Source organism: Virgibacillus sp. W0181, from assembly GCF_051846915.1.
Classification (GTDB): domain Bacteria; phylum Bacillota; class Bacilli; order Bacillales; family Amphibacillaceae; genus JBPYCR01.
Map to the genome: position 1 here is coordinate 57,672 of NZ_JBPYCR010000004.1, position 57,671 is coordinate 115,342.

The 57,671-nt window shown below is 37.8% G+C and carries 56 protein-coding genes (2 of these 56 cut by a window edge); 37 read left to right on the plus strand and 19 right to left on the minus strand.

Going from position 1 to position 57,671, the window contains the following annotated elements; all coding sequences use genetic code 11:
• The 3 genes in view from ACLIBG_RS03330 to ACLIBG_RS03340 are tightly spaced (at most 31 nt apart) and all read left to right on the plus strand, a layout consistent with a single transcriptional unit that may run on beyond the window.
• A protein-coding gene (locus ACLIBG_RS03330; protein WP_439311295.1) for a TRAP transporter small permease crosses the window boundary here: on the plus strand, positions 1–442 show its 3' portion. Its footprint begins 53 nt before the window's first position; 442 of the gene's 495 nt are visible here — the last part of the coding sequence; its start codon lies off the left edge, out of view; the stop codon is at positions 440–442.
• A gap of 29 nt (positions 443–471) precedes the next feature.
• Positions 472–1,764 carry a TRAP transporter large permease gene (locus ACLIBG_RS03335; RefSeq protein WP_439311296.1) on the plus strand — a complete coding sequence of 431 codons (1,293 nt, stop codon included), beginning with the start codon at positions 472–474 and terminating at the stop codon, positions 1,762–1,764.
• 31 nt (positions 1,765–1,795) lie between these two features.
• The gene (locus tag ACLIBG_RS03340) at positions 1,796–3,094 is read left to right on the plus strand and encodes an aspartate aminotransferase family protein (RefSeq protein WP_439311297.1); all 1,299 of its coding nucleotides are present in this window, start codon (positions 1,796–1,798) and stop codon (positions 3,092–3,094) included.
• 396 nt (positions 3,095–3,490) lie between these two features.
• Here ACLIBG_RS03340 and ACLIBG_RS03345 read toward each other — a convergent pair whose 3' ends face one another.
• The 8 genes from ACLIBG_RS03345 to ACLIBG_RS03380 all read right to left on the minus strand — a co-directional run bounded on the left by ACLIBG_RS03345 (position 3,491) and on the right by ACLIBG_RS03380 (position 9,433).
• Entirely contained in the window at positions 3,491–3,691 is a 201-nt protein-coding gene (locus tag ACLIBG_RS03345) for a hypothetical protein (protein WP_439311298.1), read from the minus strand.
• Positions 3,688–4,443 carry an IS21-like element helper ATPase IstB gene (gene istB, locus ACLIBG_RS03350; RefSeq protein WP_439311299.1) on the minus strand — a complete coding sequence of 252 codons (756 nt, stop codon included), beginning with the start codon at positions 4,441–4,443 and terminating at the stop codon, positions 3,688–3,690. Before istB ends, ACLIBG_RS03345 begins: the two co-directional genes overlap by 4 nt.
• Positions 4,440–5,414: a Mu transposase domain-containing protein gene (locus tag ACLIBG_RS03355; RefSeq protein WP_439311300.1), complete on the minus strand. Its 975-nt coding sequence runs from the start codon at positions 5,412–5,414 to the stop codon at positions 4,440–4,442. The genes istB and ACLIBG_RS03355 overlap by 4 nt, the downstream gene beginning before the upstream one ends.
• A 33-nt stretch (positions 5,415–5,447) precedes the next feature.
• Positions 5,448–5,999, minus strand: coding sequence for a tyrosine-type recombinase/integrase (locus tag ACLIBG_RS03360; RefSeq protein WP_439311356.1), 552 nt, complete (start codon positions 5,997–5,999; stop codon positions 5,448–5,450).
• Positions 5,954–6,451 carry a tyrosine-type recombinase/integrase gene (locus ACLIBG_RS03365; protein WP_439311301.1) on the minus strand — a complete coding sequence of 166 codons (498 nt, stop codon included), beginning with the start codon at positions 6,449–6,451 and terminating at the stop codon, positions 5,954–5,956. The genes ACLIBG_RS03360 and ACLIBG_RS03365 overlap by 46 nt, the downstream gene beginning before the upstream one ends.
• Positions 6,441–7,430: a tyrosine-type recombinase/integrase gene (locus tag ACLIBG_RS03370; protein ID WP_439311302.1), complete on the minus strand. Its 990-nt coding sequence runs from the start codon at positions 7,428–7,430 to the stop codon at positions 6,441–6,443. Before ACLIBG_RS03370 ends, ACLIBG_RS03365 begins: the two co-directional genes overlap by 11 nt.
• Complete coding sequence (locus ACLIBG_RS03375; protein ID WP_439311303.1) at positions 7,420–8,652, minus strand: tyrosine-type recombinase/integrase; 1,233 nt, start codon at positions 8,650–8,652, stop codon at positions 7,420–7,422. Before ACLIBG_RS03375 ends, ACLIBG_RS03370 begins: the two co-directional genes overlap by 11 nt.
• A 151-nt stretch (positions 8,653–8,803) precedes the next feature.
• Entirely contained in the window at positions 8,804–9,433 is a 630-nt protein-coding gene (locus ACLIBG_RS03380) for a hypothetical protein (protein ID WP_439311304.1), read from the minus strand.
• A 771-nt stretch (positions 9,434–10,204) separates the two neighbouring features.
• Between ACLIBG_RS03380 and ilvD the strand changes: the two genes are divergently transcribed.
• Positions 10,205–11,908, plus strand: a complete 1,704-nt coding sequence (gene ilvD, locus ACLIBG_RS03385) for a dihydroxy-acid dehydratase (RefSeq protein ID WP_439311305.1) — start codon at positions 10,205–10,207, stop codon at positions 11,906–11,908.
• A gap of 134 nt (positions 11,909–12,042) precedes the next feature.
• On the opposite strand, the gene ACLIBG_RS03390 is transcribed toward ilvD, so the two are convergent.
• Positions 12,043–12,927, minus strand: coding sequence for a cation diffusion facilitator family transporter (locus ACLIBG_RS03390; RefSeq protein WP_439311306.1), 885 nt, complete (start codon positions 12,925–12,927; stop codon positions 12,043–12,045).
• A gap of 322 nt (positions 12,928–13,249) precedes the next feature.
• On the opposite strand from ACLIBG_RS03390, the gene ACLIBG_RS03395 reads away from it, so the two are divergent.
• The 20 genes from ACLIBG_RS03395 to ACLIBG_RS03490 all read left to right on the plus strand — a co-directional run bounded on the left by ACLIBG_RS03395 (position 13,250) and on the right by ACLIBG_RS03490 (position 35,844).
• Positions 13,250–14,149 (plus strand): fumarylacetoacetate hydrolase family protein, encoded by a 900-nt coding sequence (locus ACLIBG_RS03395; RefSeq protein ID WP_439311307.1) that lies wholly within the window; start codon positions 13,250–13,252, stop codon positions 14,147–14,149.
• A gap of 95 nt (positions 14,150–14,244) precedes the next feature.
• Positions 14,245–14,475, plus strand: a complete 231-nt coding sequence (locus ACLIBG_RS03400) for a DUF2164 domain-containing protein (protein WP_439311308.1) — start codon at positions 14,245–14,247, stop codon at positions 14,473–14,475.
• Between the two features lie 39 nt (positions 14,476–14,514).
• Positions 14,515–14,712 carry a YwbE family protein gene (locus ACLIBG_RS03405; protein ID WP_439311309.1) on the plus strand — a complete coding sequence of 66 codons (198 nt, stop codon included), beginning with the start codon at positions 14,515–14,517 and terminating at the stop codon, positions 14,710–14,712.
• Between the two features lie 177 nt (positions 14,713–14,889).
• Complete coding sequence (locus tag ACLIBG_RS03410; protein ID WP_439311310.1) at positions 14,890–16,200, plus strand: transposase family protein; 1,311 nt, start codon at positions 14,890–14,892, stop codon at positions 16,198–16,200.
• 287 nt (positions 16,201–16,487) lie between these two features.
• Positions 16,488–16,778 carry a hypothetical protein gene (locus tag ACLIBG_RS03415; RefSeq protein ID WP_439311311.1) on the plus strand — a complete coding sequence of 97 codons (291 nt, stop codon included), beginning with the start codon at positions 16,488–16,490 and terminating at the stop codon, positions 16,776–16,778.
• 378 nt (positions 16,779–17,156) lie between these two features.
• Positions 17,157–19,067 (plus strand): sigma 54-interacting transcriptional regulator, encoded by a 1,911-nt coding sequence (locus ACLIBG_RS03420; protein WP_439311312.1) that lies wholly within the window; start codon positions 17,157–17,159, stop codon positions 19,065–19,067.
• 187 nt (positions 19,068–19,254) lie between these two features.
• Positions 19,255–20,229: a hydroxyacid dehydrogenase gene (locus tag ACLIBG_RS03425; protein ID WP_439311313.1), complete on the plus strand. Its 975-nt coding sequence runs from the start codon at positions 19,255–19,257 to the stop codon at positions 20,227–20,229.
• Positions 20,230–21,456 (plus strand): Zn-dependent hydrolase, encoded by a 1,227-nt coding sequence (locus tag ACLIBG_RS03430; RefSeq protein ID WP_439311314.1) that lies wholly within the window; start codon positions 20,230–20,232, stop codon positions 21,454–21,456. It abuts the gene before it with no gap.
• A 19-nt stretch (positions 21,457–21,475) separates the two neighbouring features.
• On the plus strand, positions 21,476–22,900 hold the full coding sequence (locus ACLIBG_RS03435) for an NAD-dependent succinate-semialdehyde dehydrogenase (protein WP_439311315.1): 1,425 nt from the start codon (positions 21,476–21,478) through the stop codon (positions 22,898–22,900).
• A gap of 105 nt (positions 22,901–23,005) precedes the next feature.
• The gene (locus ACLIBG_RS03440; protein ID WP_439311316.1) at positions 23,006–23,950 is read left to right on the plus strand and encodes an NAD(P)-dependent oxidoreductase; all 945 of its coding nucleotides are present in this window, start codon (positions 23,006–23,008) and stop codon (positions 23,948–23,950) included.
• Positions 23,951–23,992: 42 nt separating this feature from the next.
• Positions 23,993–25,582 carry an amidohydrolase gene (locus ACLIBG_RS03445; RefSeq protein ID WP_439311357.1) on the plus strand — a complete coding sequence of 530 codons (1,590 nt, stop codon included), beginning with the start codon at positions 23,993–23,995 and terminating at the stop codon, positions 25,580–25,582.
• 171 nt (positions 25,583–25,753) lie between these two features.
• A complete protein-coding gene (locus ACLIBG_RS03450) occupies positions 25,754–27,073 on the plus strand; it encodes an aminotransferase family protein (protein ID WP_439311317.1) in 1,320 nt (439 codons plus the stop codon).
• Positions 27,074–27,145: 72 nt separating this feature from the next.
• Positions 27,146–28,786: a thiamine pyrophosphate-dependent enzyme gene (locus tag ACLIBG_RS03455; RefSeq protein ID WP_439311318.1), complete on the plus strand. Its 1,641-nt coding sequence runs from the start codon at positions 27,146–27,148 to the stop codon at positions 28,784–28,786.
• 60 nt (positions 28,787–28,846) lie between these two features.
• Complete coding sequence (locus ACLIBG_RS03460) at positions 28,847–30,025, plus strand: aminotransferase A (protein WP_439311319.1); 1,179 nt, start codon at positions 28,847–28,849, stop codon at positions 30,023–30,025.
• Positions 30,026–30,178: 153 nt separating this feature from the next.
• The gene (locus ACLIBG_RS03465) at positions 30,179–31,069 is read left to right on the plus strand and encodes a transporter substrate-binding domain-containing protein (protein ID WP_439311320.1); all 891 of its coding nucleotides are present in this window, start codon (positions 30,179–30,181) and stop codon (positions 31,067–31,069) included.
• A 73-nt stretch (positions 31,070–31,142) separates the two neighbouring features.
• Complete coding sequence (locus ACLIBG_RS03470; RefSeq protein ID WP_439311321.1) at positions 31,143–31,796, plus strand: amino acid ABC transporter permease; 654 nt, start codon at positions 31,143–31,145, stop codon at positions 31,794–31,796.
• Positions 31,796–32,536, plus strand: a complete 741-nt coding sequence (locus ACLIBG_RS03475; protein WP_439311322.1) for an amino acid ABC transporter ATP-binding protein — start codon at positions 31,796–31,798, stop codon at positions 32,534–32,536. The genes ACLIBG_RS03470 and ACLIBG_RS03475 overlap by 1 nt, the downstream gene beginning before the upstream one ends.
• A 673-nt stretch (positions 32,537–33,209) precedes the next feature.
• Entirely contained in the window at positions 33,210–33,953 is a 744-nt protein-coding gene (locus ACLIBG_RS03480; RefSeq protein ID WP_439311323.1) for a metal ABC transporter ATP-binding protein, read from the plus strand.
• The gene (locus ACLIBG_RS03485; RefSeq protein ID WP_439311324.1) at positions 33,953–34,813 is read left to right on the plus strand and encodes a metal ABC transporter permease; all 861 of its coding nucleotides are present in this window, start codon (positions 33,953–33,955) and stop codon (positions 34,811–34,813) included. The genes ACLIBG_RS03480 and ACLIBG_RS03485 overlap by 1 nt, the downstream gene beginning before the upstream one ends.
• A gap of 62 nt (positions 34,814–34,875) precedes the next feature.
• Positions 34,876–35,844 carry a metal ABC transporter solute-binding protein, Zn/Mn family gene (locus ACLIBG_RS03490; RefSeq protein WP_439311325.1) on the plus strand — a complete coding sequence of 323 codons (969 nt, stop codon included), beginning with the start codon at positions 34,876–34,878 and terminating at the stop codon, positions 35,842–35,844.
• A 53-nt stretch (positions 35,845–35,897) separates the two neighbouring features.
• On the opposite strand, the gene ACLIBG_RS03495 is transcribed toward ACLIBG_RS03490, so the two are convergent.
• The 6 genes from ACLIBG_RS03495 to ACLIBG_RS03520 all read right to left on the minus strand — a co-directional run bounded on the left by ACLIBG_RS03495 (position 35,898) and on the right by ACLIBG_RS03520 (position 41,098).
• Positions 35,898–36,761 carry a CvfB family protein gene (locus ACLIBG_RS03495; protein ID WP_439311326.1) on the minus strand — a complete coding sequence of 288 codons (864 nt, stop codon included), beginning with the start codon at positions 36,759–36,761 and terminating at the stop codon, positions 35,898–35,900.
• Positions 36,762–37,560: 799 nt separating this feature from the next.
• Positions 37,561–38,445, minus strand: a complete 885-nt coding sequence (locus ACLIBG_RS03500) for a CPBP family intramembrane glutamic endopeptidase (protein WP_439311327.1) — start codon at positions 38,443–38,445, stop codon at positions 37,561–37,563.
• A 51-nt stretch (positions 38,446–38,496) separates the two neighbouring features.
• Complete coding sequence (locus tag ACLIBG_RS03505) at positions 38,497–39,156, minus strand: ABC-2 transporter permease (RefSeq protein ID WP_439311328.1); 660 nt, start codon at positions 39,154–39,156, stop codon at positions 38,497–38,499.
• Positions 39,157–39,214: 58 nt separating this feature from the next.
• Positions 39,215–39,853: an ABC-2 transporter permease gene (locus ACLIBG_RS03510; protein ID WP_439311329.1), complete on the minus strand. Its 639-nt coding sequence runs from the start codon at positions 39,851–39,853 to the stop codon at positions 39,215–39,217.
• A 3-nt stretch (positions 39,854–39,856) separates the two neighbouring features.
• Entirely contained in the window at positions 39,857–40,717 is an 861-nt protein-coding gene (locus tag ACLIBG_RS03515) for an ATP-binding cassette domain-containing protein (protein WP_439311330.1), read from the minus strand.
• A complete protein-coding gene (locus tag ACLIBG_RS03520; protein ID WP_439311331.1) occupies positions 40,718–41,098 on the minus strand; it encodes a GntR family transcriptional regulator in 381 nt (126 codons plus the stop codon).
• A 203-nt stretch (positions 41,099–41,301) separates the two neighbouring features.
• On the opposite strand from ACLIBG_RS03520, the gene ACLIBG_RS03525 reads away from it, so the two are divergent.
• Positions 41,302–42,093, plus strand: coding sequence for an SDR family oxidoreductase (locus tag ACLIBG_RS03525; RefSeq protein ID WP_439311332.1), 792 nt, complete (start codon positions 41,302–41,304; stop codon positions 42,091–42,093).
• A 90-nt stretch (positions 42,094–42,183) separates the two neighbouring features.
• On the opposite strand, the gene ytaF is transcribed toward ACLIBG_RS03525, so the two are convergent.
• On the minus strand, positions 42,184–42,804 hold the full coding sequence (gene ytaF / locus ACLIBG_RS03530) for a sporulation membrane protein YtaF (RefSeq protein WP_439311333.1): 621 nt from the start codon (positions 42,802–42,804) through the stop codon (positions 42,184–42,186).
• 401 nt (positions 42,805–43,205) lie between these two features.
• Here ytaF and ACLIBG_RS03535 point away from each other — a divergent pair, with 401 nt between their 5' ends.
• From ACLIBG_RS03535 to splB, 3 genes are read left to right on the plus strand one after another with little or no spacing between them, the layout of a single operon-like run.
• A complete protein-coding gene (locus ACLIBG_RS03535; RefSeq protein ID WP_439311334.1) occupies positions 43,206–44,150 on the plus strand; it encodes an AEC family transporter in 945 nt (314 codons plus the stop codon).
• A gap of 54 nt (positions 44,151–44,204) precedes the next feature.
• Complete coding sequence (locus ACLIBG_RS03540) at positions 44,205–44,453, plus strand: transcriptional regulator SplA domain-containing protein (RefSeq protein ID WP_439311335.1); 249 nt, start codon at positions 44,205–44,207, stop codon at positions 44,451–44,453.
• Positions 44,446–45,474, plus strand: a complete 1,029-nt coding sequence (gene splB, locus ACLIBG_RS03545; protein ID WP_439311336.1) for a spore photoproduct lyase — start codon at positions 44,446–44,448, stop codon at positions 45,472–45,474. Before ACLIBG_RS03540 ends, splB begins: the two co-directional genes overlap by 8 nt.
• A 499-nt stretch (positions 45,475–45,973) precedes the next feature.
• On the opposite strand, the gene ACLIBG_RS03550 is transcribed toward splB, so the two are convergent.
• On the minus strand, positions 45,974–46,912 hold the full coding sequence (locus ACLIBG_RS03550; protein ID WP_439311337.1) for a nuclease-related domain-containing protein: 939 nt from the start codon (positions 46,910–46,912) through the stop codon (positions 45,974–45,976).
• Between the two features lie 264 nt (positions 46,913–47,176).
• Between ACLIBG_RS03550 and ACLIBG_RS03555 the strand changes: the two genes are divergently transcribed.
• Positions 47,177–49,351: a DNA topoisomerase III gene (locus ACLIBG_RS03555; protein ID WP_439311338.1), complete on the plus strand. Its 2,175-nt coding sequence runs from the start codon at positions 47,177–47,179 to the stop codon at positions 49,349–49,351.
• Between the two features lie 175 nt (positions 49,352–49,526).
• Complete coding sequence (locus tag ACLIBG_RS03560; RefSeq protein WP_439311339.1) at positions 49,527–49,766, plus strand: indolepyruvate ferredoxin oxidoreductase subunit alpha; 240 nt, start codon at positions 49,527–49,529, stop codon at positions 49,764–49,766.
• A 314-nt stretch (positions 49,767–50,080) separates the two neighbouring features.
• Here ACLIBG_RS03560 and ACLIBG_RS03565 read toward each other — a convergent pair whose 3' ends face one another.
• Entirely contained in the window at positions 50,081–50,230 is a 150-nt protein-coding gene (locus tag ACLIBG_RS03565) for a hypothetical protein (RefSeq protein WP_439311340.1), read from the minus strand.
• Positions 50,231–50,420: 190 nt separating this feature from the next.
• Between ACLIBG_RS03565 and ACLIBG_RS03570 the strand changes: the two genes are divergently transcribed.
• Both ACLIBG_RS03570 and ACLIBG_RS03575 read left to right on the plus strand, forming a co-directional pair.
• Entirely contained in the window at positions 50,421–51,203 is a 783-nt protein-coding gene (locus ACLIBG_RS03570; RefSeq protein WP_439311341.1) for an ABC transporter ATP-binding protein, read from the plus strand.
• 235 nt (positions 51,204–51,438) lie between these two features.
• The gene (locus ACLIBG_RS03575) at positions 51,439–51,912 is read left to right on the plus strand and encodes a flavodoxin (protein ID WP_439311342.1); all 474 of its coding nucleotides are present in this window, start codon (positions 51,439–51,441) and stop codon (positions 51,910–51,912) included.
• A 141-nt stretch (positions 51,913–52,053) separates the two neighbouring features.
• On the opposite strand, the gene ACLIBG_RS03580 is transcribed toward ACLIBG_RS03575, so the two are convergent.
• Positions 52,054–53,109, minus strand: coding sequence for a type II secretion system protein (locus ACLIBG_RS03580; protein ID WP_439311343.1), 1,056 nt, complete (start codon positions 53,107–53,109; stop codon positions 52,054–52,056).
• A 68-nt stretch (positions 53,110–53,177) separates the two neighbouring features.
• Between ACLIBG_RS03580 and ACLIBG_RS03585 the strand changes: the two genes are divergently transcribed.
• The 5 genes in view from ACLIBG_RS03585 to ACLIBG_RS03605 are tightly spaced (at most 59 nt apart) and all read left to right on the plus strand, a layout consistent with a single transcriptional unit that may run on beyond the window.
• Positions 53,178–53,630, plus strand: a complete 453-nt coding sequence (locus tag ACLIBG_RS03585) for a type II secretion system protein (RefSeq protein ID WP_439311344.1) — start codon at positions 53,178–53,180, stop codon at positions 53,628–53,630.
• Positions 53,623–54,075: a hypothetical protein gene (locus ACLIBG_RS03590; RefSeq protein WP_439311345.1), complete on the plus strand. Its 453-nt coding sequence runs from the start codon at positions 53,623–53,625 to the stop codon at positions 54,073–54,075. The genes ACLIBG_RS03585 and ACLIBG_RS03590 overlap by 8 nt, the downstream gene beginning before the upstream one ends.
• A 21-nt stretch (positions 54,076–54,096) precedes the next feature.
• On the plus strand, positions 54,097–55,710 hold the full coding sequence (locus ACLIBG_RS03595; RefSeq protein ID WP_439311346.1) for a GspE/PulE family protein: 1,614 nt from the start codon (positions 54,097–54,099) through the stop codon (positions 55,708–55,710).
• A 12-nt stretch (positions 55,711–55,722) separates the two neighbouring features.
• Positions 55,723–56,757: a type IV pilus twitching motility protein PilT gene (locus ACLIBG_RS03600; RefSeq protein WP_439311347.1), complete on the plus strand. Its 1,035-nt coding sequence runs from the start codon at positions 55,723–55,725 to the stop codon at positions 56,755–56,757.
• A gap of 59 nt (positions 56,758–56,816) precedes the next feature.
• Positions 56,817–57,671: the 5' portion of a type II secretion system F family protein gene (locus ACLIBG_RS03605; protein ID WP_439311348.1), read on the plus strand. Its footprint extends 345 nt past the window's final position; 855 of the gene's 1,200 nt are visible here — the first part of the coding sequence; the start codon lies at positions 56,817–56,819; its stop codon lies beyond the right edge, outside the window.

Below are 57,671 nucleotides of genomic sequence, written 5' to 3' on the forward strand. Positions count from 1 at the left end.
TTTAATCACCTCTAGTATATTTATTGTCGCTGGGTTAGGAGCAACGATAGTATTACGTTATTTCCTAGGTATAAATTTGTTTGGTTTAATGGAAATCATAGGTGTTATTTCTCCGTGGCTATATTTTATAGGTGCTTCTTACGCAGCTAATACAAAAACACATGTTAAAACTGATATTATAGGAATATATGTGAAGAACAAAAAAATTCAAGCATGGATACAATCAATCATAATTCTTATTACTATTGTTTTGAGTGCTATTATGACCTTTTGGGGGATGCAATTAGTAATATGGAGTTATACATCTAATGTTTTTACATCTGTTTGGCATATTTCCAAATCTATACCGTATGGTGCAATGGCTATTGGTTTTTTATTAATGACTATATATTATTTTAGAGACTTCCTTGCGCATATTGCGCATATGAAAAAGTCTTTATAATTACTTTAGAAAGTAGTGATTCCAAACTTATGATAATATCAATAGCAATTTTAATCTTGTTACTGATTTTCGGTGCTCCAGTACCTTTTGCTTTTTTTGGTGCTTCTATATATATGGTATTCACTTTAGGTTATGATCCAAGTTTTCTTATGCCATATGGATTTGGAAACATGAATACAACAGTTTTATTAGCAATACCTTTATTTATTATTGCAGGAGGAATGATTGATACTGGTGGTATGGGGGATCGTATAACCAATTTAGCAAATGCTCTCGTTGGCAAAATAAAAGGAGGTCTTAGCTTAGTTACAATTGTGTCCTGTGCTTTATTTGGTGCTATCTCAGGTAGCGGAGCTGCAACAATGACTACTATAGGTACAATTATGCTCCCTAGGATGGAAAAAGCAGGTTATCCCAAAGGTTTTTCAGCATCTTTATTAGCGAGTTCTTCTGTATTGGGTATGTTAATACCGCCAAGTGGCCTAATGATTATATTTGCATGGATTAGTAATCAATCTGTTTTGGCCGCTTTCCTCTCAACTATTATTCCTGGGCTTATTTTAATTATACTTTTAAGTATTACTAGCCTTTTTTACTTAAGAAAAGAAGATGATATAAAAGTTAACAAGGCCATAAGTTTAAAAGAACAAACTAAAAAGGTAAATAAAAGTTTTATCCGAGCGTTACCAGGGGTTATTTTAGGGGTTATTATTTTAGGTGGCATTTATGGTGGTATTATAACCGTAACAGAAGCTGCTGCGGCTTCTGTTATTTATTCACTTTTTATAGGATTATGGGTATATAAGGGATTGAATAAAAGGAATATTTTGAACGTTTTTATTAAAGCTGCTAATATGACTGGTGTGATTATGTTAATGCTTTTTGGATCCTCAATATTAACACGTATGTTTATTGAAGAAAAGCTACCTGATAAATTAATTAATCTTTTATTTATAATATCAGAAGAAAAAATAATTGTATTATTAATGATTAATTTAATCTTAATAATTGTAGGCATGTTAATGGATGACTCTAGCGGTGTTCTCTTATCTACTCCTATATTATTACCTGTAGCTATAAGTATAGGGGTAGACCCAATTCATTTTGCTGCAATTCTAGCAGTTAATTTAGGTCTAGGGGTAGTTACTCCCCCAGCAGCACCACTTTTATATCTAGCTGGTCAAATTGGAAACGCTAGATTCGACACAATGGTAACACCAACTCTAGTGATGATATTATTTGCTTGGTTACCAACATTATTGATTGTAACATATTTACCAGAACTGTCACTATTTTTACCAAGATTGATTTTAGGATACTAAAGTATAAATAATTGAAAGGAGAAAGATAATAATGAAATACTCTAATAGTAAAAAATTATATGAGAGTGCTAATAAATATACTCCAGGCGGTGTCCATACCGCAATGAGAGATGTGAATCCTCGATTGGTATTTTTAGAAGCAAAAAATGCATATATTTATGATGCAGATAAAAATAAATATATTGATTATCAAATGGCATTCGGACCAACAATTTTAGGACATAATTATAATTATGTTAATGAAAGAGTAATTGAAACAATAAACAGAACAGACTTATATGGGATAGGTACAACTGATTTAGAAATAGAATTATCAGAAAAAATATGTAAACATATTCCTTCATCAGAGAAAGTATTATTTTGTAATGCAGGATCCGAAGCAACATATCATTCAATCAGATTAGCCCGTGCAATAACAGAAAAAAGCAAAATAATCAAATTTCAAGGATCATATCATGGATGGCATGATTATGTTGCGAAAAATATGCAAAGTAGTTGGGAAAAAATAGGTGAGGACGACCCCGGATCAGCCGGAATGTTAAAGGAGTCTGTTGATAATACACTCATTTGTCAATATAACAACTTGGAAGATGTAAAGAAGACCTTTCAAGAAAACTATAATGAAATTGCAGCAATTATTGTAGAGCCAATTGCTCATAGTTCTGGTTGTATTATGCCACAATCAAACTTTCTAGAAGGATTAAGACAAATATGCACCGATAATAAATCATTACTAATTTTTGATGAAATTGTCACGGGTTTTCGACATGATCTAGGTGGATATCAAAAGATAGCAAATGTAATCCCTGATTTAACAACGATAGGAAAAGCAATGGCAAATGGTTATCCAATAGCTGCTATTGCAGGAAAAGAAAAATATATGAACAGATTTAACACTAAACCTGGTGGGGATGTATGGTTTGCCGGAACTTTTAATGGACATGCAGTTGGTACTGCTGCTTCTATAGCAACAATTGAAGTTATGGAGAAGGAGCCTGTTCATGAACACATTTTTGATTTAGGAAATAGAATGAGAAAAGGATTAGAAGAAATACATAATATTCTAGGTATTTCATCATTTGTAGCTGGATATGGTTCAATATTTTCTAATTATTTTATGGATTTTGAGCCTAAAAGCTATTCAGATCTTCAATATCATAACAAGGATGTTTATATTAAATATAGAGAGGAATTATTAAAAAAAGGTATATTCAAGCTACCACAGAATATGGTGCGTGACCATATTTGTTACAGCCACACAAAGAAAGATATCGATAGAACGTTAGAACTAACTGAATATGCTTTGAAAAAAGTGCTGACAGATAATTAAAGTTCTACTAATATAATAGGTTACAAGTATTCAATTAAATGTATAGAATTTTAAAAAAAGTCTTAAATAATCTGAAAGGATAGTGCCCCCTTCTATCCTTTTTTCTTTATCTATAGATTTAATCGTTTTCCTGATACCATGACAGAAAACATTAAAATTACCCAAGAATCCTATTATATCAGGTATAATTGAGGTAATACTACCTAACCTGAAAGGTGATTCGATGATAAAGTTCAAAATTTGAGTATTGCGGACAGATTGAGCCAGCTGTGCGGAGTTTTGAGCCACCATTTGCGGAGAATGGAGCCAGTGAATGCGGGAGAGAGAGCCACTTGGTTTTTAAAGGACAAAATAATAACGAGCCATCGGAATGGCACATTCCGATGGCTCGTTATTTCATTTAAAACTTTTATCTTCTAACTGCTCTTTTATAATGTCGAGAGCCCAACGGACGAGTTCATCAAAGTCTAAATCCTCTTCTTCCGTGTATATACATGGTGGTAATAGTTTCTCTACTACCTCCATCATTACTTCATCAGGTAAATAATTATGGAAAAAGTACCTCGCTATGCGACTTTCAACTTCTTCAGGGATCATTTCATTACCGCCAATCCATGACGTTCTCTCATTGAAACTTCTCCATCCACTAGGATCTTATGGGAATCATGAACAATACGATCAAGAATCGCATCAGCTACTTGTGCCTGTCCAAGCTTTGAGTGCCAACCTTCTGGCGAAAATTGCGAACAGAAAATAGTGGATGCTCGCTTTAATCTTGCCTCAACAATTTCCAACACATGAAGTACATGCTCCTCTGAAAGCTCGGTTAATAACCATTCATCAAGTATCAATAAATCAATCTTCTTGTATTTTTGAAGAATCTTACGAAAACTACCATCGGCCTCATACTTTGCTACAGCTAATTCATCAAGTAATTCTGGTAATCTGATATACTTTACTTTATAAAATTGCCGACACGCATGAACCCCAAAGGCGTTCGATATCCATGTTTTTCCGTTTCCTGATGCCCCCATTAAAATAATATTATGGTGATTTTGAATGTAGTTTCCTGTTGCCAACTCCAGAATTAATTTCTTATCTAGATTACGATCAGGATGATATTCTATATCTTCTATAGCTGCTGTTGGCTCATTAAATGTTGCTTGTTTAATTAGTCGTTCGAGTTTATTAGATTTACGACGATCATATTCATAATCTACCAAAAGGTTGAACCGATCATCAAAATCCATGCCTTGATATTCATTATTCTGTCCTTGTTGCTGATATAATTCTGCCATTGCACCCATTTTCATTTCAGTTAACTTACGTAACGTTTCTTGGTTCATCATTTTTTATTCCCTCCAAAGTATTTAGCTCCACGTACAAACCCATGGTCATCGATGTTAGTTTGATCGCTATTTTTTTCTGCTTTTTGTTTTCGCTTCTTACTTCTTTCCAACACACCCTTTAATACAGAAACTGTAGGGTTTGTTGAAATTTCTAGTAATATTTGTGTTGATTTTTCCAGTTCATCCTTTGAGTATTTTGTTGTTAGATTTCTTAATGTACTAAGGATATTTAATGCTTTCTTTTCAACATTCATTTCTAGGATATGAGAAACAAATTGCGCCATAGAAGTTCCAATCGTCTCTGCCCATTTCCGATTGTTTTCAGGATTGTGTTCTAGATATAATCGATGATTATCAGGCATATGGTCAATGTTTGTAGAATATTGACCTATCTCACCATTTAGTCTTTTATGGGATGCAATTCGAGCTTCTTTAAAGTAAACTTCAATTAGATCCGTGGTTAGTCGAACATCGACATATTCACGGACGTAATCATATGGAACGGAATAATACATTCGTTCAACTTGGATGTGGTAGTTCAGTTGAACCTTTGCTGATTTCCATTCCGTAAGTTTGTAACGTGTTTGAGGAAGCTGTTGAAGGTAGGATTTCTCTTCTTCCTCAAACACCTTTTTACGAGAACCAGGTCGTTTCTGGAAATCAATTGTATTGATTTCTTCTAGCTTTTCAAAGATTTTCTGATTCAAATCTTCGATATGAAAACAATGATAGTTTCTTAGTGAAGCGATAATCTGTCGAGAGATATATCCAACGGTTCCTTCGACACTTGATTTATCCTTTGGCTTTCTGACACGACTCGGAACAATCTCAGTACGATAATAGTCTGCTAGTTCACGATAAGCCTCATTAAGAATAGGCTCACCCCGAAGGGCTTTCGTAACTCCCGTTTTCAAATTTAATGAAAAGGAATAATTAATGTAAAGTTGGCAGTCAAAAATGAATAGAATCAAAATTTATTCCCAACCCCAACTTTACATTATATTTTAGAAAAGCGTCTCAAGAAAGGACATTAGATCTGCTTTTTCTTCAGCAGAATAATAATCTGCACTATCTGGCGCTGTTTTTAGTGAGGCTTTTTCAATGGCTTCCCGCATGACCTCTGGGTTAGACGTCAGATAAACCTGAGTTGTTGTCACGGATGCATGTCCGAGGAAATCTCGGATATTATAAATACTCACACCATTATTCACAAGATGAGTTGCCTTACTATGTCTCAGAAGATGCGGTGACAGATTTTCTTGGATAGGTTTAGCATTCATCTCTTTGGCAAGCTTCTGATACTTGTTTAGGATATGGGAGATACCTGCACACGTTAAGCGCTCTCCCCTGCTGTTGCAGAACAATGGTTTTTTGGGCTGTCGCTCATATATTCTTATATATTTCTCAAGAATTTTGCCTGTCTCCTGCATAATAGGTATTTCACGATATTTGTCGCCCTTACCTTTTATAAAAAGTTTATATATACCACCCAGGGTAATATCTGATGTATTCAGGGTAATGAGTTCCTGAACCCTGCATCCCGAATCATAAAGCAGTGCACGGCCATGTGTCTAATCCCTGATCGTGTGTTACTATCCGGCATGCTAAGGAGCTGTTTTGTTTCTGCTTCCGTCAAATAGGCAGGAGGTCTCTTTTCTGTTTTTTTGAATGGGATATGGATAATCTGACTGCAATGGTCTGCCCATTCAGGAGTCGTTGTTAATACATATCCCCAAAATGATTTTAAATGTGCTAGACGTACATTCCGTGTGGATATTGCATTTTTCCTTCTGCTTTCCAGCCAATGAATGAATTCCTCAACACATGTTTTGTCGACACTTTCTATGGAAGCCTTCGAGACTGACAATTTGTTTTCCTCGAGGAAAATGAACAGAAGTTTAAAGGTGTCCCTATAGGAAGCAATCGTATTTCTGCCATATCCTCTTTGAGCTATCAGATAGGATAAAAAATAGCTTTGTATATAGTGGGATAATGATTTAGTTCTCATCACACACCTCCGGAATCAGGCTTCCCAGACGGGATTCTTTTGTGATAAAGTCGCTATATCCGTGTTCGGTAAGATGAATATAACGCTCTGTATCGGATAGATTCACATGTCCAACATAGGCTGCAAGAATCGGAACTGCCGTATAAAGATTCATGCCGGATTCCAGCATTCGGTTTAAGCTTGCCGTGCAAAACGAATGACGGATATCGTGAATTCTTGGCAGTCTCCCCTGGGGGGTGCGGATTCCTGCTATAGAAAAGATCTTTTTAAACATATACTTCATAGCATCATAGGAATAACCCGTTCCGGTGTAAGGTGAGATAAATAAATGCTGCTGTGGTTCATTGCGATTCTGGATTCTGGAAAGATACTTTGCAATGGTTGCTGAAAGGCTTTCTGACATCGGTACATATCTGGACACATTATTTTTAGATTTGTATACAATGAGTAGTTGGTTAGCCATGTCCACATCTTGTATTTTAAGCGAAAGGACTTCCCCGATACGCATCCCGGTTCCAATCAAAACACGGATAATGACGGGATAAACCAGACGGTGGGTTTGTGATCTTATCCCTTGCCGAAGCTGGTCGGCAACCCTTGTAATGGAACCAAGTTCAGCTTCTGAAAAAATATATGGACGAAATGGTACATATACTTTCTTCATATACTTGCGTGGTATTTCATAGGAAGTGATTCCCAAACTTCGAAGAAAAGCTGAGAACTGGCGGAAATCTGAAATGCGGAGTCCTCTGGATGCCGGACTTTCCTTTTCCCTTTCACGTAGGATAAATTCTGCCACTTCACGACTGATTTCCAAACTGTCGCAAGCAAGGGTAAGCTCTTGATTTAGCGTCTTCAATCTGATTAGTGTGGAACGTGTCACTTTTTCGCCTTTACCGCGTTTAAACTCGATATATTTTTCAAAATATATCTTGAAAATCCCCTCTTGGAAAGCTCTAAACTCCTTATCATTCAGCATAGGGCATCACCTCCATGGAGGCCTTTCTTAACTGGGAAATATCGGACCAGATGTATCTGGTGGTTGACTGGGGAGATGTATGTCCAAGAATCGTAGCAATTTCGCTGATCTGAACACCGTCTGACATCATACCAGTTGCCAAGCTGTGTCTCATGGAGTGAAGTCCAGCATGCTTCCGATCTGTATTGATCCCAGCTTTCTTAAAGTAGGTACGGACTTTTTCCGCGAAGCGGTTATCATCGGCATAAGGCACATGGGGTGGTCTTTGTCTAATAAAAATATGGGCATCCATGGTTTTGGGTCTGGCGTTCTTTATATAGTCTAGCAGGGCCAGGCATACTTCCTGTATTAAAGGTAGCTCTAAATATCGTTTGGTTTTTTGCTGACTAAGTTTGATACATTGCTTTTTCCAGTCAATGTTTGAAAGTTGGAGAGTTCTGATATCGGAAGAGCGAAGCCCATACACACTGGCAAGAAGCATCATTAGATATAACATTTTTCCTTGGCCAGAATTTCTATCAACGGAGTCCAGCACCTTTCGTATTTCTTCGGCTGAATAGGCAGTTTCCAACCGCTCATGTTTGTTCGTGTGAAGGTTTTCGAGAAAGAAATCTGGATTAAATTTTAGATTCATTCTGATCATTGGGCAGGCAAAATAACTTCTGATGGTGTAGAGAATATTTGTTTTTCCTGTCGATGAGTAGTGTCCGTTAAGAGTTCCGATAAAATCAACAAACGTTTGGGCATCCAAGTGGTCAATTGAAGAACATCCGCTTTTAAAGATAAAAATTAAAAAGGGTTTCAATCTTCCAATACGGGTTCTTATCGTACTACGGCTACATCCTTTCGATACTTGCCACTCATTATAAAGCTGAATATCTTTCTGAAAGGTTTCTGGTATTGAAATAGGGTGATAGATGTACCTTCTTGCTAAACCGCATCCATTCAAAGTGTCTCTGATAAATAGTACTGCACGCGCCTTACGCTTTTTACATTCGGTTGAAGGTCGCATGTATGAACTTACCCCCGTGACCCGTTCATAATATTTCGGCACATTATCCACTGGCAGGCAATACGGCTCCTGTTTACAAAATAAAAGGAAGTCTTCAATGATACCACAATAAACATATGCCAGTTTGGAATCCGGTAAATCAGTTGTTACCTGTTCTTTCAATTGATCCATCTTTAACTGTAATTCGTTAAATAAAATAAAATCAGCCATTTACATTGTCTCCTCTCATTAATGGGCTGATTCTATTATAGTTTATTAATGTAAAGTTGAATGTGGATTCATCGTTGCATCCACAGTATTTAGCTTCATCACTTTACATTAATTATTCCTTTTCATTAAATTTGTAATGTAAATCTTTACATTACAAATTATCTGGAACCAAGGTTTCAGGAACACCTCCATAATGCTCTAATGCATGAATATGAGCGATAAGCCAGTTCGCTGATTTCATATCCAAGAATGCTTCTACATAGCTGAATTGACTATAAGGTAAGGTTGCAGTAAAAACATATGCTGGTATCGCTTCTCCTGTTGAACGATCAATAATTTCTAACGTAGAGCCTGCCCAATCTACTTCCATGGTTTCACCAGGTTTTCTTAGGATAGGCATTGTCAATTTGTACTTCTTCGCATATTTTCCATAATTCTCGGTAAATGTACGATAAGCATAAGGAATCTTTCCGCCTTCACCTGCCTCTGTTGCATATTCATAATGCAATAAGGTCAAAGTTACATTCTTCTTTTGTAATTCCTTATGCACTTTTTCCCAATCAACGGGGAAGTAACCTTTCTCAATAGCTTGTTTCTCTGGAAAAAGAAACGCTTCTAGCCATGGATTGGTCATGGTGTCGCTCAAGCTTTCCATACCAAGTTTCTTGGCTCGTTGAACGACCTCAGAGACTGTATTTCTCGAATGTCCAGTACTAGAACTAATTGTTCTTTGACTGACCTCTTCAAAATACAACTCCAGAATCTTACGACAATTAATCACAAAAAAACCTCCTGTATAATAATGTCTTGCTTTCATGCATGCAATTTTTATTATACAGGAGGTCGTTCTTATTTATATTATTGGCTCTCTCATCCGCAAACGGTGGCTCAATCTTCCGCAATGACTGGCTCAAAACTCCGCACAAGTGGCTCTATTCATCCGCAATATTCACTTAGTATACAAGAGTTTTTATAGATAATGGTACATTGTTCCGCAAAGGGTGGTAAAACTATCCGCAATCATTGGTAAAAACAACCACAAGGTCGGTACAAGTTAGATGCAATAATCACTTGGTCTGCTAGTATATTACGTAGGTATTCATGGCAACGTAATTGAAATTACTCCACCTTTAATCATTAGTAAAGAAGAAATTGATCAGGCGATTGATATTTTTGGTCAATCTCTGACAGATGTAAACCGAGGTAATGTAAATATGGATAAAGTAAAACAATACGCTGGTTGGTAATTTACATCACCTTTTCAGATAAGGTCCCTTAGTGTTTTTCAGGGACCTTATTTTCATTGCATTCATAGCATTTAATAAAGTAGATAGTTTGGCCGTGATTAATAGTACTTGTTTGAAAGATTTGAGGATTCACTTCAAATATATTGAATCAATGCATCACAGGTATCTCAGGTAAACAAAGATACACCGTGTGTAATGTTCATTTATTTCTTATAGTTAGGGAGAATGCCGTTAACTTTATCTGAAAATCATTGAACTTTTTGGACAAGAGCAATATAATTATTGATAGAGAGGTGAGGTGCTAAATGACAAAAGATTCTAAAGATTTACGAATTAATAGTAAAGTTTTTGATGGCGTTGTAAGGTCACCCAATAGGGCGATGCTACGTGCAGTTGGGTTTACCGATGAAGATTTTAAAAAACCGATGATAGGAATTGCCAGTACGTGGAGTGAAGTGACACCATGTAATATACATATAAAAGATTTAGCGGAAAGCGCTAAAACGGGGGCAAGAGATGCTGGCGGTGCCCCGATGATTTTTAATACGATTACTGTATCCGATGGTATTTCCATGGGAACGGACGGGATGCGCTATTCCCTTCCAAGTCGCGATTTGATTGCCGATTCCATCGAAACGGTTGTCGGCGCTGAAAGTTTGGATGCACTTGTAACTATTGGTGGCTGTGATAAAAATATGCCCGGTTGCATGATTGCCATTTCCAACGCAGAAGTTCCAGCGGTATTCGTTTATGGCGGAACAATCAGACCCGGAAAATTGGATGGAAAAGATATTGACCTTGTTTCCGTATTTGAAGGTGTCGGACAATACAATAATGGCGATATCGATAAAGAACAGTTAAGAAGAGTTGAGTGTCAGGCTTGCCCGGGTGCCGGATCGTGCGGTGGAATGTATACAGCGAATACGATGGCATCTGCAATAGAAGCAATGGGAATGAGTTTACCTGGTAATGCTGCAAAGCCGGCTACTTCCGAAGAAAAAATGGAGGAATGTGCTGAAGCGGGTAAAGTGGCTTATCAATTACTGGAAAAAGGCATTTATCCGAAAGACATCATGACTAAAGAAGCTTTTGAAAATGCGATTACGGTGGTCATGGCACTTGGTGGATCAACGAATGCGATTCTTCACTTATTATCAATTGCCCACGCGATTGATGTAGACTTAACGATCGACGACTTTAATGAAATTCAGAAAAAAGTTCCGCACATTGCTGACTTAAAACCGAGCGGACAGTATGTCATGGAAGACTTATATAAAGTAGGCGGGGTCCAAGCTGTTATGAAACTACTCCATGAAAATGGCTATTTACATGGTGACTGCTTAACGGTTACAGGTAAAACATTGGCGGAAAATTTAAAAGATGCTCCAGACTTAGCCGAAGGCCAGAAAGTAATTACACCGCTTGATCAGCCGAAGCGGACGGACGGCCCATTAATTGTTTTAAAAGGAAATTTGGCGCCTAGAGGAGCTGTTGCAAAAGTATCTGGTGTGAAAGTGAAAAGACATACAGGTGTTGCTCGAGTGTACAATACGGAAGCAGAAGCAACTGAAGCAGTGATGAATAACGAGATCAATGCAGGAGATGTACTCGTCATCCGCCATGTTGGTCCAAAAGGTGGACCAGGGATGCCTGAAATGCTATCCATTTCATCCATTCTTGTCGGTAAAGGGCTTGGCGAGAAAGTTGCATTGCTTACAGATGGCCGTTTTTCCGGTGGAACACATGGACTTGTTGTCGGACATATCGCACCGGAAGCGCAAGTTGGTGGACCGATTGCACATCTTGAAGAAGGTGACAAAATAACGATTGATTCCGAAGAGCAGGTTATTACAATGGATGTTTCTGACGAGGAATTGGAAAAGCGTCGCAGCAATTGGGAAGCACCTGCACTTTATACAAAAGGAGTTCTTGGAAAATATGCGCACAATGTTACTTGTTCTTCACGTGGAGCAGTAACAGATTACTATAAGCGAGAAGAAACAGAATAAGTGAAATAACGAGGCTGGGACAAAACTCAGCTAATTAAGAAAAGGAATTCAGTTTCGCACTGGATTCCTTTTAAATTTATCCGTTTTTATTTACAGTAGTCTTGTTAATTATTAAATTCATTGCGAGCATCGTTTTAGTACGGATTAATATGGACAAGCACATCTTCTATTTCTTTATGTTTTTCCATTAATGTCGTTTTTACGTTTTTAGCAATTTCATGTCCTTGTTCGACGGTTATTTTCCGGTCAACGCTAACTTTAATATCAATAATGGCATAGCTTCCATGTGTTCGTACATGAATCTGATCTATTTCTTCAACACCATCTATAGAAAGCACCGTGTCTATGTACATTTTTGAATCATCTTCATCAAGTACTTTTTCCATGATAACTAAAGATGATTCCTTGGCGAGGGAATACCCGACTTTTATGACGATTAAAGACACTATTATACCGGCAACTGCATCACCATAGACTAACACCGTAATATGGAACATTTCCCCTAGGATCGCACTGCCAATCCCTAGCAAAGCTGCCCCAGAAGATAATGAATCGGAACGATGGTGCCATGCTTCACTAATGAGAGCTGTACTGCTATATTTTTTGCCAAGTTTGTATTTATATTGGAACAACGCTTCCTTGACTATAATAGAAATAATAATAATAACGAGTGCAATTTTCCCGGGTGCTTGTGGTGCTTCTCCGAAAAACACTTTTATGGAGGATATACTGATCTCCACTCCAACGACAATTAATAATAATGCGACAATAATCGATGCGATGTTTTCTGCTTTGCCGTGGCCATATGGATGTTCTTCATCCGGAGGCTTGTTCGCTATTTTTACCGCAAATAAGACAACGACGGAACCGACAATATCGGATGCAGAATGTAACGCATCTGCTAAAAGTGCCTTACTCCCGGAAAGAAAACCACCGACTCCTTTTAATAGAGCGAGCAGCCCATTGACAATAATGCCAACCCAGGTTGCTACGATAATTGATTTTGTGTTTTCTTTCATTTCTTCACCACCATACATGATACTTTATAGCTTACCAGTTAGGAACTGGGTGGGTCTACAGCAACGTTATTAGCTGTAATAAACTTACTGCATAGTACGAAAAAAAGTTTCCTTTGTCCAAAACACATTATAGATGTTGTTCAAAAAGCCGGGTGTACCGCTATTATTTTCTGAGGCTTTTTATCTCTTCTGTTGTTATCCACCATTCTATCATTGCAGACTTTTGCGGATAATATACAATGTGGTGGCTTTAGTGAAACAATCTGTAAAAATGTGTTAAACTTAAAGGAGTTAGAACAATTGCGGGGAGGCACAATTACATATGAAATTAGTTACGTTTTTAAGAAAAGGAAAACAGACGCTAGGCGTAAAGGTAGAAGAAGGAATCATTGATCTAGAGGCAGCGTTGCTGAATAAAACGACACAAGAAAATATCCCAACCGACATCATGCAATTTATTGAAAGTAGCGCCCAATCGTTGCCGGCATTGGAACAGTTTATCTCTGAGCTTGGTGTAAACGAACGGGAAAATGTGACTTTAAGTGAACAAGCTATCGATTGGGAGCCATGTGTAACACAACCGAGTAAAATTATTTGTGTTGGTTTAAACTATAAAAAACATGCCGATGAAGTGAACACACCCTATCCGGAAGTGCCGGTCCTTTTTAATAAGTTTCCAAACGCATTAACAGGACATAGACACGAAGTTATGATTCCGCCTGTAACGAAAAGAGTCGATTATGAAGTGGAGCTTGGGATCGTTATCGGAAAAACGGCCAAAAACGTATCTGAGGATGAAGCACTTGATTATGTTTTTGGTTATTGTTCGTCAAATGATGTGTCGGCCCGAGACTTGCAAAAGAAAACACCCCAGTGGATGCTTGGAAAAACGAGTGATGGGTTTGCACCAGTTGGCCCATACCTTGTGACAAAGGATGAGGTGGGTGACCCGAATAAACTTACATTGAAATCAACTGTTAACGGGGAAGTTCGTCAACATTCCAACACGTCAGATATGGTTTTTTCGTGTGAAGAAATTATAAGCTATATCTCCAAACATATGACGTTAGTCCCCGGTGATTTAATTTTAACGGGAACACCTGAAGGCGTCATTATTGGACTACCGAAAGAAAAAAGAGTGTATTTGCGTGATGGTGATGAAGTGACTGTAGAAGTTGAGAACCTGGGAGCCTTAACAAACACTTTCAGAGAAGAAGCTTAAATAGGTTGCTCAAAAAGGCGCCAAATTATTAGCGGTGAATCTCTTCGTTGGCTTGTTTCTAATTCGGTTTGAACACACGCTTAAAGGAGATTTTCATGAAAGCAAACTTTAACCTAACAAAAGAACAAAAAGATGAAATGGTTGGACATATCCAGCACTACTTTGAAATGGAACTTGATAAACAAATTGGAAACCTTACTGCAATGATGATCCTTGATTTTATCACCGAAAAATTCGGTCCAACCTTTTACAATTTAGGTGTAGAGGATAGTCACTCCTACATGACGGAAAAAATTGATGATATTTTTGAAATTCAAAAGGGGTAAGGAAAATAAAAAATCAGGTAATTGGGGAGACTATAGAAGATGGACGTAGATGGTCGCTATAAAGATAACATTTATACAGGACTAGAAGTGAAGGTTATTCTTAAAAAAGATCAACGAACAGGTAGAACGACAATTGGTGTTGTAAAGGATATTCTCACAAAATCTTCATTTCATACACACGGTATAAAAGTTCGATTAGAAGATGGTCAAGTTGGTAGAGTCTGTCCAAAAGTTTGAACAAAATTTGACATTTGAAGACCATTTATTCTGTTTTAGCAACAAGAGCCCCTCAGCTCTGAGGAGTAAAAATTCTTCGGGATAATTCTACAAAATATCCATCCTTAGTATTACATTAATGGTATAATATAACTATGACTAATACCATTAAATCAATGATCTAAGGAGGATATACAATTGGTAACAAGAAAAGAAATTAGAGGCCATGAAAAGAAGATAAACTTTTTCTTCGAGTTCAACAAAATCAGTAAACATTTTTTCAAAGACATGAATGACAGGCTTAAAAAAGTGGAAGATCCCAGGCACCAAAGCTATATCACTTATGGAAGTGAGCTCATGTTGTTTATGATCATAATGAAAAATGCTTGTAACACGGATAGCATGCGAGACATGACTGATAAATTCAACATGGATGAGTGCATTGAAAATATGCGAATGTATTTTAAATTAGATACATTAGAGGAACTTCCACATTACGACATCATCAATAATTTTTTGTCCGCCTTAAATCCGGAGGAATTAGGAGAAATTCGGACTTACATGATAAAACAACTGCTTAAGAAACGATGTTTTGAACAATTTCGAATTAATGGGAAATATTGGGGAATCATCGTTGATGGTACAGGATTATTTACCTTTGATGAGAAACATTGTGAACACTGTTTAAGACGTGAATATAAAAATGAAGAAACCGGAGAGATAAAAGTTATTTATATGCATCACGTCCTGGAGGCAAAGCTCGTGGTCGGTGACATGGTGTTGAGTTTGGACTCCGAGTTCATTGAAAATGAATCGGAGGATACCCCTAAACAGGATTGTGAATTAAATGCTTTTTATCGGTTGGCCAAGAGAATAAAAGACACATACAAACGGCTGCCTATCTGTATCCTTGGTGATAGTTTGTACGCATGTCAGGGCGTATTCACCCTTTGTGAGGAAAATAAATGGAAATACCTGCTTCGCTTCAAAGAAGGTCGCATCAAAAGTATCATGGATGAATTCCGTGAATTGAAAAAGATGGAGAAAGACGACAAATCCAATGATATATCATGGATAAATGACATTAACTACAACTCGCACGATGTGAACTTATTTGAATGTATACTGGAAACGGAAAAGAACGAGGAGAGGAAATTCACGTTTATTTCCAATATTAAAGTAACACACAAAAAGGCACAGGGACTTGTTGATGCAGGGCGAAGCCGTTGGAAAATTGAAAATGAAGGGTTTAACAAGCAAAAGAACATTCGGTATTACATTGAACATGCAAATAGTCATCATTATACAGCGATGAAGAATCACTACCTTCTAACACAAATAACGGATATATTGATGCAACTTTTTGAAAAAGGTGCGAAAGTACTGAAAAAATTCAAAAATAAGGCAAAAGAAATATCCTCAAATCTGTTAGAAGCGATTCGGACACGCGTTTTGACAGACGAGGATATGAAACACATGGTAATACCGATACAAGTACGGTTTACCTAGTGCCTTTATCTTAACAAAGGATGTGATGAAAGAAAAGCAAAAACAGAGTTATCCACAATTTTAAGATAAAATTCATGAAATTCTGATCCTTTATCCACAAAACAAGAGAAAGTTAATTGGTAAAATTTAACATATGTGGATAAGTAGTTTTTTAATATTATAGCAGGTAAAGTGCAAATTTAATCTTCACACCTGAAGAGCCCCTGTTTCATTGACTTTATAATCATTCGATTGTAAACTTATGAAAGATAGTAAAACTATATATAATTGGTATATGAGGTGACATGATGATACAGTCCGTATTCACAATTGGTATTATTTTGACCGTTGCTATTTTAATTTTAAGCTTTATCCTTGTAAAAGCAACACCAAAAACGAAGTACATAAGCTATTACCCATGCATGTTTTTATTTGCAGCAGGCTTAATTTTACTTCTATTTGCAACAATTGCTGAGAGAACTTTTATTATGGGTGCAGGATTAGGCGGTTGGGGAATCGCTTGTGTATTTTCCGCAGCCATTGGATTTATCGTTACGGCAATTCTTGACAGTTTTCAGCAAGAGGATGCAAAAGCATAGGACAAAATATATAACCAGATACATGAACAAGCCTTCAGGAAATTTTTCTTGGAGGCTTTTTTTGTTGTATTATTTCCCTTAAAAGGTGTCTGCTAGCCGCCCTCCAAAATGATGCTACGTTAAATAAATTCCTAATGAAATTTCCCTTAAATAGAACGTCACCGTTTTATCCAATAACTACATAATAGTCGCCTATTTTAACGAAAATAATTAAAGTGGAAATTAAATCAAATATGATAGAATATTTGTAATGATACTAAAAATAAAAGAGTGATGCTAAAACTAAACCTATCCATTATTATAAAAAAGTGTAAACGGTTTCAGCTATTATTTACTCGTTTTCAAATTCAACGACCTTATCGTATAGGAGGATTCGTATTGATTAAAATTCAATTAGTCGTTCCACGCAAAGATTATATAAGCGCTTCATGGAAAACGTTTCTTAAATCATATGAAAAAGAAAACGACTTACAAGAAGATTTTGAAGTGGAAGAATTAGTAATCCCTGTTGAGAAATTGCATGAGCATCAGTACGAGGCAGATGTCATTATATCAAGAGGATTATTATCCAAAAAGTTAAAAGGTTTTAAGCTACAAATACCGATCGTTGATATTCCTGTTCAGGGAATTGATTTAGTAAGATCCTTATTTGTCTGCCGCCGTGATTTTGGTAAAAAGAAGGTTGCCGTGATTGGTGCCTCTAATATGATTTATGGAGTCGATAACTTACAGGAAATTGTTGATCTAGAAATTGAGCAATACTATTTAAATAATCTTTCTGATATTCCGTATTTAGTTGACAAGGCTAAGGATGAAGGATGTGAATTTGTTTTGGCAGGAGTTAATACATGTGAATATGCGAAAGAGCAAGGGTTACAAGCAGAAGTAATTCAAACATCTGTTGATTCTTTTCATCAAGCATTAAGAGAAGCGGAAAGTTTGGCAGTTGTTAGTAGAACAGAACAAAAAAAGACACAAAGGTTCCAAACAATTTTGGATAACGCATATGAAGGTATTATAGCAATTGATCTTATGCAACGAATTACAGCACTTAACAATGCTGCTCAGCGTATTTTACTCATTGAGCATCCGAAGCTTATTGGTGAGAAAATAGATAACATTATTACTAAAAGCGGATTATTGGATTTAATTACAAGTGACCAAGATTATAAAGAAGATATAATAACATACCGTTCTGTCCAACTATCTGTCAAAAAAGTTGCTATTTACTTACGGAATAATAAAGTTGGCGATATGATTGCCTTTCAAGATGTAACAGGAATAGAAGAAATGGAAAAGAAGATTCGAAAAAAGATCTATTTAAGAGGGCACGTTGCTAAACATACTTTTGAAAAAATCATCTCACAAAGTGAAGTCGTGCAACATACAATTGAAGTTGCAAAAAAGTATAGCAAAGTTGATTCAAATATTTTAGTTATTGGAGAAACCGGTACAGGTAAAGAAGTGTACACACAAAGTATTCATAACTTCAGCAAAAGAAGGAATCACCCTTTTGTGGCGGTAAACTGTGCAGCATTACCAGAAAATTTATTGGAAAGTGAATTATTTGGTTATGTTGAAGGGGCATTTACTGGTGCTGCAAAAGGTGGAAAAAAGGGTTTTTTTGAATTAGCACACCGTGGCACAATATTCTTAGATGAGATTGGTGAAATATCGGTGAATTTACAAAGTCGGTTACTTCGCGTTATACAAGAGAGAGAGGTAGTACGTATCGGAGATGATAAAGTTATTCCGATAGATGTTCGGATTATTGCAGCGACAAACAAAAACTTACTTGAGCTTGTGAAAAACAATGCGTTTCGTGAAGATCTTTATTATAGATTGAGTGTATTGAATCTACATTTACCCCCGCTACGAGCGTGTAAGAAAGATATCCCGTTAATGGTCAAATCATTTATAAAGAAATATACCTTGACCAATCAACCTATTCACGTTACGGAAGCTGCTTTGGAGAGATTAAGTAAAGAAAAATGGGAAGGAAATGTCCGTGAGTTGCAAAATTTTTGTGAACGATTAGCTGTACTTTGTAAAGATAATGTTATTGATATTACAGACATCAATGCCTATTTACCAAAACAAGACGCTTTTATTTATGAAGAAAAAATGGAACCTAGAACTGATCTGAAAATGATACCAAAGTTTGAAAGAGAACAATTAATTGAAGTGTTAAAGGAGAATCACTTTAGACGAGAAGACGCAGCAAAACAATTGGGTGTAAGTCGTACAACGTTATGGCGAAAAATTAAAAAACACAAACTCGATATATAGAAGAATGAGTTTCTTATTCCGACGAATTTTGAAACGTTTTGAAACATAAAGATCTATATTGTTTCAAGTGGAACAATTTAAGTGATTAACATTTCTGAATAAGTCCGTTAAATCAATGGATGTAAATTGGCATGATACTTGCATTGATTTAAGGGAGATAGAAATTATCATTTTAAAGGAGTCCGCTATGAATAAAACAGTATACATTCCTCTAGACATTGAAAAGGAGGGAAAAGAATATTTAATACAAAAAGGTTACCAATTAAAAATTGCAGATAATGTAAAAAAAACCACGTTGGTAGATGATGTGGGAAATTGTGATGCTATATTGACCAGATCAAATGCTATGATCGATGCGGATGTAATCAAAGCGGGAAAAGATTTGAAAGTGATCGCAAAATATGGAGTAGGTTTAAACAACATTGATGTAGAAGCTGCTACAAAACAAGGAGTGTATGTTACAAATACACCCGAAGCAAACGCAAACGATGTAGCAGAACATGCGATGTCACTTATCTTAAATCTATCAAAAAAATTAATGATTATGGATAAAGAATTAAGGAACGGTAATTTTGATATTCGTAATATTGTATATAGCGAAAGTCTTGAAGGTAAGACACTTGGAATCATTGGTCTTGGCCGAATTGGGAAACTAACAGCAAAAAAAGCTTGTGATGGGTTCAATATGAAAGTTCTAGGATATGACCCTCACGCCAAGCATTTTCCGGAAATGATTAAACGAGTAGATGATCTGAAGGAAATTTTACAAAAATCTGATGTGATTAGTTTACATTTACCACTCTTGGAATCTACGAAACATATTATAAGTACAAAAGAGTTTAAATTAATGAAAGAGAGTGCTTTTTTTATTAATACTTCACGTGGAGGAACTGTAGATGAACTGGCTCTTGTTGAAGCGCTGAAAAGTAAAGAAATAGCAGGAGCAGGGCTTGATGTTTTTGAAATGGAACCACCTGATACAAATGCGGAATTGTTTACATTAAACAACATTATTGTGACACCCCACAGTGCAGCATTATCAAAGGAAGGCTCTGTAAAAATGGCCGTACATGCTGCCATGCAAATCGACCAAGTACTTAATGGACAAAAACCTTCGTGGCCAGTAAACACGATTAGTCAATATTCGTATACGGGGGAATGAATGGTGCTAACAATTAATGAATCGCGTTTTTTGAAAAACTTTGCTATCAGTTCTTCTATCGGAGCAACGAAACATAATGGATTACATCGTTTGACATTGTCTAAAGAAGATAAACAAATGCGTGACGTATATAAGAAGCAATTACAAGAAGCAGGCTTAAAAGTTCGCATAGATGATTATGGTAATATGTACGCTCGTCGGGAAGGGAGACAAAAAAATGCCCCGGCTGTAACATTTGGTTCCCATTTAGATACGCAGTTTAATGGAGGTAGATTTGACGGCGTACTTGGTGTATTGGCTGGTCTGGAAGTAATGGAAATCCTTAATGACAAGCAGATTGAAACAGATTTTCCTCTGGAATTAATCAACTTTACGAACGAAGAAGGAGCACGGTTTAATCCGCCGATAATTGGCTCCGGAGCTGTTACGGGACAGTTCTCCAAAGATTATGTTTACAATTTACAAGATGAAGAAGGCGTGCGTTTTGAAGATGCCTTAACAGACATTGGGTATAAAGGTAAAGAAGAAAACCGTTTAGGCGAAACAAAATGTTTTGTCGAACTTCATATTGAGCAAGGGCCAATTTTAGAAAATGAAAATAAGGACATTGGCATCGTTCAAGGATTACAAGGACTAACCCGCTTGAATGTCGTGGTTAACGGTTTTACAAATCATGCCGGGGGCGCAAGAATGAAAGACCGTAAAGATGCCCTTCTAGCAGCTGCTCATATGATTGTAACCGTTAACAAAATGACAGAGGAAATAGAAGGTTTGAGAATAACGGTAGGTAAAATCAATAATTACCCGAACTCCATCAACGTTATTCCCGGTAAAGTATCATTTGTGATTGATATTCGCCATCCTAATGATGAAATGAAAAATAAATCAGTCAAACTAATACAGGAACGCCTGCAGAAAGTTGCGGGTGAAAATAATGTGACGTGTGAAACAAATGTTGATTGGGCGTACGATATGGTGCCATTTGATCAGGAGATCATTGAAAAAATTAGCGATTCCAGTAAGGAATTAAACTATTCAATGCTCGATTTATACGGTGGGCCGGGCCATGATGCAAAATACATGAGTACATACACACCTACTGGGTTAATTTTTGTTAAAAGTATAGATGGAATAAGCCACAATGAAAATGAATTAACGGAAGATGGTGATTTGATCAAAGGGGCTAATGTTTTATTGAACACCATTTTAAAATTGGCAACAAATTAAAAGAAAAAGGAGTTTTGTAATGTTTATTAATGGAGAGTGGATAAAAAAGGAAGAAAAATTGTCTGTATATAACCCTGCTACAGGGGAAGAAGTTTTTCAAATGGATCATGGAACTGGTGATGATGTAAAAGATGCAATAACAGCAGCGGATCATGCCTTTAAAACGTGGTCGAAAACAGCTGCCCTTGAGAGGGCTAACCTATTACTTGCTATTTATCAGAAAATGGAAGCACGAAAAGAAGAACTTGCGCAAGTGATTACAAAAGAGATGGGAAAACCAATTAGTGATGCACGGGGCGAGACACAATCGGCTATTGATTATTTTCGTTGGTTTGCAGAAGAAGCAAGGCGTGTTTATGGGGAAACTGTACCAGCAAGTACGAGTGACAAAAGAGTACTTGTTATTAAACAGCCTCTTGGTGTAGTTGGAGCAATTACACCGTGGAACTTCCCTTTATCGATGATTGCGAGAAAAGTAGCACCAGCGTTGGCTGCAGGATGCACAATGGTATTGAAACCTTCAAGTAAAGCGCCACAATCAGCTGTTGAAATGACGAAAATTTTTGAAGAAGTAGGTCTTCCGAATGGGGTTTTTAATTTGGTCATGGCCAAATCTTCCGAAGTAACCGACGTGTTAATGGCGAGCAAGGCGGTGAGGAAAATTACGTTTACCGGATCAACAAGAATCGGTAAATTGTTAATGGAAAAAGCCGCAAAAACTGTGAAAAGAATATCGATGGAACTTGGTGGTCATGCGCCGTTTATTGTATTTGAAGACGCGAACATTGAAGCAGCCGCTAAAGATATTTTGGCTACAAAATTTAGATGTTCTGGGCAGATGTGTACATCAACGAACCGCGTTTTCGTCCATGAAGATATAGCGGATAAGTTTACAAAACTGTTGACGGATAAAGTGAAACAATTAAAAATGGGCAACGGATTAGATGAAGAAACATCCGTAGGTCCGGTTATTGACAAAAATGCGGTCCAAAAAATTCAATCGCAAATTGACGATGCAGTTTCAAAAGGTGCAGAAGCAGTAACTGGAGAAGTGAATTTAACCGAAGCAGAGCAAGCAAATGGTAATTTTATTCAACCGATGATTCTTAAAAATGTATCACCAAATATGGACATTTTTACGGAAGAAACGTTTGGTCCAGTTGCACCAATTATTACATTTTCATCCGAGGAAGAGTTATTGGATATGGTTAATCATGAGGAATATGGTCTTGCTTCTTATTTGTATTCAAACAATATGTCCCGTGTCATTCGAATGACAGAAAACCTAGAATATGGAATGGTTGGAGTTAATGATCCATTGCCATTTGTCGTTCAAAGTCCTTTTGGAGGCGTGAAAGAAAGTGGCGTAGGAAAAGAAGGTGGACATCAAGGAATAGATGGGTATTTAGAAGAGAAAATGATTTCGATTAAATACGAGGAGTAGAGCACAATGCTATAAATGAACACCAAACTTATATAAGTATATCATTTTGGAAGATGGCTAATAAAAACATATACATAACAATGCAGAATTTGGGGGCGATTTGTATTGGTTTTGCTTACGATCGATGAACTGCAAGATGAGAAAGTTAAGGAGATAGAAAGCATAACTGGCAAAGAAGTTCATTTATTGCGCGGGGAAAAAGACATTCTTTATGAAGCTATCGAGATTATGATTACTTACGGGATTGACGAAGATTGGGAATTAATTGATTTTGATAAATTACCCAATCTAAAGTGGATTCAAGTATTCCAAACGGGAATTGAGCAAGTGCCAATACAAGAAATTGAAGAGCGAAATATAAGACTGACAAATGTAAGAAATATATACGGTTCACCAATGTCTGAGTATGTAATGAGCATCATCTTGTATGAACTCAGGGATTTAGCACGGTTCATTCAAAATAAAAAAAATAAAAAATACGATCGTACGAAATTAGTCGATGAAGCGGGATATAAGACAATTGGTATATTTGGGACTGGCGACCTAGGAGTAGAAGTGGCCAAAAAGGCGAAAGCGTTCGATATGAATGTATTAGGTTTTAACAGTAATGGCAGACCAGTTGAGTATTTTGATCAGACGTTTACTTGGGAACAAAAAGAAGAAATGATTCAGCAATGTGATTTTATTGTTTTGCTCTTACCATTGGTTGATCGAACATATCATTTTTTGACTGAGAAAGAATTTAACATGATGAAAGATAATGCTTATGTGATTAATGTCGGTCGAGGTCCCCTTGTAAAAGAAGAAGCTTTACTGGAAGCCTTGGAAAATAACGTCATAAAAGGGGCAGCAGTGGATGTTTTTTATGAGGAGCCGTTACCGGAGTCAAGTCCTTTGTGGGAGGCTAATAATTTGATATTAACACCTCATTTGTCGGCTAAAACAACACACTTTTTTGATAGAAGTATCGCTATATTCCGAGAAAACTATCAATCATTTAAACGTAACGAAGCCCTTAAATTCGAAATAGACTTTATTAAAGGATATTAAAGTGTCATATTTTTTCACTTACTAAAATGAGGTGTTACCTTGATGGAACCAGACACAATTTATTTTAATGGAGAAGTTCACACACTGGATTCGGAAGATAATGTGTATGAAGCAGTAGCAGTAATAGATAAGAAAATAACTGCGGTTGGATCGAATGATGAGATTTTGAAATTACAATCTAAAGAAACGCACCTGGTCGATTTAAACTGTCAAACAGTTCTTCCAGGATTTACGGATGCGCACATTCATCTGTTTTCTTTAGGATTTAATTTATCTTATGTAGACTGTCAACTTGATTCGATCGAAGAAGTTGTAGAAGCAATAAAAAAACGCGCTCAAACTGCTAAATCTGAAGATGAATGGATTATTGGGTGGGGTTTTGATGAATCGAAATATAAGGAAAGAAGAAAGCCGAACAAGTTGGACTTTAAAGATGTAAAAAATCCAGTTTATATTACTCGATATTGTCTCCATGAAGCTGTCATCAATGAAGCGGGGATTCAAAAAGCGAATATTACAGTTCAGACAGCCATTGATGGCGGCTTCATAGACCGTACGGACAACGGAGAAGCTACCGGGCTGCTTGTTGAAAAGGCGAAAAATTTAATCGAAGACGTCTTGCCACCGTATACCTATGAAAGTATGAAAAAAGCAATAAGTCTTGTAAATCAATATTTATTGGAAAACGGAATTACAACTGTACATGATGCCGGATTAGGGTTTTTAATTGATTCGGAGAAAGAATTTGAAGTATTAAAGGAAATGAGTGAGGCAGGCAACTTACAAGTGAAAATTTATGCCATGGTTTTGGCGGAATATTACAGTGATTTTTTAAAGAAATATCAGAATCAACAATCCGAGCAGCTGAAAATCGGTTCATATAAACTATTTGCCGATGGAACATTAAGTGGAGGTACAGCTGCTTTAAATGCACCATATAAAGATACAGAAGAAAAAGGCATGCTTCTTTATACAGATGAAGAATTGAAAAACAAAATGAAAGTCGCATATGACTTAAATAAGCAAGTCGCGATTCACGCAATTGGAGATCGTGCGATTGATCAAGCGGTTCGAACGTTTGAAGCATTGCAGCAAGAATATCCGAATCGGGATGATCGCCCGAGAATTGAGCATACAACGGTTTCTAATGATGATATACGAGATCGGATGAAAAAGATAAATGCGACACCTATTCCACAGCCGCTGCTCATTTATATGGCAGGAGATATGTACAACTTGGAAAAAGAACGGTTAGATAATGTGTTTGCCGTAAAGTCGTGTATGAATCAAGGGTTAAAGCCTGCGGGCAGTTCAGACGGCCCCGTAGTCGATAGTTCTCCTTTTTTGGGGATGCACGCCTTGATGACAAGGGAGACAATTAGTGGAAAACCGGTTGGGAAAGACCAAATTATTGATGTAAAGACAGCAGTGAAGATGTATACGAATCATGCCGCTTATGCCGCTTTTGAAGAGGATGAAAAGGGGAGTATTGAAGCGGGAAAATATGCCGATCTCGTCATACTGCCTGAAGGGTTTATGAACTTCTCCGCGGAAGAGGTAAAACAGACAAAAGTCAAAATGACAATTGTAAATGGCGAGATTGTATATGAAAAAAAGCCATGCGTACTATAAATAACTAGTCTAAAAGATTGTTCAAATAGTTTCATAAAACTCTTTGAACTTCTGCACCGCCTTGAATATCATTGCGATTTATTCTGTCAAATCAGTGATTTGAACAGGCACTTTAAAGAACCTTTATTCAATATATAAAATCAATATACATTTTTAACGGAGGGATTTTTAATGACAAATTTATCTAAAGAGCAATTAATGGAATTGGACAAAAAGCATTTTTTACACCCGACATCTAATATCAAGCAACAACAGGAAGATGGCCCACCTATTATTTTTAAAAAAGGGGAGGGAATTTATTTAGAAGACATCGATGGAAAAAAATATATTGAAGGCATGTCTTCATTATGGAATGTCAATGTTGGTTACGGAAGAAAAGAACTAGCTGAAGTGGCTAAGGATCAAATTACAGAGCTTCCTTTTAGTTCAGCATTTTCCAATTATAGCCATGAACCAGTCATCAAATTATCTGCTAAAATTGCGGAACTTACACCCGGCGATTTAAACACCGTGTTTTTTACTTCTGGCGGATCCGAATCCAATGACTCGGCGATTAAAATTGCACGTCATTACTGGAACATACAAGGTAAACCTGAACGAAGAAAGATTATATCGCGTAAAAAAGCTTACCACGGAGTTGCATTGGGTGCGACATCTGCAACAGGTATTCCTGAATTTTGGAAGTTCGCTAGTGTTTCACCTGAATTTTTTCATGCTGAAACGACGTCAAGTGATGAGATAAGAGGCATTATTGAAAAAGAAGGACCGGAAACAATTGCTGCATTTATGGCAGAGCCTGTTGTTGGTGCTGGTGGAATCATTATACCTCCTGAAAATTACTTCAAGGAAGTAAGAGCAATCTGTGATGAGTACGATATTTTATTTATTGCGGATGAAGTAATTACCGGATTTGGTCGAACTGGAAAATGGTTTGGAATTGAAAATTGGGGTGTTGTTCCGGATATGATGACCATTGCTAAAGGGGTCTCAAGTGGCTATATTCCGCTAGGTGGAGTTGTCTTATCTGAAAAGATCCATCAAACATTGGCTGAAAAAACAGAAGGGACGATGTTCCATGGTTTCACATACAGTGGACACCCAGTTGCAACCGCTGTTGCTTTGAAGAACATCGAAATTATTGAAGATGAAAATCTAGTTGAGAACGCACGAGCCATGGGTGAAGAGTTGATTAATGGTTTCAAGCAACTTGAAAATGAGGTTCCTGTACTTGGAAATGGTCGTACAGTGGGATTATTGGCTGCTATTGAAGTTTATAAAGATGCGAAAACCGGAGAACGATTTGAAACGAAAATAGCTCCTCAAGTGGTAGCGGAGGCTGTAAAACGGGGACTTATCTGTCGTTCTGTCATTTATAACGAAGCTGATACAGTTGTTTTAGCGCCACCATTAATTATTAATAAAGAGCAAATCAAAGATATGTTAAATATTTTAAAGGAATCCGTTGAAGCAGCGGTAGCAGTGACGAATTAAAAACTTAGTGTCGGAAGGGTTGGTATGTTCAAATCAACCCTTCTTCACCTAAAACGTAACTGGAGGAAAAAGATGCAAAAGTTATCGGGAGGGCACACAGTTGTTAAAGTATTAGAAACAGAAGGAGTAAAAAAGGCATTTTGCGTACCAGGTGAAAGTTATTTGGGTGTCATTGATGGGCTATATAAGCACCCGGAAATTCAACTTATTTCGACACGGCATGAAAGTGGGGCTTCTTTTATGGCAGAAGCATATGCAAAAGCTTCTGGTGATGTTGGTGTATGTATGGCTACACGTGGGCCAGGAGCAACCAATTTATCCATCGGTTTACATACAGCTATGCAGGATTCTACACCGCTTGTTGCATTGATTGGGCAGGTTGAGCGCCCATTTATAGATAAAGAAGCGTTCCAAGAAGTTGATTTTAAAAGTTATTTTAGTCACTTGTGCAAATGGTCTGTGGAAATTAATGATGTTGATCGAATACCTGAATTATTGCATCGTGCCTTTTACGAGGCTCGTTCAGGTCGTCCGGGTCCAGTAGTTGTGTCTTTGCCTCATGATATGTTGGAAGAAATGACCACATACAAACAAAATAAACCAATCGTCTTTAACCGCCCAATTGCAGATTTACAGACTGTTCAACGCGTTGTTGATGAGATAAACAATGCAGAATCCCCTTTTGTGATTGCAGGGGGAGGAGTAATAATTTCACAAGCTCAAAAAGAGCTTGAAAGATTTGTAGAACAATTGAATTTGCCTGTTGCTTCAGCTTTTAGACGGTTTAACGTATTGTCAAACCTTCATAAAAATTATGCAGGATGGCTTGGATTTGGATTAAATAAAAAAATGGCAGAATCTATTAAAAACGCGGATTTAATTATTGCAATCGGTACACGGCTATCTCAAGTGACGACGCAAGATTATACGTTGCTTGGAGAAAGTCCAAGAATTATTCAGATCGATATTTGCGAATCCTCGATAGGGAAGGCGTACAATGTTGAATTTGGAGTCGTTTCAGATGCGAAGAGCTTCTTACAAAGTGCTATATCCGTTATAAATGAGAATGAAAACATAGAAAGAGAAAAACGTGTAAATGAAAATAATGATCGATATATTAAGCATTCCACCCCACCGGGATTTAAAGGGGATACACAATATGCCGAAATGAATAGCATTATGGATGATATGATGTCGGCTGTTCCAGAGAATAGTATTATAACGAGTGATGCCGGTAATTTTTATGGATGGTTAGCCAAGTATTTTCGTTTCACGGACTCGAAACGCTATATTGGACCAACCTCAGGAGCTATGGGATATGGCTTACCTAGTGCAATAGGCGCAAAGGTGGCGCATCCTGATCATACCGTTATTTCTTTTTCAGGAGATGGTGGTTTCATGATGACGATGCAAGAGCTTGAAACAGCGGTTCGTGAAAGGATTCATGTCATTTCAATTGTCATTAATAACAATATGTACGGCACGATTCGTGCGCATCAAGAAAATCATTTTCCTGGAAGAGTGTTAGCAACACCTTTAACGAATCCAAGTTTTTCAGAAGTAGCTAAGTTATATGGATGTAATGGGGCAACCGTCTCGAAAAATGAAGATTTTTTACCAGTGTTTTATGAAGCATTACGCAGTGACAAACCTTATGTAATTGAATTGGAGACTGACCCCGGTATCCTTTCGGTAAATCAAGTCGGTGATTAAGAATTGCACTGGCGATATGTTGAAAGTATCTAGGATGTTACAGGAAGGATAGGTGAAAAAATGGAGCATCTTATAAATAATCGAGTACAACTGCTTGAAGCGTCATTGATACGAGAATTTTCAGAGCGTGTACAACAATTTAGCAATAGCATTAATTTAACGATAGGTCAACCGGATTTTAATACTCCGACTCACGTAAAAGAAGCTGGTAAAAAAGCAATTGATACGAATAAAACCGGATATACGAATAATACAGGGTTGCCGGAATTACGACAGGTGGCATGCCATTTTATCCGGAAGAAATATGGCTTATTGTATTCTTGGGAAACCGAGACGATCGTAATGAATGGGGCTACTCAAGCATTAGATACCGTATTTAGAACCATTTTAGATGAAGGGTGTGAAGTCATCCTTCCAGGTCCTGCATATCCAGGTTATCAACCGTTAATTGAGATGTGTGGTGCGAAACCTGTTTTTGTGGACACAAGCGATACTGCATTTAAAATTACAGCTAAATTAATTGAGGAACATATAACAGAAAAAACCCGATGCGTTCTTCTTTCCTATCCCTCTAATCCAGTAGGGACAGTATTATCGAAAGACGAATTAAACGAAATTGCAATGCTATTAAAAGAAAAGGATATTTTCATAGTTTCAGATGAAATTTATAGTGAATTAATTTATGAAAAAGAACATTGTTCCATTGCTTCTTTTCCGGAAGTAAGAAACCAAACAATTGTGATAAATGGAATCTCTAAATCACATGCAATGACAGGCTGGAGAATAGGTTTTTTATTTGCTCCTGAATATGTAACAAACCAAATGTTAAAAGTGCATATATTTAATACAACATGCGCTTGCTCGATAAGTCAGGAAGCAGCTGTAGAGGCACTAACGAATGGTTTAGACGCTCCTATTGTCATGAGAGAAGAATATAGCAAAAGAAGAGATTATGTATATGAGCGATTAATTTCAATGGGCTTGCAAGTGACCAAACCAGAAGCTGCCTTTTATATATTCCCCTCAATCGAACCATTTCAAATGACATCTTTTAAGTTTACAAATTTACTATTGGAAAAGGAACATGTAGCTGTTGTTCCAGGTGCTGCATTTTCGTCGGTTGGCGAGAATTACATTCGAATTTCATTTGCTAGCTCTATGTCCGTACTTGAAGAAGGGTTAAACCGAATGGAGCGTTTTGTAAACGCTTTAGAGGTAAAAGAAGTCATTCGAAAATAAAAACACTTAAATCTAGACAACTATCTACTCGATGCTCATTCGGGATTAATTTAAGGGGGGTGGTTGCATATTTAATATTTGAGGGAAGGAATAGGGTGTCAGTTAAGCATGATTTTCGTGTAACATATTTTTTTAATAAAAGGGGATAAAAATATGTCAAAGAAAAAAGTATTTTATTTATTGCTAAGCATTTTATTCATCGTTTTTTTAACGGCGTGTGGTGGAAATAATGAAGCGTCTTCAAATGAATCAACGGATAACGATTCAAATTCAGTAGATGCTGCGACGGAAGAAGAGACGGATACGGACCAGGAAGCTGAGGAGGAAGAGGAAGCTACAGTATCGACTATCGAAGAAGGTAAACTAACATTTGGATCCAGTGGATTGTTTAAACCATTTAACTACGAGGATTTAGATGGGAATATGACCGGTTTCGAAGTTGATCTTGGAAACGCCATAGCTGAAGAAATGGGATTAGAGCCTAATCCAGTCTTCACGCAAGATTTTGGAGCATTAATTGAAGAGGTTAACAGTGACCGTTTGGACGTAATTATGGGAAGTTTAACGATAACTGAGGAACGTGCGGAAGCGGTTGACTTTTCTGATCCTTACTACTTATCAGGTGGAGTTATTTATACACATGAAGATACAGAGGGAATTTCAACATTAGAAGATCTGAAAGGGAAAAATGTCGGGGTAGTAGCTTCGAGTACGTATGAAGAAATTGTTCTCGAATATATTGATGAAGAAAATCTGTCAACATATCAAAGTGATAATGTAGCTTTACAAGATTTAGCGGCTGGAACAGATAGACTGGATGCGGTCATGACCGATAAATTCGTCGGACTTATCCAAATAGAAGACCAAGATTTGGCGATAAAGCCGGTGTCTGATCGGGTGTTTGACGAGAATATTGGAGCGGCAGTTAAAAAAGGGAATCAAGAATTATTAGATGAAATTAACCGAGCGTTAGAGGCGATTATTGAAAATGGCACATATGAAGAAATCAGTAATGAGTGGTTCGGAGAAAATATTTTAGAATAGTTATTTTGTGCGCACATTTTTGTGCGCACATCTATTTCCTAATAAAATAAAAGGTTTATGGAGGTGCAATGTTTTGTCGTTTTGGGAACTTTTTATTGAAACAATCCCCGGATATAAAGATGCTATACTTGCAACAGTTAAAATTACATTTTTAGGACTTTTAGTTGGTGTAATCATTGGCTTGATTTTTGCCTTTTTGAAAGTTTCCAAGTATAAATGGTTACAGCTAATAGCAGATTTATATATTAATATTGTTCGTGGAACACCACTGGTAGTTCAAATTTTTGTCTTATATTTTGGACTAGTTCAATTTGTTGATCTCGGAAGGTTTTTATCAGGCGGGATTGCTTTAGGAGTACATAATGGTGCATATATTGCGGAAATATTCCGAGGTTCCATTCAATCTATTGATCGAGGGCAGTCGGAAGCAGCTAGAAGTCTTGGTATGAGTTATAGTTTATCCATGCGGAGAATTGTATTACCTCAAGCATTAAGGCGAGCGATCCCTCCTCTTGGTAATCAGTTTATTATTGCACTTAAAGATTCTTCATTAGTTGCATTTATAGGATTTCAGGAATTATTTAATCGTGCTCAACGTATCCAATCAGCAACAGGATTAGCAATGGAATCGTATATTATTGTAGGAATCTATTATTTAATTCTCGTTCTAATACTGTCCTTTATTGTCAATCGAATTGAACGATACTTAGCAAGAGGTGAGCGATAATGAACAATACGAATTTAATGATAGAAATGAAAAACATAAATAAATATTTTGGTAAGCTCCATGTGCTAAAAGATGTTGATTTAGAGGTGAAAGAAAAAGAAGTAGTTGTATTAATCGGAGCAAGCGGATCTGGCAAAAGTACCCTTCTACGTTGCCTCAATTTCTTAGAAATAAAACAAAGTGGAACAATTGCTTTGGAAGGAAAAGAAGTAGATTTAAAGAAAGATGATTTAAATAAAATTCGAATGCGAACTGGAATGGTTTTCCAGCATTTTAATTTATTCCCACATATGACGGTAATGGAAAATGTAATAGAAGCACCTGTTCATGTAAAGAAAATCAAGAAGGATGATGCGATAAAGTTAGGCGAGGAGAACTTAAAAAAGGTCGGTTTATTAGATAAGGCCAATGTGTATCCTAACACACTGTCAGGAGGCCAAAAACAACGTGTAGCAATTGCCCGTGCGCTCGCAATGAAACCGAATATTATGTTGTTTGACGAACCAACATCAGGTCTTGATCCGGAGTTAGTGGGAGAAGTACTGGAGGTAATGAAAGATCTTGCCCAAGAAGGTATGACAATGGTTGTCGTAACACATGAGATGGGGTTTGCACGGGAAGTTGCTGACAGAATTGCATTTTTAGACAAAGGAAGAATTGCGGAAATGGGAACACCAGAACAGATATTTGATCATGCTACAGAACAGAGAACTAGGGAGTTTCTCAGTAAGGTATTATAAAGTTGAAATAAATAGTTGGTTTACCTTATAAAAGGAGTGCTTTATTCATAAAAGCACTTTTTTATTTTGGCTGTTTTCCGAAAGACTGGAGCAACTATTGAAAAGAATTGTCGGAAATAAAAGCCTACATGAGAATGTTCTGGACCTGTAGCTGTAGATCCATCGAAAAGATTTAGTCGTCAAAGCGTAGTTTATTTCCAGTGATTCAATCAACAACTAAGATTTTCATCCATTTGTATCTTATATGAATTGTTAATTTTTACTTTAATAGGGAACTATATTATTAAAATAGTTCGACTAAGTAGATCAGCAATTAGTCTGGATTATTAAAAAATTCTTGTTTATTTTTAAAAAGATGTTTACTTTAATAAATTTATATAATATAATAATAAAAAGTTGCACTAGGTAAACAAATGATGCTTTGGTAAAATAAAAGAGGTATACGCAATAATGAAAAAAGACTAACTTTTATAATGAAATGGCTTTTGCAAGTCCATTGAGAATCTAAGGATATAAAATAATGCACTTATAACTCTTCCATATCATATATAAATTAAAGATGACTGTTAGACATAGTACATGACCCCTTTTTAACACTAAATGTTGCATTCGGTGAAAATAGTGACATAAAGTCAACTAAACTTAAATGGAATGGACAAAGGAGAATAAACGAATGACAAAAACGATAGAAGTAGATAACCTGAACGTTTCTTATTTCGGAAAAGAAGTGATCCATAATGTAAGCTTTTCATTTGAAACGGGAAAGCTGATCGGCATTCTTGGACCAAATGGGGCTGGAAAATCAACAATGATGAAAGCTGTTTTAGGTTTGATTCCACGTGACAGCGGAAAGATAACGATGGAAAATCAACCTTTAAAAGCTGTTCAAAAGAAAATTGCTTATGTTCCACAACGATCGAATATTGATTGGGATTTCCCCATTATTGTAAGAGATACAGTGTTGTTGGGGACATATCCAAAGCTTGGCTTGTTTCATCGGCCTAAAAAAGAGGATCGGGAATGGGCACTCGAATGCCTTGAAAAGGTAGGAATGGAAAGTTATGCAAAAAGTCAAATTGGAGAATTATCCGGTGGACAACAGCAGCGTGTATTTTTAGCACGAGCATTAGCACAGAATGCCACTTATTTCTTTCTAGATGAGCCGTTTGTTGGAATTGATGCGGCGAGTGAGGAAGTGATCATTAATATATTAAAAAACATACGTGATGAGGGAAAAACGGTATTTGTTGTTCATCATGATTTATCAAAAGTAGAAAGTTATTTTGATGACCTTATTCTAATAAATAAAGAAATTATCGGTTGCGGATCGGTGCAGAACGTATTCCAGCCGACATTAATTCAAAAAGCATATAATTCTCCATTTGGTATGATGGCAAGCTTGGGAGTGGAAGTATAATGGAATTTTTTCAGGATTTAATGAATTATGGATTTTTGCAAAAGGCCATGATCACATCGATTATGGTTGGCATTATTTGTGGTGTAATTGGCAGTTTTATTGTACTTCGGGGGATGGCACTTATGGGGGATGCGATTTCCCACGCCGTTTTACCGGGGGTAGCCATTTCTTACATGCTCGGAATTAGTTACTTTTATGGCGCAGTCGTTACAGGGGTACTTACAGCATTAGGTATTGGGGTCATCACTCAAAACAGTCGTGTAAAAAATGATGCGTCAATCGGACTTGTGTTTTCGGCAGCCTTTGCTTTAGGAATTATTTTAATTACGCTGGTGCAAAGTGCAACCGATTTGACACAGATTCTTTTTGGTAACGTTCTGTCCGTACGTACGTCTGATATGTGGCTAACAATTATTGTAGGTGCCATTGTACTGCTTGCTGTCTTTGTTTTTTATAAAGAATTGCTCGTGTCAAGCTTTGATGAAACGATGGCAGCTGCATACGGGTTAAAAGTGCGGATGATTCACTATGGCATTATGGTTTTATTAACACTTGTTACGGTTGCGTCTCTACAGACGGTTGGTGTCATCCTTGTCGTGTCTATGTTAATTACCCCTGCTGCAACCGCATATTTGTTAACGAACCGACTATCAACGATGATTTTCATGGCCGCATTTTTCGGTGCTGCTTCAGCAGTCATTGGCATGTATTTTAGTTTTGTTTACAATTTGCCATCAGGACCGGTCATTGCACTAGCAACTACTGCAATATTTGTACTCGCGTTTATCTTTGCACCAAAACAAGGTGTGCTATGGCGTACGTTAAAATCCAACAAAAACAAAATAGTGTTGGAAAAGTAAATGCATAGCAAGAAGTTAAACATATAAAAAAATATATAACATCAAAGGAGCGTAAGGGAATAATGAGAAGTATGATCAAGGCTATGATTTTAGCGTGTTTGGCATTATTTGTCTTCGCAGCTTGCGGAAACGATAATGGTGGACCAGAAGAGACGGATAACAATAAAGCAAAGGATGCAAGCAACGGTGATAAATTGCAAGTTGTTTCCTCATTTACGATTATCGCTGACGTCGTGCGCGAAATTGGTGGCGATAAAGTTGAAGTCCACAACCTAGTACCAACCGGAACAGATCCGCATGAGTATGAGCCTTTGCCGGAAGATATTAAAAAAGCAACAGATGCGGATGTATTGTTTTATAACGGCATGAATCTGGAAGGTGGGAAAGATGGCTGGTTCTTTAAAATGATCGATTCGGTCGGGCAGGACGAATCGAAAGTATATAGTGTTACAGAACGTGTAGAACCAATGTATTTAGAGGATAAAGCTACGAAAGAAGAAGAAGTTAATCCTCACACATTTATTGATCCGGCTGCGGGGATTAAAATGGCCGAAGATATGCGTGATGCTTTTATGGAAGTAGACCCCGACAATAAAGACTATTATGATGATCGGGCGACGGAATACTTAGAGCGACTCCGTGCCATTGACCAGGATTATGAAGAGAGATTGGGAGAAATCCCTGAAGAGAATAGGGTGCTTGTAACGAGCGAATGTGCATTCCAGTATATGCTTGATCATTATGGATTGGAAGAAAAATGTATTTGGAAAGTGGATACAGAGGAAAATGGATCTCCGCAACAAATAAAATCACTTGTATCTTATATCAAGGATCATAATGTCCCTGTATTATTTGTGGAATCGAATGTGGATCCACGGCCAATGGAAACAGTATCTCAAGAATCCGGTGTGGAAATTTTTGATATACCGATTTATTCGGATGAAATAGGAAGTCCGGGAGATGAAGTAGATACGTATGTTAAATATTTAAATTATAACATTGACGTTATAAGTGAAGGATTAAGTCAATAATTAATAAATAAACTGCACCTCAACAATGGGGTGCAGTTTTTCGTTTGTTATAACTATTTTTTATCTATTAAATATGTGTTTCCGTCTCGTTGTTCAACTTTTTTCATTTTCATTAAATTTCCAAGTGCGCGCTTGAACGCTGATTTACTCATTTGAAAGGTCGCACGTATATCTTCCGGATCGCTTTTATCGGTAAATGGAATGATCCCATTATGCGCTTCTAAATGTGTCAAAATTTGTTTTGCATCATCTTCCATTCGTTCATGCTTCAAAGGCAACAATGACACATTGATGGAGCCGTCTTCTTTCACATCAATTACACGGCCGTTGACTAGCTCACCTAAACGAGGTTCACGCTTGCGTTCCGTATGATGGATAAATCCGCGGTGATTATTTTCTGTAATTACCGCACTACCTTCTTTACTTGTAAAATAAACCCGTCCGCTTATGGGAGTGTTTATTTTCATTTCCAGGGCTGCTTCCCAAAGGTGGGAAAAGTCGCTCTCTGTTGCTGGAATCGCTAGTAAACGCCCTTTGCGATCTTTTCCTAAAGTAACAAAGAGCAAATCACCCGGCTTAGGCCAAACAGTTTGAAACAACGGAAGATCATCAACCGATACGAGCATGTCTTTTGTTGTTCCGATATCTACAAACACCCCTAAATGTGGAAGAACATCCTTTACAGTCGCCCAGCCATATGTATCCATTTGTATGGAAGGAAGCTTCGTTGTGGCTATCGTTTGTCCATTTTTATCCGTGTATAAAAATATATCCACTTCTTCTGTTGATTCCAGCTCATTTTCTGTTTCATTATGGTGAAGCAATGCTTCGGCTGCACCTTTTTGCAAAACATAACCTGTATCAATTTTGCGTAATACGTACATTGTTTGGATGGTTCCAATTTTTATGCTATCCATGCTATTTACCTGCTTTCATTTATTTAAGTAGAAAAATTAGAGAAATGGGGATTCCTTATTTCGAAATTTAACTGCCCAACTTACATGATCATGTTCTTTTGTGGAAGTATTTGTAAAGCTTGCTTCTTTGCAAAATATCTTTTCACGTTCATAAATCGTATTGGAAAAGGGGCCCTTTTAGTATGTTATAAGGACCCCTTTCATATGAAAAGTAACAAATTAGTTTTGTTTTATTTCTTTTTTGAAATTCATTTCGTTTTTATTTTAACAGATAAGAAAGTACACATTTTTGCGCATAGCTGTCTAGCTTAATCGCCCAGAAACTAGGCGACTTCCCGCAGCGCCTTACGATAAAGAAGACTTGACGACTGGCTTTAGACAGAGGCCTAGTCGCCCTTATGCCCTTGGATGAAAGTCATCATCGATTCGCTATGCTCATCGTGATTCCTTTATCTCAGTTGCTTCGGTCCAGTCACTACGTTTCTAAGCGGGGCGCTTGCGCTTTTCTTATAAAATTATCGGTTTGCAACGTCCGAATAAGATTGAATTTCATATTTACCGCGGTCTTTTTCCACTGGTGTTCTCTAACTTAAGCAACGTAAGCCCTACCTGCTCTTACGTCCTTACGACCCTTTAGTCGCGCCAGTGTGAATAAGCATCTACAAAAACAGTGCGTAGAAAGCCAGATTGCTTATTTGTTACTTCAATAATCTATTATCTCATTATTGAGCACGTTTGTCAAAAATATACACTTTGACAAAGTGACTGTATTTAAATTCAACTTCAACTGATTTCCCATCTACACGCCGTGCGTTCTGTTTCGACTGTAAACTTTCGTAGCTATAAAACCAATTATAATCATAGCTGTTGCAAGGATTCCACCTTCAAGCCCAAACGATCCGCCCGTTAGTATGGCACTTCCTTCTGAAATATCTACTTCGTAAATACCATAAGGGGTGGTTCCGCTCACTGCGAAGCCGAACACATTTCCCTGAAAATAATTCCATGTTATATGGTAACCGATTGGAAGGAGCAGACTTTTCGTAGTATCAAACATATACGCAAACAACAAGCCGACGAGAACAATGTTCATCAAACCAAAAATACTGACATTTGGATTTGCTCCATGAACTATACTAAAGAGAAGGGCCGACACAACATAGATGACCCACTTTTTATTTCCTTTAGAAGCCATCGTATTCATCACGTAACCTCTAAAGAACAATTCTTCAAAAATGCCGACAAGCAAAAACATAATAAGAAAACTGAATGTGAAGACGGTTATTTGTGGGTCGGAAAAAGCATTGAGTAAAACGACATTTCCAGATACATATAAAATGAAAAAAATAACGGATATAGAAACGGCACCGAGTAAAAGTCCAAAAACCAAGTCTTTAACTGGACCAGAAAATCCTAATTTCGACAAATCCCTTTTATTTATAAATCGCCATATGAGTAGTGTTGCAATGATTCCACCTGTCGTACCACCTCCCTGAGCGAGCAGGAGAAACCATGGATGAAGATCGAGAATACCACCTGATGGAACGGCCCCCCCTTGATTTGTCCATGCAGCCAATAAAAGACTTCCGGGAATGGAAAATAAGCCTTGGGCAACAAACATTAGAGTGAAGGCAATTAAAATAATCCATCCTGAACGAACGTCACCGTTTTTGTTTTTTAACATGGTTTGCCCCCTTACATGAATAGCAGTTGATCGATTTCTTTAAATCACCTTTCAGAATTCTCTTTTCGTATAAAATTGCTCAGATAGTTTCATCGATAAAAACAGTAAAATTAAGGTGAAGATGCAAAGTAAAGTATACGGTTGAAACGGAATATACTTTTCCACCAACAGTTTAAATCCTGGATCAAGATCGTTGAATATAATCACATCATCCATCTTTAGCACATGAACAAGTGGATCAAGGATGAAAAACGTTCCGAGAAAATAAATTACTAAAATAATGCTAATCGAAAAAAGGACAGATTGGAAATAATATAGCAATGGCAAGGAGAAGCTCATGATTAAACTGCTAAGGCAAAGTACGGTCACAATATCTCTCCAACCATATACATAATAATCTGTTTCAAAAATAGCTGAAAAAACAATCATGACTACCCATTGGTATAATAATAGAATTAGAGCGAACAACAGTAAAGAAACATGGCGACTTTGTACGATACGCTTCTTGGAAATAGGCAAGCTGACGAGATAACGATTCATTTTCCCTGTATGGTCAAAAATAAATAGCGAAATCAGAATAGCTAAAAAAACAATAAGAAATAAAAATATAGGAGGAAGCGTAACGAAATAGGCAGCTGCGAGAAATAGTAATATAGAAATATACATCCATGTACTGCTATACAGTACATGTTGCTTCAATAAAGCGAGCATTTTATCACCTGTCTTGTCAAGATTTTATTTGGCTGTCAATATATACAGATACTACGGGTCAAAAGGTATCTTGTCTCCTGAAAATAATTGCCGATACGTGATAAGAGGCATACAAGCATAAGCTGGCTAAGAGCAATGGAGCGAGAATCGGCTGAAAATCGATAATATAAAGAACACCTAACAGCACATAATCAATGTATGGGAAATGGGTATTACCTGCTGCGATAGCAAAGCCGAAAGCACCTATAAAAAAAGTGATTAATGTTATTGTGGATGCTATGATAAATGAACGGAATAAATAAAAAATGGGAACAGCTACGCTCACCACTATACTAAGCCCTAAAATTGTGAATACAATACTCGTGCCATTTAATGGCTGTTCATCCAAATAAGGAAGTCCTCCATGTGCTAACCAATCAATGAGCCATTGATACAATAAAAATAATGTTAAGAATAGAACGAGTACGGTGTATTTCGTAAACACAATGTTTTGTGTTGTAACCGGCAAACTTTTCAGAAAGACGTTCACCTTGTTTTTACGTTCGTAGTAAAACGTATTCGCGACTGTAAGGAGAACAACAGTTAAATAGATAGTAGGCCTTGGCAGGTTCAATACATAACCAATTGGAACGTAGAATAGAAAAAATAGTAAGCTCGCCGTATGTAAATAGGCCTCTTTTTTTAGTAAGTTAATCATTATCTATCCCTCCAGCTGCTTTTCTTTCGTCATAAAATACATTAAATCTTCTAAAGTAGCTGGTTCAATTAGAACTTCCTCGTTAAATGGCTCAAAAAGCTGTGGATCTCCTTCGAACAAAGCTTCAAAACCGAACGCTGTTTCTTTATATCCATGAAATAGATTGCGAATGTCGTTATCCAATAGTGCTTTTTTTCCTTTTACAATATGAAATTTTTCCCGGATTTCCTCCATTGATTTTTGCAAAACAATTTGGCCGTGATCGATAAAAATAATGTAGTCCGCGATTCGATCTAAATCGGTCGTTATATGCGTAGATAGAAAAATCGTTTGTTTCTCTCGCACCATCAATTGCTGCAGCAAGTCAAGCAGTTCTCGGCGGAAGATAGGATCAAGACCAGACGTTGGTTCGTCCATAACGATAAACAATGGCTCGTGGGCAAGCGCAAAGAGAAGCGAACATTTCATCTTCATTCCTTTTGAGAAATGCTTGATTTTTTTCTGGGGAGATAGATTAAATTGTGCTATATATCTTTGAAAAAGCTTCTCATTCCAAGTATCATACAATGGTGCGATAAAAGCTTTCATTTTTTTAATTGTAAACTCTTCGTACATATATAAATCATCGTAAACAAAACCGACATGCTGTTTTGTCGAATGGTTTTTATGTGACGTTCCAAACAGTTGAATATCGCCATCATCCAGCTGTAAGATGTCCATCATAAGCTGAATAGTTGTCGTTTTTCCACTGCCGTTCGGACCGATGAATCCTGTTATATAGCCTTGCGGAATCGTCATTGACAGGTCTTCAATCGAAAAATGTTTTCTGTTTTTCGTTACGTGCTTAAATTCCACTGCATTCATTTACATATCCTCCTCATAGTAGACGTCAAGCAATTCTATGATATCTTGCTTTTTCAATCCGAGTTTTTTTGCAGATAAAATAATCTTTTCCAGATCATTTTCCAATTCCCGCATTTGCCACTCTATTAATACGTGGGGTTGCTGTCCGGCGACAAATGTACCTTTACCGACTGCTGATACAACATAGCCCTCCTGCTCAAGGTCTTCGTAGGCTCTTTTGGTTGTAATAACACTGATTTTCAATTCCTTTGCTAGCAGACGCATAGAAGGTAACGCATCACCCTCCACCAGTTTTCCGGTAAGTATATGCTGTTTAATTTGTTCTTTAATTTGCATGAAAAGCGGCTCTTTACTATTTGTATTCAATAAAATATTTATCATGGATGGAATCACCTCCAGGTCTATGGTGATCAAATCAATCTATATTGTATATACACATTATACATAATATACACATACGTGCAAGTGGGGAAATAAAAATAATTTACGAAAGTTGCGAATAGTGTAATCCTGGTGCGATAATGGATAGTAGAGTAGGTATTAAAGAAATATCATCATAAAATATAAAATAAGGGGTGTTTTAAATGGATTTGCATTTAAAAGAAAAAACCGTACTCGTAACCGGGGCAAGCAAAGGTCTTGGAAAAGCAATTGCACTTGAATTTGCCCGAGAAGGATCACATGTATTTATTAGCAGTCGAACGGAGGCGTCACTTCAGGAGACCGTTGAGGAGATTAAGAAGGAAAGCGGCAATAATCACGTTCAATATGTTGTATGTGATATGAAAGATAAAGCGCAAATTAAGCAGTTGGCAGAACAGGTAGGCAAACAAAGTAATCGAATCGATGTGCTGGTCAATAATGCTGGTGGACCGCCCGCCGGAGGGTTTATGGATATGGATGAAGAAGATTGGTATCATGCTTTTGAACAAAATTTGCTCAGTGTCGTTCGCATGACTAAAGAAGTGATTCCTTACATGAAAGAGCAAGCAGAAGGCCGGATTGTGAATATTACATCCTCTTCGATTAAGCAAAGTATCGATCAATTAATTTTATCAAATACGATGAGACCGGGGGTTTTGGGATTAACAAAAAGCCTGGCACAAGAATTTGCTGCCAATAACATTTTGGTTAATACGGTCGGTCCGGGAATGATCGCGACCGATCGGACCATTGAGTTGAATCAGGCGTGGGCAAAAGAAAAGGGAGTAGAAACGGAAGAACTTATCCAAGAGGCAACAGCTAAAATCCCAATGAAAAGGTATGGGCAGCCAGACGAATTTGCCAAAATGGTTGTATTTTTAGCTTCTGGTGCGAATACATACATTACCGGTCAAGGATTAGTTGTGGACGGCGCACTCGTGAAAGCACTATGACGAAAGGCTCAAAGTAATAGGATGATTTATTATTTGTAACATGAAAACAGCTGCCTTGCTGGCAAGGGCAGCTTTTCATATTTGTTTTACTTATAAAAGATTGAACGTACCAAGAGCAATTAATAGTAATGGGGGTAAAATCGTTAATTTTTTCATAAATTTATTTTCCGAAAGCAACAAGCCGATATTCAACCCTGAATACACAAATATACCACTCGTCAGTGCAATTAAAATGGTTGTGAGTAATGGCGAATAGCCGAGTAAAGCTGCACCGAGTCCAGCTCCAAAAGCATCCAAAGCCAATGCTGTTCCAAGTAAAAATGCCTCACCAATGGAGATGACTCCGGATTGATCCAAATCGGCTCTGTCTGGGGTGGAAAGGACAGCTTTAAAGTCGTGAAGCTTATTTTTTGATTGTACAGTTGCTTTTACTTTTTTAAATTCTGGACGGATCATTTGAAAGAGAACGAAAAACCCTAAAAAAATGAGGATGTAACCACCGAGTAACTGTGCAGCATGAGGAGAAATAAGTGACTGCAGTAAAATGCCAATATTCATCGCTAAAAATACAATTGTACCTGAACAAAGCATAATAACGAACAAGGCATGGAGGGGGACAATGATTTTCCTAAGTCCATAAGTGATTCCGACGCCGAGTCCATCCAAACTGACTGCTACGACTAAAAAAACCAATCCCATATAATATAACATCGTAACCAAACCCTTTTTATGTTTCTAACTTTTTATCCATGTTTCTAACATATTGTATGGGTTTGTGTGTAAGATGTGCGTTGGAGTGCAAGTTCAAAAACCCCATGTCTTATTAGACACCGGAATAGATGATAATGTAGGTCCTACGGATAGTAGTAACATGGATGCTGCACAAATATTTACAGCTATCACGCATTAACGGGCTGTAATACCCCCACCTCTATGCGTGAAAAAGTTAATCGTGAAGGTGGGGGATAAACAGTCCGTAAATCCCTGATTCTGTTCAACTAACATTCAGTGGGGGGAAAGGAAACCCCCACTGAATGAAGTTTCACTTTATGGACAAATAACCTTTTCCGATTGCCTCTCATACAGTACCGTATGGGAGGGATTCAAATGGGATGACAGCTGAATTCATGCAAGAAATGCTTGTGCTGTACAGTGTAGCCTTGGCGGGATTCATATCGCGCAAAAAAGGAGTCTTAAATGAACATGCCGATAACGTATTAACGAAACTTATTTTATATATAACGCTTCCCGCTCTTATTTTGTATTCGTTGGATATCCCTTTTTCTAGCTCTCATATACAAGAATTGTTCTGGCTGGTTGTGATGTCGATTTATATATTGACTATATCAATCATATTCGCCCGTTGGCAGCAAAAACGATCGAAGTTACCGGTTCATCAAAGGAAAGTGTATGAAAGTCTAATTATTTTCGGGAATCAAGGGTTTATCGGATATGCGGTTGTATTTATTTTGTTTCAGGAAGCAGGCATCGTCTATTTGACCATGTTTAATATTTGTTACTTAATTTTGATTTGGACATACGGCATCTATTTATTTACAACGAATAAGCAAATGGTTGAGTGGAAACGTATCTTTTTAAACCCGGGGATTATTTCAACCGGACTTGGGCTTGTTTTTCTGTTTTCTCCACTTACATTTCCGGCGATAGCTGCTGATAGTTTGGATTTGATTGGTAAAATGACGATTCCGTTATCGATGATTGTCATTGGAAGTTTAATGGCAAAAGTTACGTTAAAGGATATCCCTTTACTTGTTAAAAACACGTATTTATGGAAGATGACTTTTTTTAGGTTGCTCTTGTTACCACTTTTAATAATTGTTTTTATATTTCTGCCTGTGCCGATTCCATTGCTCATGATTGCAGTTATCGTTTCGGGAATGCCCGCAGCACCAACGATATCCCTTTATGCCCAGACATATGGTGGCGATGCATTTTTTGCGGCTCTTGGTGTATTTTTAACGACATTACTCTGCATATTAACCGTCCCGCTCCTCTATTTTCTCGTGAATGTCATCGCTTCTAATATATCATTATAAATTTCTTCCATTACGGTCATAATAATAGAAACAGATTGGAAGAAAGGTGAAAACATGGAAATCAATCAGGCATACCAACCGGGCGAAGTCGTATATGTGATTATTCGTAACCCTCATGCACAAAATGTTGCTAATGTGCAGGAGGCGGCAATTGTGGCGAGTCCGGATGATTCGTCGCAATTGGCGCTGTTTTTGTATGAAACGTATTACCCGCTAACGGATGAATTTGCTATTTATAGAACGCTAGAAGAAGCGGAACAGGCGTATGAAAATGTATTTGGGATCGATGACTTTTATGGTTAAACCATTTGTACCCCAACTCATTTATGTCGAGCCGAAAGCAATGGAATACGATCTAGGTAAAACACTAATTGATAAATTTAGCAAGATGGGAATTGAAATACGGGAAACGACATCTCATAATCAGATTCGTAATTTGCCTGGAGACAATCACTTCCAGCGGTACCGGATCGCAAAATCGACACTTGTTGTCGGCATACGAAAAACATTGAAATTCGATACGTCGAAACCATCGGCTGAATATGCAATCCCGCTGGCAACCGGTTGTATGGGTCATTGCCATTACTGTTATTTACAGACGACGATGGGCAGTAAACCGTATATTCGTACATACGTCAATGTGGACGAAATTTTTGAGCAAGCAGAAAGTTATATGAAGGAACGAGCACCGGAAATTACACGTTTTGAAGCGTCTTGTACCTCGGATATTGTTGGTGTAGATCATTTAACACATACTTTAAAGCGGACGATCGAATTCTTCGGTCGTTCGGAGCACGGGAAGCTTCGTTTTGTAACAAAATTTGCACACGTTGATCATCTGCTTGATGCCGATCATCAAGGTCAGACTCGTTTTCGGTTTAGTATAAATGACGATTATGTGATTAAGTATTTTGAGCCGGGTACTTCCCGACTTCATGAACGAATTGAAGCAGCTGTAAAAGTGGCGGAAGCAGGATATCCGCTCGGGTTTATTGTGGCACCGATTTATTTACATGAAGGATGGGAAGACGGTTACCACGAAATGTTTGAAAAACTAGAAGCGATGCTACCGGGATTTGCAAAAAAAGGATTGACCTTTGAAATGATCCAACACCGATTTACCAAACCGGCAAAACGTGTCATCCAAGAAAATTACCCGATGACCAAACTAGAACTCGATGAGGCAAAACGCAAATGGAAGTGGGGTAGATACGGGATTGGCAAATACGTATACCAAAATGAAGAACAAGAAGATATTAAAAAAACGCTCGGCAGTTATATAGATAAGTACTTCCCTGAAGCGAAGATAGAATATTTTACTTGATCTGGTACATTAAAGTGGTATTTCAGTCATGCTTGGATGCCACGTGACTGAAATGGGTGAAGAGCTGTTGTTTGGGTAACGCTGGAGTCTGCAGCGTGCCTGAAACGGTTCTAAATTGGTGGATTGAGTCACGCGGAGAGCTGCTACGTTCCCTAAATGTGTGAAAAGTGTTTATTTGGGTAACGGTGGAAGCTACTGCGTTCCTGAAAAGTGTAAAATAGCTGTATTAGGTCACGCAGGAGTACGCCTCCTTTCTGAAATGGTTGAAGATTGGTAGTTTCGGTAAAGCGGGGGTACGCCTCCTTCCTTAAAATGATGAAAATTAGTTGTTACGGTAACGATGGGAGCTTCCGCGTGCCTGAAGAGTATTAAAAGCAGGCGTTTGGGTCACGCAGGAAACTCCTCCGTTCCCGAAAATGATGGAAAGTGGTTATAAGGATCACAGTGGAATCCGTTGTACCCTTTTCAAACGGTAATTTTATTCGATTTAAATCTATTGTCAATTCATCAAATGATCAAAAGTATAATGTGTATATCTTCCATTACGAATGACATTCAAATTATCCATGAGGACTTTTCTGATTATCTTTTTGGAATCAATTACGCTGCACCATTCAAGAATTGCGCTTGTTGTTATTTTTTTATTAGGAAAGAGAAGATTGAATTCCTTCACACTTCGTAAAATAGACAAATCCACACTTTCTTCGTACTCACATCTTTTACATTTTAATGTTAATTTGCTGAATGGAGATAAGAATCCAGAACAGGATGTGCAGATTATGCCTTTCTGTAATTCATTATAGTTATAATTGGGTAGCCGTTCATAAGTGGATTTATTCACATGTTTGTCCACTAGCAGTTTAGCCAATTTCGTATGTTGTAAGGTTAATTTGGATGGATTTGTGTTTAGTTTTTTCATGAAGCGATGAAGCTGGGTTGGAAAAACAAGGGGTAAATGGAGAGGAGTTTTATAAAGCATGAATGCTTGGTTAGTAAAGACAATATAGGATTCTAAAGTGTAATGACAACCCAAATCCTGAAGTAACTGTCGGAACAAAAATTCACTTCGTTTTAGTTGTAGTAGTGGGTTTCTGATTTCTTTCTCTGTTGAAACTACAAACCAATTATTATTTTTAATATAAAAATCACCCTCATAATGCTTCACTTCAATTAAAAAGATCGTTTGCTGGTAGATAAGCAGACAATCCACTTGAAACTCCGTTTGATTACTTTCGAGTAATAAATCATATAGCATTATACAATCCGTAGCAAGTTCTTTGTTTGCCAAGTTATAAAATACTCGTTCACCTTCATACCCCTTATTTAGATTACGGTAATTTTGCATGGTGCTTTCAGGTAATTTCATACGGTGCTGCAAAGAGTTCAAAACCTGTAAATCAAAGGGTTTTTGGGGTTTATAATGTGTTGTTAAAGTCATTAAATTCCTCCTGCAATTTTTAGAAATGATATTTTATAACATTCATTTTATTACAAAATTCAAATAAAACAAGGGTTTCCCCCTGAACTGACTTCATCATTATTTATCTGTTAGTATCCGTAATATTGTTTACCTTTTCATGAACCACTCCATAATCGGTACAAAGAAAGTACCGTATAGAAATGTTTCATTTCCCATCATTTATGATAAAGTAGTATTTGGAAATGATCTTTTATATTTGAGTTTAGAAAGGGTTTTTAACATATGATTAAAACCGTTGTTCTCGCTGAAAAGCCTTCTGTTGGACGTGATCTTGCCGCTGTCTTGAATTGTAATAAAAAAGGCAATGGATTTATGGAAGGCTCTAAATATATTGTTACCTGGGCACTTGGTCATCTGGTTACATTGGCTGATCCCGAAAAGTACGATGCAAAATACAAAACTTGGCGTTTGGATGATTTACCAATGCTGCCAAAGTCTCTCGAGCTGGTCGTTATCAAAAAAACCGGTAAGCAGTATAGCACTGTAAAACACCAATTAAATCGAAAAGACGTAAAAGATATTGTTATCGCCACTGATGCGGGACGTGAAGGGGAACTTGTAGCTCGTTGGATTATCGAAAAAGCACGTGTAAAAAAGCCAGTCAAGCGTCTATGGATATCATCCGTTACCGATAAAGCGATTCGTGAAGGGTTTCGTAATCTTCAACCGGGGAAAAAGTATGAACCGCTGTATGATTCCGCCGTTGCCCGTTCGGAAGCAGATTGGTATGTTGGACTAAATGCGACAAGGGCACTCACGACAAAATTTAATGCCCAACTTTCTAGTGGAAGAGTACAGACCCCTACTCTTGAAATGATTGCTGCTCGCGAAAAGGAAATAAAAACATTTAAGCCACAGATGTTTTACGGATTGGAGGCAAAAGCTAAAACGGGCTTTACTCTCATTTGGAAGGATGCAAAAAATAATACCCGCATGTTTTCCAAAGAAAAGGCGGCGACACTTTTACGTCAATTGAAAAGTAAACAAGCAACAATTATTAATGTTGATAACGTTCAAAAAAAAAGCTTTGCACCACAACTATATGACCTGACTGAACTCCAGCGAGATGCAAACCGTATCTTTGGTTTCTCAGGTAAACAAACGTTATCACTCATGCAAAAGTTATATGAGCGACATAAAGTACTTACCTACCCACGTACCGATTCCCGTGTGATTTCATCCGACATCGTCCCGACATTGAAAGATCGTCTGGAAGCGTGCGGTGTGGACCAATACGCACGCATAGCTAGAAAGCTGGTGAAAAAGGAATGGAAGCTGCCAAAATCTGTTGTCAACGATGCACAAGTTTCCGACCACCATGCAATTATCCCCACTGAAGAGCACGTTATCTTGGAAGATTTAGCAGGGAATGAACGAAAAATTTACGATCTCGTAGTGAAGCGATTTTTAGCCGTGCTTTCCGATGCGCATGAGTATGAACAGACGACCATAACAGCAAAAATCGGTTCTGAGCATTTTACTGCAAAAGGAAAAAGGATCACCAAACAAGGCTGGAAAGAGATTTATCAACGATCAGATTTAGAGGAAGAAGCAGACGAGAAAGAGCAAACATTGCCAAAGCTTCATAATGGAGCTGTACTTTCCGACCTCCACCTTACAATGACAACTGGTGAAACAAAACCGCCGGAACGATTTACAGAAGGAGCACTTTTGAAGGCGATGGAAAATCCAGTGCGTTATATGAGGGAAGATGAAAAACACCTGGCAAGCACGATGAACAAAACAGGCGGGCTTGGTACGGTAGCAACCCGTGCGGATATTATTGAAAAATTGTTCAATGGCGCTTACATGGAAATGAAAGGGAAGCATATTTTTCTAACTTCAAAAGGCCGACAGCTGCTGGAACTTGTACCGGAAGAGTTGCGTTCTCCGGCATTAACGGCCGAATGGGAACAAAAACTAAGCCAGATTGAAAAAGGGCATTTGAAAAAAGAGCAATTTATAACGGAAATGAAACAATATACGAAAGAAATCGTTCGTGAAATCAAGAATACTGAGGAAAAATTTAAGCATGATAATCTTACCGGAAGCAAGTGTCCGGATTGCGGCAAATTGATGCTTGAAATAAAAAACAAACACGGAAAGATGCTCGTTTGTCAAGATCGAGCTTGCGGGCACAAGAAAAATGTAGCAAAAACAACAAATGCACGTTGCCCGAACTGTCATAAACGATTGGAACTGCGGGGTGAAGGGGACGGCCAAATGTTTACGTGTAAATGCGGCCACAGGGAAAAATTATCTACCTTTAATGAGCGAAGAAAAAAAGAGAAAAAACATAACGTATCGAAGCGCGAAGTGAATCAATATTTGAAAAAACAAGATGACGGATTTAAAAATAATGCTTTGGCAGATGCTTTGGCAAAATTGAAGAAATAAATTTATACTTGTTATTTTACGCATAGACGCATGAAGTCGTTGAGAGAAATAAATCCACCTGAAAAAGAATGTTCACAAATTTTTAATATTAATTTGTTTACTTGTATAAAGGATGTCATGTATCATTAATAATAGAACAGTTAAATTTCTACCTGTATGAAGGAGGTTACTATAGATGGCTTTTGTAATATTGGAACCATGTAGTGCAGAAAAATCTGCTGAATGTGTTAGTGTTTGTCCGGTCGACTGTATCGAGGAAGGCGAAGATCAGTTTTATATTGATCCGGATATTTGTATCGATTGTGGTGCTTGTGTTGCTGTTTGTCCAGTCGATGCAATTGTGGAAGAATACGATTTAACTCCGGAAAATGAAAAGTACTTGGAAAAAGCAGAGGAGTTTTTTGCGAATAAATAACCAATTTATGTTTGTTCGCTAGTACCAAAATTACATGATAGTGAGTGACCTATAGATAAAATCCCCGTTGTATGCCGTGATGCGGTGTGCGTTGACGGGGATTTTAATATGTTATTGGATCTGTTCATATGTATGTTATTGGATCTGTTCATATGGATGGATAATAGCTGTAAAAGTTTTTGTGATACAAAGGTAAATAACTTTACTACAGGCTGATGGAACACTCGTGGATGGCAATTTTCCGTTTATTTTCTCGAGCATATCTTTCCGCATATCAGCTAAGGGTTAAATCAGATAAAAAACAAAGAAAACAACTAGCTTTTATCTGTATCCTTTTCTTCTGCTTTTGCTGCGATTTTACTTATAATCCAACGCTCTGCTGTCCCATCTTCAATATCATATACTTTATCTTTCCGGAGCAAATCTCCATGATACATCGTTTGTACATTCATTTTTACTTTCAATTTCTTTCACCTCTTTAATGATTCGTTATAACATAGTATACATTATTTTAGCTGGTCGAATTAAATCTTACAGCGCATTATTTCATATACATCTCATTGCTTAACCCCTGTATTTCTTGGACACATTCTCATGAAGTCGATAAAATGATTAAGAGAGGTTTTAATATTGCGAACTATTAACGGGGGATGAATGAAAATGGTTATTGATATGAAAAATGTTTCTTGGAAAAGAACAGGAAAAACGATTCTAACTGATATTAACTGGCAAGTCGAAAAAGGACAACATTGGGCGGTGCTTGGATTAAATGGTTCGGGGAAAACGTCACTGCTTAATATGGTAAATGGGTATATTTGGCCTACAACTGGCACCGTTTCTGTATTAGGGGAACGCTTTGGGAAAACAGATATTCGTGAACTGCGTAAATCGATTGGTTGGGTAAGTTCGTCGATGCAGGAAAGAATAAATGGGCGACATGTTGTAGAGGATATCATAGTCAGCGGTAAATTTGCATCGGTTGGATTGGATCATTTGGAACCGGTTAAAAATGATTACGAGCGAGTTTACCAGTTGATGGAACAGTTAGGCTGCAAGCATTTATATAATCAAACGTATGACAAATGCTCCAATGGAGAAAAGCAAAAAGTATTAATTGCACGTGGACTCATGCCTGCACCGAAACTATTGATTTTGGACGAGCCAACGAGTGGATTGGACTTTATTGCACGTGAAGAGTTAATGAATTCCCTTCAGGAGTTGGCAGAAACAAATGATGCCCCAACGATTATTTTTGTAACGCATCATATTGAAGAAGTGCTACCGTTTTTTTCTCATACGTTATTAGTGAAGCGGGGAACTGTTTTTGACCAGGGACAAAGGAAAGAAACCTTGACTGGGGACAATCTCAGTGCCTTTTTTGAGAAATCGATCCACGTGGAATGGCATAAAAATCGAGCATGGATGAATTTAGTTTGACGCAATCAGCTTTGCATAAAAGTGTTTATAAGTGATTCATGGGATCATGAATTCTTCTTGAATAAAATTTAACCGGTTTAGAACGAATACCTAATATTAATCAACATAGTGTCATCGATTGTGACAACATTGTTAAATGGATGGCAGGTTTTCCACCTTTTTCAGTCTATTCATTGGAAATGATAATCGTTATCAATTATACTTGATATAGATATTCCAATGGAGGCGATTGGAAATGGGTAAAATATTAATAATTTTTGCGAGTTCAACCGGAAATACGGAATTAATGGCAGAAGCGATTGCTGATTATTTGCACAGTTATCATCATGAGGTGGATTTAAAAACCTTTGATTTTGATGTGATTGACATGGAAGATATAGAGCATTATGATGCGATACTTGTTGGAACGTACACGTGGGACGATGGGGAGCTACCGTACGAAGTCGAAGATTTTTACGATGATTTGGAAGACGCCAATCTTGCCGGAAAAGTTTTTGGTGTGTTTGGCTCTGCCGATTCTTTCTACGATACGTATGGTGGCGCGATAGATTTAGTAGCAGATCGTGCGAAAAAATTGCATGCCACTGTTGTACCGGAACGTTTAAAAGTAGATCTGGATCCGAATGAAGCGGACATTATGCGATGCCAAGCATTTGCTGATATGGTTTGTACGTTGATCGAATCAAAATTGGAGGAAAAAGGGGCCTGAGCATTTTCTTTGTATGGATTAAGAAACGCTCAGTTTTAAGAAGAAATAGAAACGATGATAAATGCAACGAACCGGAGGACTATTTCTTTCGGTTCGTTGCATTTTGAAAAGAACACAGTCTATTCCATACCCCGGTATATACTACGAACATGTGGACTTCCCGCTAACGGTAATGGAAGCATTATTTTCTTTTGTGACTTTTTTCAAACAGGTGGCGCTTCCGCCAATAACAATTGAAGCGGAATCTTCCATCTCTATTTTATCGGAAAAAATACTATTTCCACCACTTTCAAACCTTGCACTGTTTTCCATACTTAATTTTTTAACGAAGTTGGCACTGCCACCAATCCTTACAAGCGATTGCCCTTCCATCTCTAACTTTCTTTGGAACTTACTATTGGCTCCGATTGTGATGAAGGCATTGTTGGACACTTCTACTTTTTTATTGAATGTGGCGTTTCCGTCTACGGTTACAGTTGCATTATCTTCCAGTTCCACCTTTTCGTTGGTAAATAAATGTTGACCGACCTTTACAAAGTTCTTGTCTTCCAGATCAACATCGTTTTTAATCCATAAACTTTTATTCGTCCCGTGTTTGTTTTTATTTGGCCCGTTATATTGCTTGCAATTCGATTCCAGCTTATCTCCAGTCCATTTGATATTTAGGTTTTTATAGTCTGGGTTATCGAGGCACGGTAATTCATCTGTTGTATACTCCCAGGTAATATTATCAGGATTGGATCCGCCTTCCCCAGAACTTCCAACAACGAGTGCTAATTGCGCGGATTCTGGTCGTTGCCATGTTGCTTCCAATGTTATGCTTTGTCCTAAGTCATTGCCAAGGGTTAGTTTGATTTCGAGTGGCTCATCCGTATTAACCCCTTCGATGCAGCCTTGATCAATCTGCAAAGGAGTATCTCCATTTGTAATTGTATAATCATCGATCGTCAACCGCTTATCGTCAGTTTCGACACAAAGCATTGTTTCTCCTGCATAATATTGGCTTCTAAGCTCACTGATCAATACATTGCCATCCTGATTTAAAGCAATTGCATCACTTGTTTTTTTCTCACTGTTTAATCCTTGAAAAATAAAGGAATACAATAAAGCAACAACAATGGTCAAAATAGCAATCGAAGCGAGCAATTCCACGAGTGTAATACCGTCTTCATTTCTAAAATCCGACATATTTCGCATGTTAATCACTTCCGTAAATGGTATACTTAAGTTGGATAATATTAGGATCAAAGGTGTGGTGAACTCTATTGTATAGCAATTGGAATAAAAAAAATAGTGCAGGGTTTACGCTTGTAGAGCTTGTTGTTGCTATAACGTTATTAAGCATTGTCATTATTGTGTTGTTGCCGATGTTTCCACACCTGTTAAATTGGTCCAAAAAAACAGATGAAACGCTCGTTTCCGGAAATTTACTTGATCATTATGTCGTTCAACTAAAAAATGATGAGCAATTAATTACATATATCGACAGTGCCTCGACTGTAGAAAACTGCAGTATTGGCGGTACTCCTTACGCACTCGAGGGAGACTATTCCACGAATATAAACAATCAGGTCTTTTCACCGAAGCTAACCCTCTGTCAAACGGAAAAAGAAAATGAACTGAATTTATACCGAGGACACATAAGCGTAATGGCGGATGGTAGTGAAGTGTCTGATACGTATTTTTATATAACGGCAGCAGGTGATGAGGATGAATAAGTACCATAATGAACAAGGGGCAGCACTCGTTATGACCTTACTATTCATCACGGTATTGATCCTTTTGCTGCTTGGGCAATTTTATCAAGTAACGAATACAGCTGGACAAGTATCGACGATGGAGAAAAGTATTGAAGCGCGGCATATGGCGGACATGGGAATTGATTATTATCAGCAGATGGTCGCATCTAAACGTGAGATATTGGAGGAAGTGGCAGAGGATTCTGGATTTCAAGGGGTAAAAAGCGCAATAGAAGAACTAAATAATACCGAAACTTTAAACTCAGAAATGGGAAGCGGCAATAAATCGTTTGAAATCGAACAGATTACGATCGAACAGACGTCTGACGATGAAATAACGATTCAATTCAATAGTAAAGGAATGGCGTCCGAGAAAGAAATAAACGAAGAAAGTGAAATTATTATTTCCATTTTGCGGCAGTAAAGAAAAGGGGGCGAACAACAAATGCAAACACGTAAACGGTTAGGTGATTTGCTCCAGACAGCAGGTATTGTAACAGAAGAACAAATAAATCAGGCACTCGAAAATAAAACCAGTAATCAAAAGCTAGGCGATGCCCTGCTTGAGCGCGGTCTAATCACGGAACGGCAATTGATCGAGGTACTGGAGTTCCAACTGGGCATTCCGCACGTCCAGTTGTTCCATTATCCAATCGACAAAAAAGTATTAAGCTACGTTTCAAAAGAATTGGCTCAGCGTTCCTATATTATGCCCCTGAAAATGGATGGCGACTCACTCGTTCTGGCAATGAACGATCCGATGGACTATTATATTATTGATGATCTGGAAATATCGACTGGGTGGAACATTGCACCGGTCATTGCTGCACGGGATGACATTTTGTTTACGATTAATAAATATTACGATCATGGAGACGGTGACTTTTCAGCTTCTGATGCCGAATCTTCTGTTATCCAAGTACTTGATCAATTATTGCAAACAGGCGTGCAGTTAAAGGCAAGTGACGTACATATTGACCCACAGGATGCACATATTACTGTTCGTTATCGTATTGACGGGCGTCTACAGACAGAAAAAATGTTGCCAAAGAGCCTGCAGCAACCTATAACCGCCCGAATTAAAATTTTAGCTGATTTAAATATTATGGAAACACGTTTACCGCAGGATGGTCGAATTAAAACGACGATCGGAGTTGCCCCCGTTGATTTACGAATTTCGACACTGCCAACGGTATACGGGGAGAAAGTCGTCATACGGATACTCGATTTAAGTAGTGCTCTTATGCGGCTGAAGGAATTGGATTTTTCCAAAGAAAATTACGAACGGTATTTACAGCTCATTAACGAACCGTCGGGCTTAATTTTAATAAGCGGACCGACCGGATCAGGGAAAACGTCGACATTATATGCGTCAATTAATTATTTGAACGAAGAACACGTAAATGTGATTACGATTGAAGATCCCGTTGAAATTCAGCTAGAAGGAGTCAATCAAGTACAAGTAAACAGCGGTATTGACTTCACATTTGCAAGAGGCTTGCGATCTATTTTAAGGCAGGACCCGAACATCATTATGGTTGGGGAAATTCGCGATCAGGAAACGGCAGAAATCGCCATTCGCGCTTCTTTAACCGGGCACCTCGTCTTTAGTACAATCCATACAAACAGTGCGATAGATTCTATTCCGCGACTTTTTGATATGGGCATTGAGCCGTATTTGGTCGTATCCTCCATATCCGGAATTGTTGCACAGCGGCTTGTTCGGCGTATTTGCCGTGATTGTCGGACCGAAAGAACCCCTTCCGCATTAGAACATGATGTTTTTGACAAACATCATGTGGACGTTGATACCATTTATGAAGGAAAAGGATGCAACAGTTGTCAGCAAAAAGGATATCGCGGTAGAATTGCCATCCAGGAAGTTGTTGTAATGAACGATGCAATCCGGGAAATGTTAATGGATAATCGCTCCGTTACAGAAATTCGTTCACAGGCACGAAAAGAAGGAGCGTCGTTCCTCGTGCATGATGGCTTGGAAAAAGTGAAAGCAGGCTTGACGACAATGGAAGAAATGTTGCAAGTGACGATTCAGGTTTAGGGGGGCAATGAGATGAAGGAAATGTTTCATCAATGGTTGCAGGAAGCAAATGAAAAAAATGCGTCAGATGTTCATCTAACGGTTAATAAAGCACCGGTATTCCGGATTCATGGGAAGCTGGTTGAAATGGATGGATCTGTTTTACAGCCATCAGAAACGGAAGCAATTTGCCAAGTCATTTTATCGGAAGCGGCATGGAGAACATTGCAAGAGCAGAGAGAAATTGATTTTTCTTATACAATTGACAACCGCTTACGATTTCGAATGAACGCTTTTTACCAGCGTGGCCATTTATCACTTGCCATTCGTCTAATCCCGACAGGTGTACCGACATTTGAACAGCTACACATGCCGTCGATTGTTCAAGAACTGACTGCGCTTCCCCAAGGACTTATCCTAGTGACCGGACCAACCGGAAGCGGGAAAACGACAACGCTTGCTTCCATGATCGATTATATTAACAAAACAACGGAAAAACATATTATTACACTGGAAGATCCGATTGAATATTTACATGCACATCGTATGTCCATTATTGATCAACGAGAAGTTGGACCGGATACACGTACTTTTGTTAACGGGCTACGAGCTAGTTTGCGGCAAGATCCTGATATTATTCTCGTTGGAGAAATGCGCGATCAAGAGACAATTGCAACAGCAATTACGGCAGCCGAAACCGGTCATCTCGTATTAAGTACGCTACATACATCCGATGCAGTGTCCACGATTGAGCGAATAATTGATGTCTTCCCCCCGGAACAGCAAGGGCAAATACGAATCCAACTGTCCTCAATCTTAAAGGCAGTAATTTCTCAGCGCTTGTTTCCGACCCTAGATGGAATGAACCGGCGAGTAGCAACGGAAGTACTAGTGAATACACCCGCGGTTAAAAACTTAATTCGCAATGAAAAGCTACATCAAATTCAAAACGTGCTGCAAACGTCAAAAGATGCTGGTATGCATACGCTTGAAATGGATTTACGTCGTCTACTGCAGGAAAGTGTAATTAGTTATGAAACCGTCGCTCCTTATTTAAATGAAATATAGTAAAGTGGAAACAGATAGAGGTCATTATTAGCTTGTTATTAGGAAAGGAGGAGTGCTGAATGAATTTTCAATACGAAGCCAAGCGGATATCCGGGCAACGACTGAAAGGAAAAATCGATGCTGACAATGAAGCGGAAGCCTTAAGCATGCTGGAAAAGGAAGGATATATCGTTTATCGCATGGAAGAAACAAAACCATGGAACAAAGATCTTGTCCTAAACAGAAAAATAAAACACAAAGACTTCATCATTTTCCTGCGACAATATGCGACGTTAATTCAGTCCGGCATTCCTATTTCCGATGCAACAAAAACGATGAGAGAGCAAACGAATAACTATGCTTTGCGGATCGCACTGGAAGATATGAATAAGCGTCTAGAACAAGGGCAATCCCTGTCTGAATCAGCAAGCAAGCATCCGAACGTTTTTCCCGAACTGCTTGTCCATATGATAGAAGCAGGGGAGGCGAGCGGGAAGCTGGACGAAATCTTGAATCAAATGGCTACGTACTACGAGAAGCAGTACAATAACCGGCAAAAAGTAATCTCGGCCTTAATGTATCCAAGCATTGTCGGTTTAATCACATTTGTATTAACGATCTTTTTGCTCGTTTTTGTCGTGCCGCAATTCGTTTCGATGTTTTCATCGTTTGGTCAGGAATTACCAGCCTATACCCAGTTTATTGTAAATCTCAGTCACTGGGCTGGGTTGTATTGGTGGGTTTTGATAGTGTTGGTGGTTGCGATCGTTGCGCTTTACCGGGTATTTATGAAACAAGAAGCATTTGCCTATCAGATGGATCTTATAAAAATGCGAATTCCGATCTTTGGCCAGCTCGTTCATAAAGGCGCATTCGTTCGGGCGACCCAAACATTAAGTGCCTTATTTAACAGTGGCGTGCCAATCTTGCAATCG

What these genes read in the sequence shown, in the direction of transcription:
- ACLIBG_RS03335 (WP_439311296.1), top strand. Translation starts at nt 472, where the DNA reads ATGATAATATCAATAGCAATTTTAATCTTGTTACTGATTTTCGGTGCT.
- ACLIBG_RS03540 (WP_439311335.1), top strand. Translation starts at nt 44,205, where the DNA reads ATGGAAATCAATCAGGCATACCAACCGGGCGAAGTCGTATATGTGATT.
- ACLIBG_RS03520 (WP_439311331.1), bottom strand. Translation starts at nt 41,098, where the DNA reads ATGATAAATATTTTATTGAATACAAATAGTAAAGAGCCGCTTTTCATG.
- ACLIBG_RS03345 (WP_439311298.1), bottom strand. Translation starts at nt 3,691, where the DNA reads ATGATCCCTGAAGAAGTTGAAAGTCGCATAGCGAGGTACTTTTTCCAT.
- ACLIBG_RS03560 (WP_439311339.1), top strand. Translation starts at nt 49,527, where the DNA reads ATGGCTTTTGTAATATTGGAACCATGTAGTGCAGAAAAATCTGCTGAA.
- ACLIBG_RS03460 (WP_439311319.1), top strand. Translation starts at nt 28,847, where the DNA reads ATGGAGCATCTTATAAATAATCGAGTACAACTGCTTGAAGCGTCATTG.
- ACLIBG_RS03465 (WP_439311320.1), top strand. Translation starts at nt 30,179, where the DNA reads ATGTCAAAGAAAAAAGTATTTTATTTATTGCTAAGCATTTTATTCATC.
- ACLIBG_RS03425 (WP_439311313.1), top strand. Translation starts at nt 19,255, where the DNA reads ATGAATAAAACAGTATACATTCCTCTAGACATTGAAAAGGAGGGAAAA.
- ACLIBG_RS03370 (WP_439311302.1), bottom strand. Translation starts at nt 7,430, where the DNA reads ATGCTGAATGATAAGGAGTTTAGAGCTTTCCAAGAGGGGATTTTCAAG.
- ACLIBG_RS03535 (WP_439311334.1), top strand. Translation starts at nt 43,206, where the DNA reads ATGACAGCTGAATTCATGCAAGAAATGCTTGTGCTGTACAGTGTAGCC.
- ACLIBG_RS03510 (WP_439311329.1), bottom strand. Translation starts at nt 39,853, where the DNA reads ATGATTAACTTACTAAAAAAAGAGGCCTATTTACATACGGCGAGCTTA.
- ACLIBG_RS03590 (WP_439311345.1), top strand. Translation starts at nt 53,623, where the DNA reads ATGAATAAGTACCATAATGAACAAGGGGCAGCACTCGTTATGACCTTA.
- ACLIBG_RS03505 (WP_439311328.1), bottom strand. Translation starts at nt 39,156, where the DNA reads ATGCTCGCTTTATTGAAGCAACATGTACTGTATAGCAGTACATGGATG.
- ACLIBG_RS03485 (WP_439311324.1), top strand. Translation starts at nt 33,953, where the DNA reads ATGGAATTTTTTCAGGATTTAATGAATTATGGATTTTTGCAAAAGGCC.
- ACLIBG_RS03415 (WP_439311311.1), top strand. Translation starts at nt 16,488, where the DNA reads ATGATACAGTCCGTATTCACAATTGGTATTATTTTGACCGTTGCTATT.
- ACLIBG_RS03340 (WP_439311297.1), top strand. Translation starts at nt 1,796, where the DNA reads ATGAAATACTCTAATAGTAAAAAATTATATGAGAGTGCTAATAAATAT.
- ACLIBG_RS03490 (WP_439311325.1), top strand. Translation starts at nt 34,876, where the DNA reads ATGAGAAGTATGATCAAGGCTATGATTTTAGCGTGTTTGGCATTATTT.
- ytaF (WP_439311333.1), bottom strand. Translation starts at nt 42,804, where the DNA reads ATGTTATATTATATGGGATTGGTTTTTTTAGTCGTAGCAGTCAGTTTG.
- ACLIBG_RS03400 (WP_439311308.1), top strand. Translation starts at nt 14,245, where the DNA reads ATGAAAGCAAACTTTAACCTAACAAAAGAACAAAAAGATGAAATGGTT.
- splB (WP_439311336.1), top strand. Translation starts at nt 44,446, where the DNA reads ATGGTTAAACCATTTGTACCCCAACTCATTTATGTCGAGCCGAAAGCA.
- ACLIBG_RS03430 (WP_439311314.1), top strand. Translation starts at nt 20,230, where the DNA reads ATGGTGCTAACAATTAATGAATCGCGTTTTTTGAAAAACTTTGCTATC.
- ACLIBG_RS03525 (WP_439311332.1), top strand. Translation starts at nt 41,302, where the DNA reads ATGGATTTGCATTTAAAAGAAAAAACCGTACTCGTAACCGGGGCAAGC.
- ACLIBG_RS03480 (WP_439311323.1), top strand. Translation starts at nt 33,210, where the DNA reads ATGACAAAAACGATAGAAGTAGATAACCTGAACGTTTCTTATTTCGGA.
- ACLIBG_RS03600 (WP_439311347.1), top strand. Translation starts at nt 55,723, where the DNA reads ATGAAGGAAATGTTTCATCAATGGTTGCAGGAAGCAAATGAAAAAAAT.
- ACLIBG_RS03595 (WP_439311346.1), top strand. Translation starts at nt 54,097, where the DNA reads ATGCAAACACGTAAACGGTTAGGTGATTTGCTCCAGACAGCAGGTATT.
- istB (WP_439311299.1), bottom strand. Translation starts at nt 4,443, where the DNA reads ATGATGAACCAAGAAACGTTACGTAAGTTAACTGAAATGAAAATGGGT.
- ACLIBG_RS03550 (WP_439311337.1), bottom strand. Translation starts at nt 46,912, where the DNA reads ATGACTTTAACAACACATTATAAACCCCAAAAACCCTTTGATTTACAG.
- ACLIBG_RS03375 (WP_439311303.1), bottom strand. Translation starts at nt 8,652, where the DNA reads ATGGCTGATTTTATTTTATTTAACGAATTACAGTTAAAGATGGATCAA.
- ACLIBG_RS03575 (WP_439311342.1), top strand. Translation starts at nt 51,439, where the DNA reads ATGGGTAAAATATTAATAATTTTTGCGAGTTCAACCGGAAATACGGAA.
- ACLIBG_RS03580 (WP_439311343.1), bottom strand. Translation starts at nt 53,109, where the DNA reads ATGCGAAATATGTCGGATTTTAGAAATGAAGACGGTATTACACTCGTG.
- ACLIBG_RS03555 (WP_439311338.1), top strand. Translation starts at nt 47,177, where the DNA reads ATGATTAAAACCGTTGTTCTCGCTGAAAAGCCTTCTGTTGGACGTGAT.
- ilvD (WP_439311305.1), top strand. Translation starts at nt 10,205, where the DNA reads ATGACAAAAGATTCTAAAGATTTACGAATTAATAGTAAAGTTTTTGAT.
- ACLIBG_RS03405 (WP_439311309.1), top strand. Translation starts at nt 14,515, where the DNA reads ATGGACGTAGATGGTCGCTATAAAGATAACATTTATACAGGACTAGAA.
- ACLIBG_RS03390 (WP_439311306.1), bottom strand. Translation starts at nt 12,927, where the DNA reads ATGAAAGAAAACACAAAATCAATTATCGTAGCAACCTGGGTTGGCATT.
- ACLIBG_RS03435 (WP_439311315.1), top strand. Translation starts at nt 21,476, where the DNA reads ATGTTTATTAATGGAGAGTGGATAAAAAAGGAAGAAAAATTGTCTGTA.
- ACLIBG_RS03495 (WP_439311326.1), bottom strand. Translation starts at nt 36,761, where the DNA reads ATGGATAGCATAAAAATTGGAACCATCCAAACAATGTACGTATTACGC.
- ACLIBG_RS03450 (WP_439311317.1), top strand. Translation starts at nt 25,754, where the DNA reads ATGACAAATTTATCTAAAGAGCAATTAATGGAATTGGACAAAAAGCAT.
- ACLIBG_RS03365 (WP_439311301.1), bottom strand. Translation starts at nt 6,451, where the DNA reads ATGAGAACTAAATCATTATCCCACTATATACAAAGCTATTTTTTATCC.
- ACLIBG_RS03445 (WP_439311357.1), top strand. Translation starts at nt 23,993, where the DNA reads ATGGAACCAGACACAATTTATTTTAATGGAGAAGTTCACACACTGGAT.
- ACLIBG_RS03395 (WP_439311307.1), top strand. Translation starts at nt 13,250, where the DNA reads ATGAAATTAGTTACGTTTTTAAGAAAAGGAAAACAGACGCTAGGCGTA.
- ACLIBG_RS03515 (WP_439311330.1), bottom strand. Translation starts at nt 40,717, where the DNA reads ATGAATGCAGTGGAATTTAAGCACGTAACGAAAAACAGAAAACATTTT.
- ACLIBG_RS03570 (WP_439311341.1), top strand. Translation starts at nt 50,421, where the DNA reads ATGAAAATGGTTATTGATATGAAAAATGTTTCTTGGAAAAGAACAGGA.
- ACLIBG_RS03500 (WP_439311327.1), bottom strand. Translation starts at nt 38,445, where the DNA reads ATGTTAAAAAACAAAAACGGTGACGTTCGTTCAGGATGGATTATTTTA.
- ACLIBG_RS03475 (WP_439311322.1), top strand. Translation starts at nt 31,796, where the DNA reads ATGAACAATACGAATTTAATGATAGAAATGAAAAACATAAATAAATAT.
- ACLIBG_RS03455 (WP_439311318.1), top strand. Translation starts at nt 27,146, where the DNA reads ATGCAAAAGTTATCGGGAGGGCACACAGTTGTTAAAGTATTAGAAACA.